Below are 56,432 nucleotides of genomic sequence, written 5' to 3' on the forward strand. Positions count from 1 at the left end.
CGCGAGCGACAGCTCCCAGGCGGCGACCGATCCGCCGGGGACGCCGTTGAGCCGGGCCATCAGCAGCGCGACGTCGTCCTTGCGCCCGCCCCGGGTGTTGAGCGCGCGGATGATGGTGTCGCAGGCGGCGTCCATGGAGGCCGCCGGGTGCGCGGCGGACTCGCAGAGCTTCGCCAGGCCCACCCCGATGTCCTCGCCGCGCACCTCCACCAGCCCGTCGGTGAACATCACCAGCCGGTCCCCGGGCGCCACCGGCACGGTCACGGCCTCGAAGGGGACGCCTCCGACGCCGATCGGGGCCCCGGTCGGCAGCCGGAGCAGCTCACTGCGGCCGTCGGCGGCACGGACCAGGACCGGCGGCACATGACCGGCGTTGGCCAGCGCCAGCTCGTGGCGGATGGGGTCGTAGACGGCGTACAGACAGGTGGCGAGGTAGTTCTCGCCGAGCCGCTGGGCGAGATCGTCCAGGCCGCGCAGCAGCTGGACCGGCGGGAGGTCGAGGGCGGCCATGGTCTGCACGGCGGTCCGCAGCTGGCCCATCATCGCGGCCGCGTTGAGGCCGTGGCCCATGACGTCGCCGACCACCAGCGCCACCCGGGAGCCGGGGAGTTTGACGGAGTCGAACCAGTCGCCGCCGACCCGGCCCAGCAGGGTGCCGGGGAGATAGCGGGTGGCCGTGTCGCAGGCGGCGGTCTTCGGGGTGATCTGCGGAAGCATCGAGTCCTGGAGGGTCTCGGCGACATTCTCCTGATACGTGTACATCCGGGCGTTGTCGATCACCAGCCCGGCGCGGGCCGCGAGTTCCGCGCCGGTGACCCGGTCCATGTCGTTGAAGACGGCGCGCTCGCCGTGGCGCAGCAGGATCATGAAGCCCAGGACGACGTCGCGCGCCTTCAGCGGGACCACCAGCATCGAGCGTCCGCTGATCAGGGGACGGATGTCGCGCTTCTCGAACTGCGAGGCGATGGCGGTGCCCATCCGCTCGCTGATCCGGGGCACCAGCACCGGATCACCGGTGGTCATGCACTGGAAGAAGGGCGTGTGCTCGGGGAAGGGCATGGACTCGCCGACCGGCACCACGTCGTCCCAGCGCCCCGGCTCGTCCACATGCTCGACGGCGACACGGTGCCACAGGGTGGTGGCGTCCGGCGGCCCGTCGGGGAAGCTCTCGCCGGCGACGACCTGCTCCCGCAGATAGGTGCCCGCGACATCGGTGAAGCGCGGCACGACGGCGGCGCTCACCTCCTGGATCGTCCGGGCGAGATCGAGCGAGGAGCCGATGCGCCCGCTCACCTCGTTCAGGAACTCCAGGCGCTCGCGCACCGCCGTGTACTCCAGGTCCCGCTCCAGATCCGCAGGGTCGACGGGCTCCCCGGACGCCGCCGCCACCCGGGCCGCGCGCCGGCGCTCGGCGCGCTCGGTGCGCCGGGCGACTCCCCAGTCGGGGGTGACCGGGACCCGTTCGTGGCGGCTCAGCTCCACCACCGGATAGCCGAGGTCGAGGATCTGGGAGACGGTACGGGTGGCCTCCTGGACGCTCATGCCGGGGAGGATCCCCGGCAGTCCGTCCGCGAGATCGTCGGAGCCGGGGAAGTCGGTGTGCAGCGCGAACCCGGGCGCGATCCGCCGTACGCCGCCACTGCTCCCGGCGTCCTCGCCCCCGGTGCTCCCGTCGCCGTCGCTCGGGCCGTCGTCGCTCGGGCCGGTGTCCGTGAACCGCGCGGCGTCCGCCGCCAGCACGATCAGCCGCTCGGGCCCGGGGCCGACCATGGGGTACGCCCACCAGAGGACGTCGATCCGCTCCCGCCCCGGCGCGGAGAGCCGGGCCCTGCCCGCCGTCGCGTAGGGGGTACGGCCGGTCAGCGGCGCGTCGAGGCCCGGGCCGCCGTCGTACGCCGCGTACTCGCCGTCCGCCGCCAGCGCTCCGCAGACCGGCAGCAGATCGAGCGCGGGCCTGCCCACCGCCTCCTCGCGGGCGGGCCCGAACAGCCTGCGCGCGCCGGTCGACCAGTGCGACACCAGACCGTCGCCGTCCACCACGACCACGGCCAGGGGGATCCGGCCCGGCACGGGGTACCGCTGTGGTCTTCTCGGCGGAACACCACGGTGCATGGGTGGGACGCTCCTTCCCCGCCGCCTGGGGTCCCCCGCGCCGGAGGCGGCGGGGGAGATGCGCGGCCTGGCGACCACGGTACGGCCCTGCGGAGTCCGCGCGCCGGGCAACGGCGAAATGGGTTGTGCGCCCGCGCACAACCCATGGCCCTCCGCTCCGGGTGCCCCTGCCCGGAGGCTAGGAGCCCTTGCCCGCCGACTTCTCGATCTCGGCGGCGAGGTTGGCGAGCACCGCGTCGTAGATCCGGGCGAGTCCCTTCGGGGCGAAGGTCCGCTCGAAGAAGCCGCCGATGCCGCCCGCGCCCTTCCAGACCGAGGTGACGACCGCCTTGGACCTGCCCTCACCGGCCGGGGTGACGGTCCAGGTGGTGACCATGGAGGAGTTGCGGTCCTTCTCGACCAGCTGGCCGTCGACGGGCTCGGTGACATCCAGCAGGCAGTCGCGGACCCGCTTGCTGGTGGCCTGGAGCTTCCAGTGGACGAGGGTGCCCTCGCCGTCGCCGCCCTCGCGCACCTCGTACTCGCTGAACTGGCCGGGAAGGATCGACGCGCGCGTGTTCGCGTAGTCGGCCAGTGTGTCGATCACGGTCTCCGCGTCCGCCGCGATGATCCGTTCAGTCGTGGCCTCGACCTGCGCCATAGCTGTTCCTCCAGCACTCGGTGTGTTCAGGGGTGCCGCGTGGGCCCGGCTTAGCCAACCACCTCGGGTGCGGGGGCCCAAATCCGGGGCCTCCCGCGATGTGAGCGATCATGAGCCCATGAGCACTCATCTCACTCGTGTCCAGGCCCCCGAGGGCCTCGCCCCCGGTACCGGGTACAGCCATGTCGTCTGGGGCTCCGGCCGGTTCGTCGCCGTCTCGGGGCAGTGCGCCTTCGACGAGGAGCGGCGCGTGGTGGGGGTGGGCGACCCCGGGGCCCAGGCGCGGCGCGTCTTCGAGAACATACGGCGGTGCCTGGAGAGCGCGGGGGCGACCTTCGAGGACGTGGTGAAGCTGACGTACTTCGTCACGGACATCGCCCATCTGGGCCCGGTGCGGACCGCGCGCGACGAGGTCTTCGACCCCGAGCGGCTGCCCGCGAGCTCGGCGGTCCAGGTCTCCGCGCTGATCCTGCCGGAGCTGCTGGTCGAGATCGAGGCGTACGCGATCGTCCCGGAGGACCGCGTCTGAGGACGGGTCCGAGGCCGGGTCAGGGGCTCTCCGGGGCGGCCCTGACCCAGCGGCGGGTGGTGCTGTCGTAGTCGTGCAGGGTCCCGTCCGCCCCACTGGTGCGGAAGGGCCGTCCGCCGTCGTCGATCCGGGTGGTGCCCGAGCGGTCGCCGCTGCTCCACTCCAGCTCCAGGTACCAGTCGCAGTCGCAGCGGGCCGCGGACCCGGAGACCAGCAGGATCTCCGGGTCCTTCGCGGAGACCCGGTAGGGGAAGGAGACGGCGGGGATCTCCGTGCCGGAGTCGTTGCCCGCGACCGGGCGGGCGATCGGACGGGGCCGGTCCAGATCGGCCTCGAACATCCGGGGGGTGAGGGAGCCGCCGCAGCCCATGTACATCCGGTAGGCGTTGCGCTGGACCGGGGCCCGCCGGGCGACCACCCGGACCCGCAGCGCCTGGAGCACCACGGCCTTCTCGGCCGTGCCCTGCACGGTGAGCTGGACGAGGGTCTCGCCGCCGTGCACCGCGCCGAGGGCGCCGGCCCACGGCCGGGCGTCGGACTCGGCGGGCGGGGGCGGCACGGCGGCGGGGGCGCGGCCGACGAGATAGGTGTGGTCGCAGCCGTACCGCCACCGGTGCGCATCGGTCTTCACGGTGAACGGGGGCGCTCCGCCGGGGTCCGCCGACGGGACGGCGGCGGTGCCGGGCTTCCCGGCGGCGGTCCGCCGCTCCTCGGGGTCCGGGTCGGGCGGCAGCGGCTCGTACGCGAGCAGCGTGAACAGGGCCGCCAGCGCGGTGGCCAGCGCGACGGCGGCAGCCCCGTACCACCGCCGCCGCCGGCGTGCCGTCCCCGGGACGGCGGCGTCCACGACGGGCGGGGCCTGCGTGGCGGGTTCACGTGAGGGTTCCGGTTCCGGTTCTCGTGCGGGTGCGGGTGCGGGTGCGGGTGCCGGTTCCGGCGCGGGTGCCGGTCCGGCCGGGGCGCGGCGACCGCGTTCGGCGTCGGCGAGCACCCACAGACGGTGCAGGGCGATGAGGTCCTCGCCCCGGCAGCCGCAGAGCCGGGCGAGGCGTTCGACGGGAGCGAACTCCATGGGCACCGAGTGGCCCGAGCAGTAGCGGTGCAGCGTCGACGCGCCGATCCCGACGCGGCGGGCCAGCGCGCCGTAGCTGCGGCCGGAGGCCTCCCGTATCCCGCTCAGCCTCCGCGCGAACGCCTCGGTGTCGGACTCCCTCGTACTCAACCGTCCCCAGCTCCCCGCCCGTTCCGGGGCGGCGTTCCACCCCTCCCGAACAACCCCACGTCAGCGGGGGTGGAATGGTTCCACCGTGCCACCCGCGGCCGTTTCCCTTGTCCCGGGCCGGGCGGACTCCCGAAGCTGTTGAGCGTTCGCAGGAACACGATCGAAGAGAACGAACCAGCAGGGGGAAGCACCACCATGAACCGATTCCACACCGCCGCCGTGACGGCCGCGACCGCGGCGCTGATCCTGACCCCGCTCTCCACCGCGACCGCCACTCCGGCCGAGGCCGCCGCGACCCCGGGGCCGAAGGCGAAGTTCCTCGCGGCGAAGGAGCTGCCCACCGCGCGCACCCCGTGGACGGCGGAGAAGGTGAAGCCGGGCAGGGCCGAGGACTTCTGTGTCGGCACGATCCTGCCGAAGTCGTCCAGCAGGCATCGCGCCTTCCACACCGAGATGGACACCTCGGCCAGGCAGACGATCACCGTCGCCGCGTCGGAGGCCAGGGCCAAGGCGCTGGTGACCAAGGTCCGCAAGGCGCTGGACGGCTGTCTGGCGGAGCTCAGGAAGGAGTACCCGGGGCTCAAGGGGAAGGGCGAGTACGAGGGGAAGATCTCCGTCGAGGAGGGCGCGCACGTCTACAGCATCGACACCGCCGACCCGAGGACCGGAGCGGACGATGTCGCGCTGTACTCGGTCGGCCGTGACGGCGGGACGGTCACCGTCGTCAGCTGGGGGCAGCTGGGCGATCTCAAGAAGTCGCAGCTGAAGGGCTTCCAGAAGACGGCCCGCACCTCGGTGGCCAAGCTGTACTGAGCCGGCCCGAGGAGGGGAACGGCGGCCCGCTCAGCCCAGCCGGGCGCGGGCCGCCTCCGCCGCCGCCGTGAGCCGGGGGTGGTCGCGGGCCGCCGAGAGCACACCCTCGGCCCGGCCGTCGCCGAGCGCCCCCAGCCCCTCCACGCACGCCAGCGCCACCCGCCAGTGCGGGTCCCCCGGAACGAGCCGGCGGCGCAGCACGGTGATCAGCGCGGGGGCGGACTCGGGGGCGCGCAGCCGGGTGAGCAGCCGGACGGGCACCAGGGCGTAGGCGACGCGCAGTTCATTGGTGGCGAGGGCGGCGGCGGCCCGGGCGGTGCGGGGGTCGGCCAGTTCGAACAGGGCGTGGGCCGCGGAGCCGCAGCGCTGGGGGTCGCGGTGGTTGAGCAGCAGGACCAGGGCTTCGAAGGCCCGGCGGTCGCCCGCGCGGCCGAGCCGGAAGGCGGCCAGCTCCCGGGCCCAGAGCGGGCACAGGGGGGCGGTGAGGGCGTCGGCGAGTTCCTCCCGGTCCGCCGTCGCCAGCAGTCGTTCGTACGCCGGGGAGCCCCCGGACTCCTGCCGCAGCCGCCGGGCCAGTGACCGTAACTCGCCGTCCATGTCCTTCATATCCTTCATGTCCTTCAGCGTAACGAGGCGAACGGGGCCCGGGCGGGCGGCGATTCAGATCACACCCGCACGGGTCTGGCGCGCTCGTTACCCGCCGGTTAACCTCACATGAGCGGGTTACCCCCGCATTTCTCGTACCTCCTCACGGCGGCCTGGTGACGCAGCCGCCGTGAGCGCGGTCGGTTCGGCGAACTGTTCGGCACGTGAGTCGGTCGCGTGCCGCGTACCGCTCACGGCGGCCCGGGACAGGGCCCGCCGGCCCTCGCCCCGTGCGGGCCTTCCCCTCTCAGTCGTCACTCACCCTGGAGTCCCCCGATGGAAACTCCTCTGCACACCATCGCCGTCGTCGGCCTCGGCACCATGGGCACGGGCGTCGCCGAAGTCCTCGCCCTCGCCGGGCGCGAGGTCGTCGGCGTCGACATCAGCGAGTCGGCGGCCCGGCGGGCCGTCCGTTCGCTGGAGGTCTCCACCGCGCGCGCCGTCGAGCGCGGGCGGATCAGCGGGGAGGAGCGGCGCGCCGCTCTCGCCCGGTTCCGTGCCTCCGGCGATCTGGGAACCGCCCGGGCCGCCGATCTGGTGGTGGAGACGGTCCCCGAGTCGTACGAGGTCAAGCAGCGGGTCCTGGCCGGGCTGGACGCCGTCGTGCGGCCCTCCGCGATCATCGCCACCGGGACCAACGCGCTGTCCGTGACCCGGCTGGCCGCCGGTTCGGCCCATCCGGAGCGGGTGCTCGGGATGCACTTCTTCAACCCGGCCCCGGTGATGCGGCTGGTGGAGGTGGCGTCCTCGGTGCTGACCGATCCGGCCGCCGTGGCCGCCGTCACCGCGCTCGCCCGCGAGCTGGGGAAGGAACCGGTGGCGGTGGGCGACCGGCCGGGGTTCGTCGCCGACGGGCTGCTGTTCGGCTATCTCAACCGGGCCGCCGCGATGTACGAGTCGAAGTACGCCTCCCGCGAGGACATCGACGCGGCGATGCGGCTGGGCTGCGGGCTGCCGATGGGGCCGCTCGCCCTGCTGGATCTGATCGGGATCGACACCGCGCGGACCGTGCTGGAGGCGATGCACGCCGAGTCCGGGGACCGGCTGCACGCACCGGCCCCGATCCTGGGCCAGCTGAGCGAGGCGGGTCTGACCGGCCGCAAGGCGGGGCGCGGCTTCTACTCCTACGCGGCGGCCGGCGCCCCGGCCGTGGTCGGCGACTCCCTCACCCCGCGCCCCACCCGGCGCGGGGGTTCGGGCCGTGAGGTCCGGTCCGTGGGGGTGGCCGGTTCGGGGACGATGGCGAGCGGCATCGCCGAGGTCTTCGCCGCGTCCGGGTACGAGGTGGTGATCGCGGCCCGTTCCCCGGAGAAGGCCGGGGCCGCCAAGGACCGGATCTCGGCCTCGCTCGCCCGCTCGGTGGACAAGGGGCGGACGACGGCGGAGGCGAGGCGGCTGACGCTGGACCGGATCACTCCGGCGGGCTCGCTCGACGCCTTCTTCGAGGTGGATCTCGCGCTGGAGGCGGTCGCGGAGGATCTGGCGGTCAAGCGGGAGCTGTTCGCCGCGCTGGACAAGGTCTGCAAGCGGGGCGCGGTGCTCGCCACCACCACCTCCTCGCTGCCGGTGGTGGCGTGCGCCCGCGCCACCGGGCGGCCACAGGACGTCGTCGGGATGCACTTCTTCAACCCGGCCCCGGCGATGCGGCTGGTGGAGGTCGTCCGCACGGTGCTGACCGGGGACGAGGTCCACGACACCGTGCGCTCGGTGGTCTCGTCCCTGAAGAAGCATCCGGTGGAGTGCGGGGACCGGGCCGGCTTCATCGTCAACGCGCTGCTCTTCCCCTATCTGAACAGCGCGGTCCGGATGGTCGGCGAGCACTACGCCTCGCTCGACGACGTGGACACGGCGATGCGGCTGGGCGGCGGCTATCCGATGGGGCCGTTCGAACTCCTCGACGCCGTCGGGCTCGATGTCTCGCTGGCGATCGAGCGGGCGCTGCACCGGGAGTTCCGCGATCCTGGGCTCGCGCCCGCGCCGCTGCTGGAGCGGCTGGTGGCGGCGGGCTGTCTCGGCCGGAAGACCGGCCGGGGCTTCCGCGCGTACGGCGGGCGCTGACCGCCCGCTCCGGCAGGGGGCGCCCTGCGCACCGGAAGACACCGGGAGCACCCCTGTGGAGGGGGTGCTTCCGGTCCGGCGCGGACCACCCGCGAGCGCGCTCTCCTGCGCGAATGCAGTACGTTCAGGTCATGCCGCAGCCCGCCAAGGCCATCCGCCCGAAGATCACCGCCGGCGCCCCCGGGAGCGCCGCGGGCGTCCGTGCCGCCGCGCAGCGGCTCAAGATGCGCCGCGAACTCGCGGCGGCGGCCATGGAGCTGTTCGCGACCAAGGGGTACGAGGCGACGACCGTGGACGAGATCGCGGCCACCGCCGGGGTCGCGCGGCGTACCTTCTTCCGTCACTTCCGCTCCAAGGAAGAGGCGATCTTCCCGGACCACGACGACACGCTGGTGCGCGCCGAGGCGGTGCTCAACGCGGCCCCGGCGCACGAGCCCCCGCTGGACACCGTGTGCCGGGGCATCAAGGAGGTCATGCGGATGTACGCGGCCTCCCCCTCGGTCTCGGTGGAGCGCTACCGGCTGACCCGTGAGGTGCCGACGCTGCGGGAGCGGGAGATCGCCTCGGTGGCGCGTTACGAGCGGCTGTTCACCCGTTATCTGCTGGGCCATTTCGACGAGCGCGACCACCACGACGGCAATGACGATCCGCTGCTGGCGGAGGTGGCCGCGTCCGCCGTGGTCACCGCGCACAACCATGTGCTGCGCCGCTGGCTGCGGGCGGGCGGCGAGGGCGATGTGGAGGCCCAGCTCGACCACGCCTTCGCGATCGTCCGGGACACCTTCGGCACCGGCATCGGCGCGGGCGGCCCCCGGCCGCCGGAGCAGGCCGAGAGCCGCGAGCCGGACGCTCCGGCGCTGGTGCGGGCCTCCGTGAACGGCGGGGACGGCGCGGACGAGGTGCTGGTGGCGGTGGCCCGTACGGACGCGCCGCTGGGCGAGGTGATGCGCACGATCGAGCGGGCGCTCAAGGACCGCCGGAGCTAGGCCGTCCCTTACGACCTAGGCCTCACGAAGAACGCACCCAGCCGTCACGGCCGTCCCCGGTGAGCCCCGGGGGCGGCCGTTCTCGCTCATGCGTGCCGCTCGGATGCCATATGAGATAAGCAATGGCACGCAGTGCCTTGCCAGTCGACACGCAGTGCCATACGTTGAAACCGTCCGGGCGGCCGGCACGGAGAACTCTCGTACGCCGGCTGTCCCCGGGGGCCATCGCGCCCACGCGCCCGGACGCCTGCGTCACAGGCTCCCCACCGCGCCCACCCGGCGCAGCTCACCCGCGTCACCCGCCGAACCGACGGCACACCTCCACAGCAGCAAGCCCGACCCTCACTCAGCACGGGGCGTCCCTCTGCGCCCCGACGCGCTTCGCCGGAGGCAACACCGTGAAGGAAATCCTGGACGCGATCCAATCGGCGGACAGCACCGCCGCCGACTTCGCCGCGCTGCCGGTCCCCGAGTCCTATCGCGCCGTCACCGTCCACAAGGACGAGGCCGCGATGTTCGAAGGGCTGGAGAGCCGGGAGAAGGACCCGCGCGAGTCCCTGCACATCGAGGACGTCGCCGTGCCCGAACTCGGCCCCGGCGAGGCGCTGGTGGCCGTCATGGCCAGCTCCGTCAACTACAACTCGGTCTGGACCTCGATCTTCGAGCCGCTGCCCACCTTCGGCTTCCTGGAGCGCTACGGCAGGCTCTCCGAGCTGGCCCGGCGGCACGATCTCCCGTACCACGTCATCGGCTCCGACCTGGCGGGCGTGGTGCTGCGCACCGGCCCCGGGGTCAACGCCTGGCGGCCCGGCGACGAGGTCGTCGCCCACTGTCTCTCGGTCGAGCTGGAATCCTCCGACGGGCACAACGACACCATGCTCGACCCCGAGCAGCGGATCTGGGGCTTCGAGACCAACTTCGGCGGGCTCGCCGAACTCGCCCTGGTCAAGTCCAATCAGCTGATGCCCAAGCCGGACCATCTGAGCTGGGAGGAGGCGGCGGCCCCCGGCCTGGTGAACTCCACCGCCTACCGCCAGCTCGTCTCGCGCAACGGCGCGGGGATGAAACAGGGCGACAATGTGCTCATCTGGGGTGCGAGCGGCGGACTCGGCTCCTACGCGACCCAGTTCGCGCTGGCCGGCGGGGCCAATCCGATCTGTGTCGTCTCCAGCGAGCGCAAGGCGTCGGTCTGCCGGGCGATGGGGGCCGAGGCGGTCATCGACCGGGGCGCGGAGGGATACCGGTTCTGGAAGGACGAGCGGACCCAGGACCCGCGCGAGTGGAAGCGGTTCGGCGAGCACATCCGCGAGCTGACCGGCGGGGAGGACGTGGACATCGTCTTCGAGCACCCCGGCCGGGAGACCTTCGGCGCGTCCGTCTACGTCACCCGCAAGGGCGGCACCGTCGTGACCTGCGCCTCCACCTCGGGCTACACCCATGAGTACGACAACCGCTATCTCTGGATGTCACTGAAGCGGATCATCGGCTCCCACTTCGCCAACTACCGCGAGGCCTGGGAGGCCAACCGGCTGGTCGCCAAGGGGAAGATCCACCCCACCCTCTCCCGGGTCTATCCGCTGGAGCGGACCGGCCAGGCCGCGTACGACGTCCACCGCAATGTCCACCAGGGCAAGGTCGGCGTGCTCGCGCTGGCCCCCCGCGAGGGCCTCGGGGTCCGCGATCCCGAGACCCGCGCGCGCCATCTCGACTCCATCAATCTCTTCCGCGCCGACCATGACGCCTGAGGGGCCGCACCGACCATGACAGAGCGCCAGAAGGACCGGCCGTGGCTGATGCGGACCTATGCCGGCCACTCGACCGCCGACGCCTCCAACGAGCTGTACCGCCGCAATCTCGCCAAGGGGCAGACCGGGCTCTCGGTCGCCTTCGACCTGCCCACCCAGACGGGGTACGACCCCGATCACCTCCTCGCCCGGGGCGAGGTCGGCCGGGTCGGCGTCCCCGTCGCCCATCTCGGCGACATGCGGCGGCTCTTCCGGGACATCCCGCTGGACCGGATGAACACCTCGATGACGATCAACGCCACCGCGATGTGGCTGCTGGCGCTCTACCAGGTCGTCGCCGAGGAGCAGGGCGCGGACCCCGCCGCGCTCCAGGGCACCACCCAGAACGACATCGTCAAGGAGTATCTGTCGCGCGGGACGCATGTCTTCCCGCCCGGCCCCTCCCTGCGGCTGACCACCGACATGATCGCCTACACCGTCGACCGGATCCCCCGCTGGAACCCGATCAACATCTGCAGCTACCACCTCCAGGAGGCCGGGGCCACCCCGGTCCAGGAGATCTCGTACGCCATGTCCACCGCGATCGCCGTGCTCGACGCGGTGTTCGCCTCGGGCCAGGTGCCGGAGGAACGCCGGGGCGAGGTGGTCGGCCGGATCTCGTTCTTCGTGAACGCCGGCGTCCGCTTCATCGAGGAGATGTGCAAGATGCGGGCGTTCTCCCGGATCTGGGACCGTGTCACCCGTGAGCGGTACGGGGTCGAGGACGCCCGGCAGCGCCGCTTCCGCTACGGCGTCCAGGTCAACTCCCTCGGGCTGACGGAGGCGCAGCCGGAGAACAACGTCCAGCGGATCGTGCTGGAGATGCTGGCGGTCACCCTCTCCAAGGACGCCCGCGCCCGCGCCGTGCAACTGCCTGCCTGGAACGAGGCGCTGGGGCTGCCGCGCCCCTGGGACCAGCAGTGGTCGCTGCGGATCCAGCAGGTGCTGGCCCATGAGTCGGACCTGCTGGAGTACGAGGACATCTTCGCGGGCTCCCACGTCGTCGAGGCCAAGGTGGCCTCGCTGGAGACCGAGTGCCTCGCGGAGATCGAGCGGATCGACGCGATGGGCGGCGCGATGGCGGCCGTGGAGTCCGGCTATCTCAAGTCGCGGCTGGTCTCCTCGCACGCCGAGCGGCGGGCCCGGATCGAGAGCGGCGAGGAGAAGATCGTCGGCGTCAATGTCTTCGAGGCGACCGAGCGGAGCCCGCTCACGGCGGACCTCGGCGCGGCGGTCATGACGGTCGACCCGGCGAACGAGGCCACGGTGGTGGCCGCGCTCCACGAGTGGCGGGAGCGGCGCGACGGCGTCCGGGCGGCCGGCGCGCTCACCGCGCTGCGGAAGGCGGCGGAGGGCACCGGGAATCTGATGGCCGCCACCGTGGAGTGCGCGCGGGCCGGGGTGACCACCGGGGAGTGGTCCTGGGCGCTGCGCGAGGTGTTCGGCGAGTTCCGGGCCCCGACCGGGGTCTCGGGGGCTCCGCTCACGGTCGCCGCCGAGGCCGGCACCCCGCTGGCCCGGGTCCGGTCGACGGCCGCCAGGACCGCCGCCGAACTGGGCTGCGGGCGGCTGCGGCTGCTGGTGGGCAAGCCGGGGCTCGACGGGCACTCCAACGGCGCGGAGCAGATAGCGGTGCGCGCCCGGGACGCCGGGTTCGAGGTGGTCTATCAGGGCATCCGGCTCACTCCCGAGCAGATCGTGTCCGCCGCGCTCGCGGAGGACGTGCACTGTGTGGGGCTCTCGATCCTCTCCGGCTCGCACACCGCGCTGGTGCCCGAGGTGCTGGAGCGGCTGCGCGCGGCGGGCGCGAACCCCTCCGCCCCCGGCGGCACCGGCGACACCCCCATTCCGGTGATCGTCGGCGGGATCATCCCCCCGGCGGACGGGGACCTGCTGCGGGCGGCCGGGGTGGCCGCCGTCTTCACCCCGAAGGACTTCGGCATCACGGAGATCATCGGCCGTATCGTCGACGAGATCCGGAAAGCCAACCATCTCGACCCTCTGGAGGTCCCCGTATGACCCGGCCCGTGAACCGTCCGCGCCCGCGCCGCTCCTGCCTGGCGGTCCCCGGCTCCAACCCCCGCTTCCTGGAGAAGGCCCAGGGGCTCGCCGCCGACCAGGTCTTCCTGGATCTGGAGGACGCCTGCGCCCCGCTCGCCAAGCCGGACGCCCGGCACACCATCGTGAAGTTCCTCAACGAGGGCGACTGGACCGGCAAGACCCGGGTCGTCCGGGTCAACGACTGGACCACCGAGTGGACCTACCGCGATGTGGTGACGGTGGTGGAGGGGGCCGGCCAGAATCTGGACTGTGTGATGCTGCCGAAGGTCCAGGACGCCCAGCAGATCGTGGCGCTGGATCTGCTGCTGACCCAGATCGAGAAGGCGATGGGCTTCGAGGTGGGCCGCATCGGCATCGAGGCGCAGATCGAGAACGCGCGGGGGCTGGTGAACGTCGACGCCATCGCCGGGGCCTCCCCCCGGCTGGAGACGATCGTCTTCGGCCCGGCCGACTTCATGGCGTCCATCAATATGAAGTCGCTGGTGGTGGGCGAGCAGCCGCCCGGCTATCCGGCGGACGCCTACCACTACATCCTGATGCGGATTCTGATGGCCGCCCGGATGCACGATCTCCAGGCGATCGACGGCCCCTATCTCCAGATCAGGAATGTCGACGGCTTCCGGGAGGTCGCCGGGCGGGCGGCCGCGCTGGGCTACGACGGCAAGTGGGTGCTGCACCCGGGGCAGGTGGAGGCCGCCAATGAGGTGTTCTCGCCCTCGCAGGAGGACTTCGACCACGCCGAGCTGATTCTCGACGCGTACGACCACCACACCTCGGAGGCGGGCGGACGGAAGGGCTCGGCGATGCTCGGCGACGAGATGATCGACGAGGCGAGCCGGAAGATGGCGCTGGTCGTCTCGGGCAAGGGCCGCGCGGCCGGAATGGTCCGCACCTCCTCCTTCACGGCCCCGGAGGTGTGAGCGCCATGCGGTTCGGCCGTACCTACGAGGAGTTCGCCGTCGGGGACGTCTACAAGCACTGGCCGGGGAAGACGGTCACCGAGTACGACGACCATCTCTTCTGTCTGCTGACGATGAACCACCATCCGCTCCATCTCGACGCCCACTACGCCGGGACCAGCACCGACTTCGGGCGGAACGTCGTGGTCGGAAACTATGTGTACTCGCTGCTGCTGGGGATGTCGGTGCCCGACGTCTCCGGGAAGGCGATCGCCAATCTGGAGGTCGAATCGCTGCGGCACCTCGCACCGACCTTCCACGGCGACACCGTCTACGGCGAGAGCACCGTGCTGGACAAGACCCCGTCACGGTCCAGGTCCGACCGGGGGATCGTGACGGTCGAGACCCGGGGGCACAAGCAGGACGGGACGCTGGTCTGCGTCTTCCGGCGCAAGGTGATGGTGCCGACCGAGGCGTACGTCGAGGAGCGCGGCGGCGAGCAGCCCGGCCGCCCGGAGCCGAGGACCCCCTCGGCCGGGGAAGCGAAGAGGGAGGGGTGACGATGGCGCGACTCGCCCAGACCGAGGGGCTGACCGACGTCCAGCGGGAGATCCTGGCCACGGTCCGGGAATTCGTCGACAAGGAGATCATTCCGGTCGCGACCGAGCTGGAGCACCGGGACGAGTATCCGACCCGGATAGTGGAGGGGCTGAGGGAACTCGGCGTATTCGGGCTGATGATTCCGGAGGAGTACGGGGGGCTCGGCGAGTCGCTGCTGACCTACGCCCTGTGCGTCGAGGAGATCGCCCGGGGATGGATGTCCGTCTCGGGCATCATCAACACCCATTTCATCGTCGCGTACATGATCAAGCAGCACGGCACCCGGGAGCAGCGGGAGACCTTTCTGCCGAGGATGGCGCTGGGCGAGGTGCGGGGCGCGTTCTCGATGTCGGAGCCGGGACTCGGCTCGGACGTGTCCGCGATCACATCCAGGGCGGTGCGCGACGGCGACGGCCATCTGCTGCACGGCCAGAAGATGTGGCTCACCAACGGCGGAACCTCGAATCTGGTGGCCGTTCTGGTGCGAAGTGACGAAGGACACCCCGAGGGGACGGCTCCCCACCGGTCGATGACGACCTTCCTGATCGAGAAGGAGCCGGGATTCGGTGAGGTCCGTCCGGGGCTCACCATCCCGGGGAAGATCGACAAGATGGGTTACAAGGGTGTCGACACCACCGAAATGATCATGGACGGGGTGCGCATTCCGGAGAATCGGGTGCTCGGCGGGGTCACCGGCCGAGGTTTTTACCAAATGATGGACGGCGTCGAGGTGGGCCGGGTCAATGTGGCCGCGCGTGGCTGCGGCGTCGCGCAGCGTGCTTTCGAGCTGGGAGTCTCCTATGCCCAGCAACGCCACACTTTCGGTCGCGCCATAGCCCACCACCAGGCCATTCAGTTCAAGCTGGCCGAAATGGCCACCAAGGTCGAGGCCGCCCATGCGATGATGGTGAAGGCTGCACGCAAAAAGGACTCCGGGGAACGAAACGACCTGGAGGCAGGGATGGCGAAGTACCTCGCCTCCGAGTACTGCAAGGAAGTCGTCGAGGACGCCTTCCGCATCCACGGCGGCTACGGCTTCTCCAAGGAGTACGAGATCGAGCGCCTCTACCGGGAGGCCCCGATGCTGCTGATCGGTGAAGGTACCGCCGAGATCCAGAAAATGATCATCGGCCGGCGTTTGCTGGAGGAGTACCGAATCGAGGGTTGATTGTCTTGTTTGGGGTGCTTTCTCCGCGAAGAAGATCACATCTCGTCATTCGCTTCCGGCCGCCGACTCGGTTCCTGGCTTTCCCAGTTGCGGCTCCCACCCGATAGCATCGACGGAAAGCCGCAGTACCCGTCAACCAGTGCGGCATCGTCCGCCACGAAGGTCATCCATGCCCCACAGCCAAACCTCTGCACCTCGCGGCCGTGTCCGCCTCGCGCGCGGAGCATCGCCGTGGCTCCTGCCGACCGTCGCCACCGCCGCCCTCAGCCTGGCCCGGGCGCGCAGCTCCCGGGCGGCCGCGGTCATCGCCGTGCCCACCACCGCGCTCGCGGCGGGCATGCTGTGGTTCTTCCGCGACCCCGAGCGCGAGATCACCCAGGGAAGGGTCATCTCGCCCGCCGACGGAGTGGTGCAGAGCATCATGCCGTGGAAGGACGGGCGCACCCGCGTCGCGATCTTCATGAGCCCGCTGAACGTCCATGTCAACCGCGCCCCGCTGGCGGGCACCGTGACATCGGTCGAGCACGTCCCCGGCGGCTTCGTGCCGGCGTTCAACAAGGAGAGCGAGAACAACGAGCGCGTTGTCTGGCACTTCGACACCGAGCTCGGTGACATCGAGATGGTGCAGATCGCGGGCGCCGTCGCCCGGCGCATCGTCCCGTACGTGCCCCAGGGCACGAAGGTCGAGCAGGGGGATCGGATCGGTCTGATCCGCTTCGGTTCGCGCGTCGACATCTATCTGCCGGAAGGTGTCGAGGTCGCGGTCGAGGTCGGTCAGACCACGACCGCGGGGGTGACTCGCATTGACCGTGATTGATCCTGAGACACAGGCGGGCTGGGTCGCCGAGGCCACCGCGGAGGCCGAGGAAGAAGCGGAGGAGATGCCTCTCTCTCTGCGGCTGTCGATAGCGGACACGCTCACCCTCGGCAACGCGACCTGTGGATTCATGGCGGTGTACTTCACCACCACCGGAATCCTCATTCCGCATCTGGAGGGCAGCCAGGAGTCCGGCATGGCGCGGCACAGCGCCGCGACCGCCGTCATCCTGATGCTGCTCGCGGCGATCTTCGACCTCTTCGACGGGCTGGTGGCGCGCAAGCTCCGCAGCTCGCCGATGGGCGCGGAGCTGGACAATCTCTCCGATCTGATCAGCTTCGGCCTCGCGCCGGCGTACTTCGTGCTCGTCTACGGCATGGTCACGGCGGACGCGGTGGAACAGGTGTCGGCCCTGGCCGCCATCGTGGTGCTGCTGGCGGTGGTGCTGCGGCTCGCGAGATTCTCCTGTGTGACGATGAAGGACGGCATGTTCCAGGGCATGCCGAGCCCCTTCGGCGCGCTCACGATCGTCTCGATCGTGCTGCTGGAGCTGCCCTTCGTACCGACTCTCCTGGCGATCATCGGCACGGCATGGCTGATGGTGAGCCGGGTCGAGTACCCGAAGCCGCGGGGCATCCTCGCGGTCGCGATGCTCGGCTGGATCGTCTCCGCGATGGGCCTGCTGGCGGCCTGGGCGTTCGACGCCCCCAACGGGCAGCTGCTGCTCCAGACCGGCTGTGCGCTCCAGGTGGTGCTGGGCGCGGTGATCCCGCTCTTCGCCACCGCACGGCGCGTGAACACGTTCCGTGACAATCGCCGTGAGGCACGGGCGGCACAGCTTCCCTGAGCCTCACCCCTTGTTTCACCCCTTCGAGGGCCCGGACGCCGGTCGCGTCCGGGCCCTCGTCGTGTTCCCGGAGGAGGGGCGCTCCGTCCGGGGTACACCAGAGACATGGGTCTACATCACTCGGAGCTGACCGACCGGATCCTCGGCGGCTGGCAGGGCAGGGTCGCGGGCAACATGCTCGGCAAGCCCGTGGAGCGCGGCGGGTACTGGACACGGGAGCGCATCGACCGCTATCTGCGCCGTACGGGAGCGCTCCCGCTCACCGACTATCTGCCCGCTCCCCCGCCCGACGCCCAGCCCGGCGAGTTCGAGCTGCGCCCGGAGTGGCCCCAGTGCGTACGCGGCCGGATCAACGGGAGCTGCCGCGACGACGACGTCGACTACGCGATCCTGGGGCTGCATCTGCTGGAGGCCCACGGCTTCGCCTTCACCACCGAGCAGGTGGGCGAGATGTGGCTGCGGCGGCTGCCGTACCTCCAGACGTTCACCGCCGAGCGGGCGGCCTACCGCAATCTCGCGAACGGGCTGAAGCCGCCGCGCACCGCGACGTACGACAATCCCTACCAGGAGTGGATCGGCGCGCTGATCCGCGCCGATGTCTTCGGCTGGACCTCGCCCGGCGATCCGCACCGCGCCGCCCTGCTGGCCCGCCGGGACGCCGTCCTCTCCCACCAGGGCAGCGGCGTCCACGGCGCGATGTGGGCGGCCGCGCTGATCGCCGCCGCGTTCACCGCCGACGGCCCCCGGCAGGCGATCGACACCGCCCTGGAGCACATCCCCGCGAGCGGCCGGCTCGCCCGTACCGTCCGCCACACGACGGCGCTGCACGAGTCGGGGACGGACTGGTCGGGGACGCTGGACGAGCTGGAGTCCCGCACCGGCTCGCTCCACTGGATCCACACCGTGCCCAATGCCGCCGTCATCACCGCGGGGCTGCTCTACGGCGCGGGCGACTTCACCCGCACCATCGCCCTGACCGTCCGGGGCGGCCTGGACACCGACTCCAACGGCGCGACCGCCGGCTCGGTCGCGGGGGTGCTGTACGGCGCGCGCGCCATCCCCGCCGTCTGGACCGATCCGCTCCACGACCGGGTGCGCAGCGCGGTCTTCGGCTTCGACGGCGCGCGCATCAGCGAGCTCGCCGCGCGCACGGTCCGCCTGGCCGCGATGTCCTGAGGACCCGCACGGCGGCCAGGGCCTAGTCTGCCGGTGTGACCATGGACTACACGGCGTACATCGCCTCCCTGCCCAAGATCCTCGCGAGTGCCTCGACCGTCCTGCGGGACCGGGACGGTCGGATTCTGCTGGTGGAGCCGAACTACCGGGACGGCTGGACGCTGCCCGGCGGGACCGTCGAGTCGGACGCCGGGGAGACGCCCCGGGAGGCGGCCCGGCGGGAGACGCTGGAGGAGATCGGGCTGGATGTGGAGCCGGGGGCGCTGCTGGCGGTGGACTGGACGCGCGGCGACCTCAGGCCGCCGATCACGCTCCATCTGTACGACGGCGGGGTGCTGACCGACGAGCGGCTGGGGGCGATCCGGCTCCAGGAGGAGGAGCTGCTGTCCTGGCGGCTGGTCGCCCGTGAGGAGCTGTACGAGCTGCTCCCGGGGCGCTTCGGCGACCGGCTCAACGCGGCGCTGGATGCGCTGGCCGCCGGGGCGGGACCGGTGGAGCTGGTGGACGGGCGGCCGGTGGGCTCGGGGGCGGCGAAGGCTCTGGACCGGGGCTGACTCCCCCGTACCCCGGTCGCAGTCTTAGAAGAGGGCGTCCTCCGGTTCGGCGGAGGCGCCGGATTCGAAGGTGAGCAGGCGCTGTTTGCGGGTGAGGCCTCCCCCGTACCCGATCAGGCTGCCCGTGGAGCCGATCACCCGGTGGCAGGGGACGATGATCGACACGGGGTTCTTGCCGTTGGCCAGGCCCACCGCGCGGGAGGCGTTGGGGTTGCCGAGTTCCTCGGCCAGCTCTCCGTAGGTGCGGGTCTCCCCGTAGGGGATGGCGAGGAGCCGCTCCCAGACGCCGCGCTGGAAGGGGGTGCCCGCCAGTCGCAGGGGGAGGTCGAACTCGGTCAGCTCGCGGGCGAAGTACGCGTCGAGCTGGCGGACCGTCTCGCCGAAGGGGGCGCTGTCGCGCTCGCCGAAGGTCTCCTCGTCCGGGCGGTGGCGCTGGTCGGTCATGTACAGCCCGCTGAGGACCCCGTCGGTGGCCACGAGGGTGAGCGGGCCGTAGGGGCTGTCGAGGACCGTGTGCTGCCTGATCATGGTGGTGTTTCCTCAGTCCGGGAGGTGGTTGATCGGGTGGGTGTCGGTGGCCCAGAGGTACTGGACCGCGTAGGCCCGCCAGGGCCGCCAGGCCGCCGCGTGCGCGGTGAGGGCGGCCGGGGTGGCCGGGAGTCCGAGGCCGGCCGCCGCGCGGCGGATGCCGAGGTCGGTGGGGAGGAAGGCGTCGGGGTCGCCGAGGGCGCGCATCGCGATCACTTCGACGGTCCAGGGTCCGAAGCCGGGCAGCGCGGCGAGCCGGTCGCGGGACTCCTCCCAGTCGCTGTCGGTGCCGAGCTTCAGCGCCCCGTCGGCGAGCGCCGTCACCAGGGTGGTGAGCGTGGTGCGGCGGCTGCGGGGCAGGGCGAGGGAGTCGGGGTCCAGCCCGGCGAGCGCCTCGGCGGAGGGGAAGAGATGGGTGAGACCGCCCTCGGTGTCCTCGACCGGTTCGCCGTGGGCCCGGACCAGCCGGGCCGCGTGGGTGCGGGCGGCGGCGGTGGAGACCTGCTGGCCGAGCACCGCGCGTACGGCGAACTCGGCCGCGTCCACGGTGCGCGGCACTCTGCGGCCGGGCGCGGCGTCCACCAGCGGGCGCAGGAGCGGGTCGCCGCGGAGCCGGTCGTCGATGGCGACGGGGTCGGCGTCCAGGTCGAGGAGGCGGCGGCACCGGCTGATCGCGATGGTGAGGTCGCGCGGGTCGGTGAGGGCGAGCCGGCAGGCGATGTGCCCGGTGGCCGGGGCGAGGGAGACGACGCCGTGTCCGTACGGCAGCCGCAGGGTGCGCCGGTAGGAGCCGTCGCGCCACTCCTCGACGCCGGGGACTCCGGTGGCGGCGAGATGGCCGAAGAGATTGCTCGGGTTGAGCGGCTCGCGGTACGGGAGTCTCAGCGCGATCACCCCGGGGGTCGGCGACGGCCGGACGCCGCCGCGCGCGGCGCGGGCGCGCAGCTCCACCGGGGAGAGCGCGAAGACCTCGCGGACGGTGTCGTTGAAGGTGCGCACGGAGGAGAAGCCGGCGGCGAAGGCGATCTCCGCCATGGGGAGGGCGGTGGTCTCGATGAGCAGCCGCGCGGTCTGCGCGCGCTGGGCGCGGGCCAGGGCGAGCGGGCCCGCGCCCAGTTCGGCGCGGAGCTGGCGCTCGATCTGCCGGGTGGAGTAGCCGAGGCGGGCGGCGAGGCCCGGCACGCCCTCGCGGTCCACGACTCCGTCGCCGATCAGCCGCATGGCGCGGGCCACGGCGTCCGCCCGGGCGTTCCACTCGGGCGATCCGGGGCTGGTGTCGGGGCGGCAGCGCTTGCAGGCCCGGAAGCCGGCCTGCTGGCAGGCGGCGGCGCTCGGGTAGAAGGTCATGTTCTGGGGTTTGGGGGGAACGACCGGGCAGCTGGGGCGGCAGTAGATGCCCGTGGTCAGTACGGCGGTGAAGAACCAGCCGTCGAATCGGGCGTCCTTGGACTGGACGGCGCGTACACAGCGCTCGGTGTCGGCGTGCATAGGTCAAGCATCGGGCATCGCATCGGGCGATGCTGGCGAGAAAACGACATCAGCCTTTCGCCGCCGGGGCCGCTCGGGGACTCTCGCGCGAGCCGGACGAAGGGGCGGCGGAAGCGGCCGTCGACGGCTCTGAGCTGCTGGAACGGTGGTCGGGGTCGGGGGTCGGAGTGCTCCGTCCCGGTGCCGTCCGCGGTCCGGGCCCTCGGTGCGGCGGGTACGCCCGGGGTCGCCCTTCCCGGCGGGCGGCGGGGCGGAGGGGCGGCGCGCGGGAGCGGACCGGGCGCGGACCGGACGCGGTCCCGGCAGGGTCCGGGCCGTCGGGGGCGGGGGCGGGGCCGGCTCGGGTGGGGCTGGTGCTGCGCCCGGGACGGTCGGGCGGGCGGGGATGCTGACCGGTTCTCTTCTATGGCGAAGCCGTGGAGAACGTGAAGAATCCACCAGCGGTGAAGCACATTCTGTGTGTCACGCGAGTGAGGAGACCCCCTTGCGCAGGATCACATCAGGTTTCGCTCTCGTCGCCGCCGTCGCGGCGGCCCTGGCGACGGCCGTGTCCCCCGTGTCCGCCGCCGCCCCGCCCGCCCCGGCCGCCGCGTCCGCGATGACATGGACCCTGCTCGGGGACGGACCGAGCGGTACGGTCCGGGTCGGCGGCGGCCCCCTGAGCAACCCGTACACGGGGGACACCGCCACCACCTCCTCGCTCCCGCTGCTGTGTCTGAGAATCGACGGCAGCCCGGTCCCCGCGGGCATCACCCCCGACTTCTACGCGGGCTGGGCGCGCGGCACGGTCGCGGCGACCAGCCCCATTCGCGGGACCCGGCTGACCAGCCGGGCCATCGCGGACCAGGTGTGCGCGAACAGCCTGGGCGCGGGCTGGCGGATGGCCGAGTTCCACGACGGCCGGTACGGGCCCAATCTGGCGTACTCGGGCGGCTGGAGCTACTACGCCCACGGTGATGTTCCGCTGGGCACCCGGTTCTGGACGGCGATCAACGACCAGCCGTCGAACCCCTGGAGCTGAGCGAATCCCGCTTCGGGTCCGACGGCGGCCGTCTCACGATCGCCGCCGTCGGCCCGGGGCGGACGGCCTCGACGGCCTCGGCATCGGCCTCGGTATCGGCGGCGGCGTTGGCGTCGGCCCGGAAAGCGGTGGGGCTGACGCCCCTGGTGCGTTTGAACGCGGCGCTGAAGCCAAAGGCGTCCGCGTAGCCGACCCGGCGGGCCACGGAGGCGACCGTCGCCCGCGACTCGGCCAGCAGATCGGCGGCGAGCGCCATCCGCCATCCCGTCAGATAGCTCATCGGCGACTCCCCCACCGCCTCGGGGAAGCGCTTGGCCAGCGTGGTGCGCGAGACCCCGGCCTCGGCCGCGAGGGCGGCCAGGGTCCAGGCCTGGCCGGGCCGCTCGTGCATCGCCCTCAGCGCGGGGCCCACCACCGGGTCGCCCAGCGCGCGGTACCAGGCCGGCGGGTCCGCGTCCGGCCGGTCGAACCACTGCCGCAGGGTGCAGACCAGCAGCCAGTCAAGCAGCCGGTCCAGCACCACCTGGTGCGCGGGACCGGCGACGGCCACCGCGGCCTCCAGATGGTCACGGGTCACGGTCCAGTCGTACTCCTCGCGCAGCAGCAGAAAGCCCGGCAGCATCCGCAGCAGCCGGCTCGGCACCGCCGAGCGCACCCGGTAGACCCCGGCCAGCAGCGTGGTGTCCCCGGCGGACCCCGCCGCGGCGGAGGCGGCGAACGGCTCCGGGCCGCGCACCACCGCCACATCGCCCGGCCGCAGCGTCCGCCGTTCCCCGCCTCGCCGGACGCTCACCTCCCCGCGCAGCGGCACACAGAGCGTCAGCGACGCTCCCCCGCCCAGCCGGAGGGTTTTCGGCGGGGTGAGCACGGAGCGGTCGAACAGCGCGCCGTCCGCCCGCACACCCCGTAACAGGTCGTCCAAGGGATCCATGCGCCCACCGTACGCACACACATGGGGCGCGGACCGTCGGCCATGGTCAGGGGCGGTCGCCGACGGCAGGCTGACCGTATGACCGATCATGTGACGAATGAGATTCTGGTGCTCGGGGCGACCGGCAAGACCGGACGCCTGCTGGTGCCACTGCTGCGAACCGCCGGCCACCGGGTGCGCGCCGCCTCCCGCTCCGGCGAAGTGACGTTCGACTGGGACCTCCCGGACACCTGGGGCCCCGCGCTGGGCGGCGCGAACACCGTCCAACTGGTGGCCCCGGAGGACCCGGAGCCCGTCGGCGCCCTGGTGCGTCAGGCCGTCGCCGGCGGCGTGACGCGCTTCGTGGTGCTGTCCGGCCGGGGCATCGAGCACTCCAGCGACTTCGGCACGGGGATGGCCGAGGCGGAGCGGGCGGTGCGCGAGTCGGGGGTGGAGTGGACGGTGATCCGCCCCAACAACTTCAACCAGAACTTCGACCAGGATCCGTGGGGACCGCTCCTGCGGTCGGGCCGGCTGGCGCTGCCCGCCGGTTCGGTGCCCGAGCCGTTCGTGGATGTCTCGGACATCGCCGAGGTCTCGGCCGTACTCCTCACGGCGACCGGCGACGAGCACCACGGCCAGATCTACGAACTGTCGGGACCACGCGCCCTCACCTTCGGCGAGGCGGTCGGGATCATGGCGCGGGCCGCCGGGCGCCCCGTCGTCTTCGAGGAGCTGACCTCGGACGCGTACGTCGCCGAACTGCGGGCCTCTGGTGTGCCGGAGGCCTTCGCGACCATGCTGGACTCGATGTTCACCCTGTTCCGGGCGGGGCACACGTCCGCGCCCGCGGACGGTGTGCCGAAGCTGCTCGGCAGGCCGGCCCGGTCCTTCGAGGACTACGCGGCCCGAGCGGGAGCGGCCGGGGCCTGGTCCTGACACCGGCGGCCCCCCGCCGCTCGCCCGCTCGCCCGCCTCATCGCGCGTCGGCCTCGCGCAGCGCCCGCCAGACCGCCTTGGCGGCGTTGTGGCCCGACATGCCGTGCACTCCGGGGCCGGGCCAGGAGGCCGCCGAGCAGAGGAAGACGGAGGGGTGCCGGGTGCGGTGGGGGAAGAGGGAGACGGTGGGGCGGAGCAGCAGCTGCAGTCCGGCGGCGGCCCCGCAGGCGATGTCGCCGCCGACGTAGTTGGCGTTGCGCGCCTCCAGCTGCGGGGGCCCGGCGGTGGCCCGGGCGAGGACCCGGTCCCGGAAGCCGGGGGCGAAGCGCTCGATCTGCCGCTCGATCGCGTCGGTGAGATCGCCGTCCCATCCGTTGGGCACATGGCCGTACGCCCAGAAGACATGCTTGCCCTCGGGGGCCCGGGAGGGGTCGACCAGACTGGGCTGGGCGGTGATCAGGAACGGGGTGGTGGGGGCCGAGCCCCCGGTCGCCCGGCCGAGGGCGGTGGCGATCTCCCGGCTGGAGGGGCCGATCTGGACGGTGCCCGCGCGGCGGGGCTCCTGGGCCGTCCAGGGGACCGGCCCGTCCAGCGCGTAGTCGATTTTGAACGCGGCCGCGCCGTAGCGGTAGTTCTCATAGCTCCGGCCCAGCCCGGCGATCCGGGCGAGCGCGGTCGGCGAGGTGTCGAAGAGATAGGCGCGCGCCGGGGGCAGATCATCCAGCCGTTTGACCTCGAAACCGGTGTGGACCGTGCCGCCGAGGTCGGCCAGATAGCGGGCGAGGGCGTCCGCGATGGACTGGGAGCCGCCGCGCGGCAGCGGCCAGCCCTTCTCGTGCGCGGCGAGCGCGAAGAGCAGTCCGACGCCGCTGGTCGCGATGCCACTGAGCGGGGCGATCACATGGGCCACGAGCCCGGCCATCATGGCGCGGGCCCGGTCGTCCCGGAAGCGGCGCATCAGCCAGCTGTACGGGGGGAGTCCGGCGGCGGCGAACCGGGCCAGCCCCACCGGGTCCCGGGGCAGCGCGGTCAGCGGCAGCGACATGAAGTCGCGGACCAGCACGTCCCACGTGCCCAGATGGGGGGAGAGCAGCCGGCGGTAGGTGCCCGCGTCGCGCGGCCCGAGGGAGGCAGCGGTCTCGGCGACCGAGCGGGAGAGGACGGCGGCTGTGCCGTCGTCGAAGGGGTGCGCCATCGGCAGCTCGGGGTGCAGCCACTCGAGTCCGTACCGGTCGAGCGGCATCGCGGCGAACGCCGGGGAGCCGATGCCGAGCGGATGCACGGCGGAGCACGGGTCGTGGCGGAAGCCGGGGAGAGTCAGCTCCTCGGTGCGCGCACCGCCCCCGACCGTCTCCTTGGCCTCGAAGACCTCGACGGTACGGCCTCTGCGCGCCAGTTCGACTGCGGCCGTCAGCCCGTTGGGGCCCGCCCCCACGACGACGGCGTCGAGCATCGCCCTCACTCCAACGACTCCTTCGGTAGGCCGGCGGCCTGGAGGACCCAGGATATTCCGGCGCGGCGGCGGCACGGCGGCGGGTGCGCTCCGACGCGGGGCGCGGGAGGAGCACTTCGGCCGCTCACGGGGTGCCGGGGGGCGGGCGAGGGGCGCGCCGGAACGCGCCGCGCGCCGCCCCCGTACCCCTGCGCGGGAACGGATCCGGTCAGCCGGAGGAGGCCAGCAGCGCGCGGATCCGCTCGGCCGTCTCGGGCGTGCGGGCCGCGGTGAACGGCATGGCGTTGCCCCCGGCTATGCGGAACTCCTTGCCGGAGAGCGTCAGATGCGCGCCCCCGGCCTCGGTCACCAGCAGCAGTCCGGCCGCGTGGTCCCAGGCGTTCTCCCAGGAGAAGGCGACGCCCTCCTGATCGCCCCGGGCCACTCCGAGATATTCGAGACCGGCCGAACCGCAGGGGCGCGCCCGCACACCCGGCGTGTCGAGGACGAGCAGGGCGCGCTTCTGGTCGTCGGTGGTGTAGTCGGGGTGGGACATCGCCACCCTCAGATCCGCGCCGGGCTCGGGCGGGCCCGGCAGCAGCCGCTCGCCGTTCAGCCGGGCGCCCCGGCCCTTGACGGCCGTGGCCATCCAGTCGAGCACCGGCGCGTAGGTCCAGGACGCCAGGACCTCGCCGCGGACCGCGAGGGCCACCAGGGTGCAGAAGCCGGCCTCGCCCCGGACGAACTGCCGGGTCCCGTCGACCGGGTCCACGATCCACACGGGCGCGTCGCCGCCGAGCGCGGCGAGGACCGACGGGTCGGCGTGGACCGCCTCCTCGCCGACCACGACCGAGCCGGGCAGCAGCGCGGTCAGGGAGGCGGTGAGGTGCTCCTCGGCGAGACGGTCGGCCGTGGTCACCAAATCGTGCGGGCCGCTCTTCTGCACGATCTCGTGCGCGGCGAGCTGCCGGTGCCGCGGCATGATCTCGGCGGCGGCAGCCTTGCGGATCGCCTCTTCGACGGCGGACAGGTCCCCGGCCAGATAGTCATCGATCATATGACCAGCTAAGCACGGCCCTGTGACATCGCGGTGCCGGGCCGGGGCCCGCCGGAGGAACACTCCGGCGGCCGGTTACGTTGGAGTCGGCAGGAACGACTTGAGGCCCTTGAGCGCCCACGGCCCCGGAGGAACCATGCACGGCGAGTACAAAGTCCCCGGCGGCAAGCTGGTGGTCGTCGACCTGGAGGTCGCGGACGGCCTCCTGAAGAACGTCCGGGTGGCCGGAGACTTCTTCCTGGAGCCCGACGACGCCATCCTGCTGATCGACGCGGCGCTGGAGGGCGCGCCCGCCGACACCGGCACCGAGGGTCTGACCTCGCGCATCGTCGCCGCGCTGCCCGAGTCGGCGGTCCTCTTCGGTTTCACCGCCGAGAGCGTGGCCGTCGCGGTGCGCCGCGCGCTCGCCCAGGCCACCGACTGGCGCGACTACGACTGGCAGCTCATCCATGACGCCCCCCAGTCGCCCGCCCTGCACATGGCGCTCGACGAGGTCATCACGGGCGAGGTGGCGGCCGGCCGGCGGCCCCCGACGCTCCGGGTCTGGCAGTGGGACTCGCCGGCCGTCATCATCGGCAGCTTCCAGTCCCTCCGCAACGAGGTCGACCCCGAGGGCGCGGCCCGCCACGGGGCCACGGTGGTCCGCCGGATCTCCGGCGGCGGCGCGATGTTCGCGGAGCCGCAGAGCACCATCACGTACTCCCTCGCCGTCCCCGAGTCCCTCGTCTCGGGTCTCTCCTTCGCGGACTCGTACGCGTATCTCGACGACTGGGTCCTCGGCGCGCTCGGCGACATGGGCATCAAGGCCTGGTACCAGCCGCTCAACGACATCGCCACCGATGTGGGCAAGGTCGCCGGCGCGGCCCAGAAGCGCGTGGTCGGCCCGGACGGCGGCCCCGGCGCGGTGCTGCACCATGTGACCATGGCGTACGACATCGACGCCGACAAGATGCTCGACATCCTGCGCATCGGCCGGGAGAAGCTCTCCGACAAGGGCACCAAGAGCGCCAAGAAGCGCGTCGATCCGCTGCGCCGGCAGACCGGGCTGCCCCGGGAGGCCGTCATCGAGCGCATGATCGAATCCTTCCGGGGGCGTTACGGCCTGACGGACGGCGAGGTCACCGACGAGGAGATGGCGCGCGCCCTGGATCTGGTCAGGACCAAGTTCCAGAACGAGGAGTGGACCGCGCGCGTGCCCTGACCCCGGGCGAGGGGCTCGGCGGTGCAGCCAAGGGGATGGTCCCGAAGCCATGGGCTTTCGGGACCATCCCCTTTCGGCGTCGGCGGCAGCAGAAGGTTTACCACCCGTTACCCGGCAGTTGACTTTTGATTGACGGAACAGGGAGACAGCTCTGTACAGTCCCCCTCGGTAAATGCCCGCACGGGCCCAGTCGGATTTTCCGCTGCACCGCTCCCGGCCAAGCGAATACCGAAAAGGCGAGGAAAGCGCATGCCAGAGAAAAGCCCCTCTCCGCGCCCGGCGGCACTGCCGTCCCTCACCGGTATGAGATTCATCGCCGCACTGCTGGTCTTCCTCGCCCACATGTCTTTGGCCCGGATGTTCACCGACCAGCAGCTGAACAAGGAAATCGACAAATACTTCGGCATGCTGGCCAGTGTCGGGGTCTCGTTCTTCTTCATCCTCAGCGGCTTCGTGCTCACCTGGTCGGCGCGCGCCGACGACCGGCCGCTGCTGTTCTGGCGGCGCAGGCTGGCGAAGATCTACCCGACCCACTTCGTCACCTGGATCGGCGGGCTCCTTCTGATCCTGCTGACCGGCCGGGCGGTGTCCCTGACCGAGTTCGCCCCCGGCCTGTTCCTCGTCCACGCCTGGGTGCCGAAGTACGAGGTCCTCTACGGGACGAACGGAGTGGCGTGGTCCCTCTCCGTGGAATTGATTTTCTATCTGCTCTTCCCGGCCCTGCTGCTGCTCGTGAACAAGGTCCGCCCGGGAAATCTGTGGAAATGGGCCGGCATCATGATGCTGTGCGTGCTCGCCGTCCCGGTACTGGCGGAGACACTGCTGCCCAACGAACCCGCGGGCGGCGCGAAATTCGGGTGGCTGCAATTCTGGTCCGTCTACTTCCTGCCGGCCAGTCGGCTCTTCGAGTTCGTCATCGGAATTCTCCTGGCCCGTATCGTGATGACCGGCCGGTGGATTCCGATCAGCCGTACGGTGGCGATGCTTTCGGTGGTGCCCGGCTATCTTCTGACGGTCTGGCTGCCGGGCTCGTACGGACTGGTGGCGCCCGCGGTCATTCCGCTCGCCCTCGTGGTCGCCAGCGGGGCCCATGCCGACGCGGCCGGCCGGCCCTCCTTGCTGAGCGGCAGAAAGGCGGTGCGCCTCGGGGAGCTGTCCTTCGCCTTCTACATGGTGCACCTGGTCGTGGCGTACCACGGGCCGGTGGCCCTCGGGAGCAGGCGGCAGTGGGGCGTGTTCGAGGGGATCGTGCGCACGGGCGGCTGGTTCGCGCTCACCCTCCTGATCAGCTGGGTGCTCTACCACGCCGTGGAAATGCCCGTCATGCGCCGCTGGAGCCGTCCGAAGGCACCCCCGAGCGCTCCCGTGAGCCCTGCGAGCGGGGCGAGTTCGAACCGCTGAGCCGGCGCTTCCGCGCCGCCGGCCGCCGCCGGACCGGCCGGCGGCCCGGTGTCAGCCGCCGACCACCGGGATGATCCGTTCCCCGTAGGCGTCGATGACCTCCTCCCGGGCGTCGTGCATGGCGTAGACGGCGAACTGGTCGACGCCGAGGGCGCGCAGGGCGCGGAGTTTCTCGATGTGGGCCTCGGCCGGGCCCAGCAGACAGAAGCGGTCGACGATCTCGTCCGGCACGAAGTCCGCCGAGGGGTTGCCCGCGCGCCCGTGGTGGCTGTAGTCGTATCCGTGCCGGGACTTGATGTACGAGGTCAGCGCCTCGGGCACCAGCTCGGAGTGTTCTCCGTAGCGGGCGACCAGGTCGGCCACATGGTTGCCGACCATGCCGCCGAACCAGCGGCACTGGTCCCGGGCGTGGGCGAGATCGTCCCCGACATAGGCGGGCGCGGCGACGCAGACGGTGACGTCGGCGGGGTCGCGGCCCGCGTCGGACGCGGCCGTGCGCACGGCGGTGATCATCGACTCGGCGAGATAGGGGTCGGCGAGCTGGAGGATGAATCCGTCGGCCTGCTGCCCGGCGAGGGCCAGCGCCCTGGGCCCGTACGCGGCCATCCACACCGGCAGCCTGCCGTCCCGCACCCAGGGCAGCCGCAGCGGGCGGCCGTTCACCAGCGTCTCGCGGCCCTCGGCGAGATCGCGGATGACGCCGATCGCCTCGCCGAGCGTGGCGAGGGTGTTGGGCGGGCGTCCCACGACGCGCATCGCCGAGTCGCCGCGCCCGATGCCGCAGACCGTGCGATTGCCGTACATCTCATTGAGGGTGGCGAAGGTGGAGGCGGTGACCTCCCAGGTCCTGGTGGACGGGTTGGTGACCATGGGGCCGACGATCAGGCCCTCGGTGTGCTCCAGGATCCGGCTGTGCACGACGAAGGGCTCCTGCCAGAGCACCGCCGAGTCGAAGGTCCAGCCGTAGCGGAAGCCCTGGTTCTCCGCGCGCCGCATCAGCTCGACGACGGTGGAGGACGGCGGGTCCGTCTGGAGAACGAGTCCGAAGTCCATGGCCGGCCTTTCGTTCGGGTGCCGACGGCTGCCGCGCGGGGCGCGGGCCCCGTGCGGCCTCCTCGAAAAGATCCTTCCACATCGGGCCGTGCCGGGCCCGGTACGACGACGCCGGGGAGGCGCGAGTCGCGGAGGGCAATCCTGGTCCGCCTCCCGCGCTTTGGGAAGAGCGCCTCCCGGCCAGTGCCGACGGCACACGGGTGTACGCCCGGGAGCCGCTCGCGTTGCGGGCGGCGCGACGGGGGCGACAATGGGGTTCCGCGCGATGTTCCCCCAGTGTTCTCCCGGCGTCACCCGGGCGTCCCCGGGCGGAACGGTTTCGCGGGCCCGGCCGCGCGGGCCGGACGGCGGCCCGCGGGGGCGCTCCTGTGCCGAGGCCCTCTCCTCTGGAGGTCCCGATGAGCTTCTTCCTTCCCGATCATGAGGCGGTCCTGCTGGGGTGCCGGGGGCTGGCGCTGTCTCATCCGGGGATCGGGGTCTGTCCGGACCCGCTGTACCTGCTGGCGACTCGCCCCTCCCCGGGGCGGAAGGTGGCGCTGGTGGCCGGGGGCGGCGCCGGGCACGAGCCGCTCGACGCCGGGCTGCTGGGGCGCGGGGGGCTGGACGCCGTGGTGCCGGGCCCGGTGTTCACCTCTCCGACCGGCGCCCAGGTGGAGGCGGGGGCCCGGGCCGCCGCCGCGCTCGGCGCGCGGGACGCCGTACTGCTGATCGTGAAGAACTACACCGGGGACCGGATCAACTTCGCCCTGGCGGCGGAGCGGGTCCGGGCCGCCGGGATCGAGGTGGCCGAGGTGGTGGTGGACGACGATCTCGCCACCGCGGGCACGGCGGCGGGGCGGCGCGGGACGGCGGGTGTCCTGGTCGTGGAGAAGATGCTGGGGGCGATGGCCGACCGGGGTGCCGACGTGGCGGCCCTGGCCGAACTGGGTTCCCGGGTGGCGTCCGCCACCCGGAGCCTCGCGGTCTGCGCCCGCGCCCACACCTCCCCCTCCCTCGGTCTGCCCGCGTTCCCCCTGCCGCCGGGCGCGCTGGACTACGGTGTCGGGATCCACGGCGAGCGGGCGGCCCGTACGGTCGCCGCCGCCGGGCCCGTCGAGGACACCGTCGGCCGCATGCTCGACGAACTGCTGGCAGCTCTCCCGGACGGCCTCCCCGGCGGTCCCTCCCGGCCCCGGGACGACGGGGTGATCGCGGTGGTCTCGGGGCTGGGAGGGACCGGGGAGCTCGAACTGAGAGCGATCGGCGCGCTGGTCCACCGGGAGCTGACCGCGCGCGGGACACCGGTGCGCTCCCTGGCCGCGGGGGTCTACGCCACCGCTCTCGACATGGCGGGGTTCAGCATCACGCTCACCCGTACGGCCCCCGGGTGGCTGGAGCTGTGGACGTCGCCGACGGACACACCCCTGCGCCTCCCCGGCCCGGCCGGCGGCGGCGCGGCGCTCGCGCCCCCGCAGGTGTCGGACGGTGCCCCCCGCCGCGCTTCCCGCGCCGGCGCGCCCCGGGCCGAAGGCGCGTTCCTGAGAGAGCTGCACCGCTTGGTCCTGGCGGCGCACGCGGATCTCACCGCGCTCGACCAGGCGGCCGGGGACGGCGATTTCGGTGACAACTTCCGCGGCGGTGTCACCGAGGCGGCGCGGCATGCCCGCGAGAGCCGTCTCGCGGGCACGGCCGCCCTCGCCGAGACCTTCCGTGACCGTGTCGGCGGCTCCAGCGGCCCGCTGTTCGGCCTTCTGTTCACCGCCATGGCACCGGTGGCCGACCGCGCTCCGGCCGATGTCCGGCAGCTCGCCGCCGCGCTTCAGCAGGCGCTCACCCGTATCAGCGCCGTCGGCGGTGCCGTGCCGGGCGACCGCACCCTGCTCGACGCCCTCGCCCCCGCGGCCCGGTCCCTCACGGCCGCGCCACCACACGACCGCCATCGTGCGGTGACCGCCGCCGCGCAGGCCGCGATCGACGGCGCGCTCGCCACCGCCGCGCTTCCGGCCCGCCTCGGCAGGGCCAGTTACACGGGAGTCCACGGCACCGGCCGGCCCGACCCCGGTGCGGTCGCGGTCGCCCTCGTCCTCATCGCGCTGGCACGCGTCCACGAACCGGGCCCGGCCGCCCGGCTGCCCGACCCCGCCCGGATCACCCACGCCGGAGTGCTCGGCTGAACCCCGCGCACTCCCGCCCCCGGGCGGGCCGTACGGCGTACGGCACCGCGGTCCGGGGACGGGTGTACGGGGGTGTGCCTCAGCCTCCGGGCGGGTGGTCCTGATCGCCCCAGCGCGCGATCCAGGCGGCCAGTTCCTCGTCCTCCAGGGACTCGACCCAGGCGTCGGCGAGCGCGGCGCTCTCGGGGGAGGGGTCCGCGCCGACGCCGATGACGGGCATCCCGGCGTCCACGGCGGAGCGGATCCCGCACAGCGAGTCCTCGACGGCCAGGCAGCGGGCGGGATCCACCCCCAGCAGGTCCGCCGCGTGGGTGTACACGTCGGGGTGGGGTTTGGGCCTCATCCGGCCGACCGGGACCACGACCTCGCGGAAGTGGCCGAGGAGCCCCGCCGACCCCAGGCACGCCTCCACCACGTCGCCGGGGCAGTTGCTGGCCACCGCGAGCGGCAGTCTCCCGGCCGCGGCCTCCACCACGGTGGACGCTCCGGGGCAGACGACCGGATCCCCGGAGGCCAGCGTCCGGAACGCGTCCAGCAGCTGGTCCGTCATCCGCCCGGCCAATTCCTTGCGTCCGGCCACCTTCGCCATGAGGTCCCCGCACTCGGTGTAGTGGACTCCCTTCGACAATTCCCAGAACTCCCCGTCCGGAACGGCCCCGTATTCACCGAGGACCTGTCTGCGGGCATCCACCCAGTGCCTCTCGCTGTCCATCAGGGTCCCGTCGCAGTCGAACACGACCGCCCTGGGGGACCAATTTCTTCCTCTGGATTCCAGCACTTCCGTCTCCTTTCACGGATCCGCGCAGCACGACACCCCGCACACAGGGCGGCACAGGGGCCCCCGGCTGCGGATGGTCTCCCGTCAGGAGAATTCTTGTCGCTGCCACGTCAAATCTTCCAGGGCACGATATTCACGGAGAGGGAGGAAGGAAAGAGACGGACCATAAGTAAAATGAGAATAAAATAAAAGAATCCATTTTGCGGAATTTACTCACATCGCGAAAATGGATTCGAAAAGAAAGGATATGCGGCCGGCCGGGGCGGCCTACGGGCCCGATTTAGCAGAGTTGTGCCATGGCGAGACGTTCACCCGTCGAATGTTCCCACACCCCGATGCAATACCGTTCGCGGTTCGAAGTGAAAGAAATGAGCACGCCCACGGTGGCGGGTCCCGGTCCGGCACGGCACCATCGAGGAGAGCCCCGGGACGAACCGGGCGAAGGAGGGCCGATGTCGCCGAAGGCCGACCCCGGAGTCGTGCGCGAGCTGGTGAACCGCTACGACACGCTGAGAAGTCACGGCGTGCGCCACACGAGTTCCTCGATCCACCCCCGGATGGAGGGCATCGTCTACACCCTCTGCGTACTGACCGGGACCCACGAGGAGTCGAAGGCCCTGGCCGCCGCGCGCCGCCTGCTCGCACGCTCCGACCCGGCCCGCCGGCCCGGGTGAACCCCGCCGGGGATCTCAGCCCGCGTACTGGCAGAGTCCGCGCGGCAGATAGCCGCCGTGGCCCGGGTGTCCCACGTACTCCCGGTCCCGGATCACCGGGACGCCGCGCGAGAGCACCGTCTCGACCCGGCCGGTCACCCGCTTGCCCTCGTAGGGGGAGTAGTCGACATTCATATGGTGCGTGCCGGCGGACATGATCTGCTCCGCGTGGGGGTCGTAGACGACGATGTCGGCGTCGGACCCCGGGGCGATCGTCCCCTTCTGCGGATACAGGCCGAACATCCGGGCCGGCGACGCGCAGGCGATCTCGATCCAGCGGCGGCGTCCGATGTGCCCGTCCACGACGGCCTGGTGGAGCAGATCCATACGGTTCTCCACCCCCGGCATGCCGTTGGGGATCCGGGAGAAGTCGCCGAGACCCATCTCCTTCTGGCCCTTGAAGCAGAAGGGGCAGTGGTCCGTGGAGACCACCTGGAGGTCGTCGGTCCTCAGTCCGCGCCACAGCGCCGCCTGGTGCTCCTTCGGGCGCACCGGAGTGCTGCATACGTACTTCGCGCCCTCGAAGCCGGGTTCCGCGAGATTGTCGGTCGACAGAAACAGGTACTGCGGACAGGTCTCGCCGAAAACGGGGAGCCCCTCGTCCCGGGCCCGCGTCAATTCGGCGAGCGCTTCCTGTGCCGACACATGCACCACATAGAGAGGAGCGCCCGCGACCTGGCTCAGTCTGACGACCCGGTGGGTCGCCTCCGCCTCCAGCAGCGCCTTGCGGACCTCGCCGTGGTGGCGGGGATCCGTCTCACCGCGGGCCAGCGCCTGCTCCACCAGCACATCGATGGCGAGGCCGTTCTCCGCGTGCGTCATCACCAGACCGCCGTTCGATCCGGCGCGCTGCATGGCCCGGAGGATCTGGCCGTCGTCGGAGAGGAACACCCCCGGATACGCGGTGAACAGCTTGAAAGAGCTGACTCCGCCCGAGACCAGTCGGTCCATTTCCCTGAGCGAGGACGCGTTCACATCGGACATGATCATGTGGAACGCGTAGTCGACCGAGCACTTCCCGTCCGCCTTCTCGTGCCACGCTTCGAGCCCCTCGCCGAGGGTGCCCCCCTTGGGCTGAATGGCGAAATCGATGATGGTCGTGGTGCCGCCCCAGGCCGCCGCCCTGGTCCCGGTCTCGAAGGTGTCGGAGGAGAAGGTGCCGCCGAAGGGCATCTCCATATGGGTGTGGGCGTCGACCCCGCCGGGGATCACATACTTCCGCGAGGCGTCGACGACGTGTTCGGCGGTCCAGGCGTTCGCCGTCTCGGAGCCGTGTGCGGCGAGCGCGGCGACCCTGCCGTTCTCGATCAGCACATCGGCGTGGATCTCGTCCGCCGCCGTGATCACCAGACCACCGCGGACCAGGGTGCGGATGCTGCTCATGGGCGGTGCGCTCCCTCGGATACGGAGGTACGAAGGTACGGGGGTACAGAGGTACGGGGTACGGGTGCGGACGGAGGTACGGGATCGTCGGCGGGCGGCTCAGGCCTGGCGCAGCGCCCGGGCCAGGATCGCGGCGCCCTCCTCGGCCTCGGCGACGGTGAGGCTGAGCGGGGGCGCGATGCGCAGGACGCTGGTGTCGTGGCCGCCGCCCTTGCCGATGAGGAGGCCGCCCTCGCGGGCGGCTTCCAGGACGGCCGCGGCGGCCTCGGGGTGCGCCTCGTCGGTGCCGGGGCGGACCAGCTCGACGCCGATCATCAGTCCCCGGCCGCGGATCTCCCGTACGGCGGGCACGGTCGCGCCGATCGCCCGCAGCCGCTCGATCAGCAGTCCGCCGACCCGGCGGGCATTGCCCTGGAGGTCGTTCTCCAGCAGATGGGAGAGGTTGGCGAGGCCGGCGGCCATGGTGACGGGCGAGCCGCCGAAGGTGGAGATGGAGTTGGCGTCGAGGCCGTTCATGATCTCGGCACGGGCGACCACACCGCCGACGGACATGCCGTTGCCGATGCCTTTGGCGAAGGTGAGGATGTCCGGCGGGCCGTTTCCGGCGTGGGCCTGCCAGCCCCAGAAGTGGTCGCCGGTGCGCCCCCAGCCGGTCTGCACCTCGTCGGAGATCCACAGGACGCCGTGCCGGTCCAGGACTTCGCGGAAGGCGGCGTAGAGGCCGTCGGGCGGTGAGGTGAACCCGCCCACGCCCTGGATCGGTTCGGCGATCAGCGCCGCGACCTCGCGGGTGTGGCCGAGGAGATCCTCCAGGTCGGCTGCGCACGCCGCGATGAATTCGGCGTCGGAGAGCCGGGCGAAGGGGCCCCGGGTGCGGACGCCGCCGTGCACGTACAGCGTCTGGAGCGGGGAGAGGCCGGTGGGCGACCAGGCGCGGTTGCCGGTGACGGCGACGGCGGAGAAGGAACGGCCGTGGTAGCTGTTGCGCATCGCCAGCACCTGGGGGGAGCGGCGGCGGGCGGTGGCGAGGAGGAGGGCGGTGTCATTGGCCTCGGTGCCGGAGGTGGTGAAGAAGACCCGGGCGTCGGGGATGCCGGAGAGGGCGGCGATCCGTTCGGCGAGTTCCACCATCGGGCGGTTGAGGTAGAGCGTGGAGGAGTGCAGGATCCGGCCGGCCTGCTCGGTGACCGCCCTGGTGACCTCGGGGAGGGCGTGGGCGGTCATGGTGGTGAGGATGCCGCCGAAGAAGTCGAGGTAGCTGTTGCCGTCCGCGTCCCACACCCGGCGGCCCTCGCCGTGGGTGATCTCGATGGGGCTGCGGTAGTAGAGCGCCACCCAGTCGGGGATGACGGCCCGGTGCCGCTCGAAGAGGCTCATGGGCGCACCAGCCCCTGGTAGGCGTCGGGCCGTCGGTCCCGGTAGAACGCCCACTGCTGCCGCACGGCGTCGATGAGGCCGAAGTCCAGATCGCGTACGAGCAGCTCCTCGTCCTCGTCGCTCGCGACGTCGCCGACGAACCGGCCCCGGGGGTCGACGAAGTAGCTGGTGCCGTAGAAGTCGTTGTCGCCGTACTCCTCCCGGCCGACGCGGTTGATGGCGGCGACGAAGTACTCGTTGGCGACGGCGGCGGCCGGCTGTTCGAGCTGCCAGAGATGGGCGGAGAGGCCGCGTGAGGTGGCGGACGGGTTGTAGACCAGCTGGGCCCCCTCCAGGCCCAGCTGACGCCAGCCCTCCGGGAAGTGGCGGTCGTAGCAGATGTAGACGCCGACCTTGCCGACGGCGGTGTCGAAGACGGGCCAGCCGGCGTTTCCCGGCCTGAAGTAGAACTTCTCCCAGAAGCCCTTGACCTGGGGAATGTGGTGCTTGCGGTACTTGCCGAGATACGAGCCGTCCGCGTCGATCACGGCGGCGGTGTTGTAGTAGTGGCCCGGGGCCTCGATCTCGAAGACCGGGGCCACGACCACCATCCCCGTCTCCCGGGCGAGTTCGCGCATCCGGCGGACGGTGGGGCCGTCCGGGACGGCCTCGGCCCAGCGGTAGTGCTCGGGGTCCTGGACCTGGCAGAAGTAGGGCGCGTTGAAGACCTCCTGGAATCCGATGATCCCGGCGCCCCGGCGGGCGGCCTCACGAGCGTGCGCCTCATGCTTGGCGATCATGGATTCGGTGTCGCCGGTCCAGGTCGCCTGGACGAGGGCGGCGCGTACGACTTGGGCCATGAGCTGCTCCTTCGGCCGGGCGTCAGCGAGCCTCTACGCGGGTGGACGCGGTGCGTAGAGGGAGAACGTAAGCCCCGTCACACACAGGGGCAAGGCCATCGCCGTGAACCGGCGCGGTCGATCTCGATTCACCCGGCCGGCGGGCACGGCGGGATTCAGGTGGCGAGATGGCCCGCGACGCGCAGTGCGTGGACGAGTCGGTGTTCGTGGGAGCGGGACTGGGCGCGGGCCGCCTTGAGCAGCAGGGGTACGAGGCGCTGCGGGTCGTCGGCGGCGATCCGGGCCGCTTCGGCGGCGGGGTGCAGTTGTACGCAGGCGGTGAGGAGGGCGTGGGCCTCGGGGAGACGTCCCTGGTCCGCCAGTTCGAGGGCGGCTCGGGCGATCTCCTCGACGGGACGGGCGACGCCCTGTCGGAGGAGCCGTTCGCCGTCGTCCTCGCGTCCTTCGGCGGCGAGCGCGCCGGCGATGGCCGCGACCCGGGGCAGGGGCTGGGAGGCGGCCTCCCACAGCAGGGTGGTCCAGTCGGCGTCGAGCCCGGCGCGGTGGAGTTCCCCGGCGAGGACCGGCAGCCAGGCGGCGGGGAGCACCGCGGCCTCGCAGAGCACGGCGTGCGCCTCCCCGCCGCGCTCGGCGGTGCGCAGCCGGGCGAGGGTGCGCACGACCTCGCGCGCGGTGTCGGCGGCGTGGCCGGGGCCGGCGGGGGCCTCGTCCGGTACGGCGGTTCCGGCGGCGGCGGTGCCGTGGCGCGCGCCGCGCGGGGGCGGTGCGGCGGCGGGCGGCGGCGGGAGGGGCCCGCCGCCGGCGGTGTCGGGGGTGTCCCCGGAGTGCGCCGCGCCCGCGAACCGCGCGCCTCTCAGCAGGCCGCGCCGGGCGGCCCGGCCTCCGGCCTCGACGGGTGCGGCGGGGGCCGGTGCCCTGGCCGGGTCCGGGCGGCTGCCGGGGACGGGTGGCGGGCCCGAGGGGCGCGGGTGGGGCAGGTCGGGGCGGTACGCGCGGGGGTCGGAGGGGGTCGCGGCGGCCGGGCGGGGGGCGCGGGCTCCGGGCTCGGCGCTCTCCCGTTCGCGGCCGGGGCCGAACCAGCCCTCGCCGGGGGCGCTGTCGGCCTCCCCCGGGCGCGGTGGCGGCGCGGTGGTCAGGGAGGTGAGCCGGGAGCGGAGTTCGGCCAGTCTGGCGGTGGCCCTGGCCTGGTCGTCCCGGGTCCACTCCAGTTCGTGATCGAGCCGGGCGGCGGCCGGTCCCGCCGGTTCGGCGGTCCGCCGGCGGACCAGCTCCTCGGCGCGGAGCGTGGAGCGGATCAGCTCCTGGCGCATCAGCTCCACACGTTCGGCGAGGGCCTCCCGGCCGCCGGGGCGGCGGTCGTACGCGGCGGCGGCGGCCGTGTGCAGCCGGCGCGCCCGGGGCTCCTCGCGGGCCGCGATCCCCGCGCCGCGGGCCGCCGCGAGGTCGTGCAGCAGGGCCTCGACCACGTCCCACGGGGGGACTTCGACGCCGTCCAGGCACTCCCGCACCCCTTCGGGGTCGCGCTGCCGGAAGACGGCGTACCAGCCGGTGTCCTGGTCGAGGAGCGCGGTCAGTCCTCGCAGGTACTGTGCGAGGGCATCGCGTTCCGAGGGGAGTTGGTTGACCGCCATCGCCGCCGCTCCTGTCCGGAGATGTCCGGGGAATCCGCTGGCATCGAACCCCGGCCGTGTGTCGGCCGTGGGTACGCGCTGTTACAAGCCGTTCTCGTCGTTCGGGGAGAGAGTCACCGCGATGCCGATCTGGGGCCGTTTTCCCCGGCGGACGAGCGTGGCCGGCCAGTCGATCAGCCAGAACTGCCAGCTGTATTTGCGGATCAGCAGCTTGCGCGTGTCGTCGAGGCCGTCGAGCAGCTCGGCGGTGCCCCGGGCGCTCGGCGCGCCGTCGGCGATCCTGCCGCGCACGTCGCACACGGTCACGGTGACGCGGGGGTCGTTGCGCAGCCGCTTGACCTTCCAGGAGTCGCGGTTGGTCCAGACATGGAGCTTGCCGCCCTCCTGGACGAACCAGACGGGGGTGGCGACTCCCGTCCCGTCCTTGCGGAAGGTGGTCAGGCTGATGTACCTGGCGGTGGCGAATCCCTCGGCGGTCACGGTGCGAGGGTACGCGGTCGGGCCGGTGCGGGGAGAGCGAACGCCCACTCCGGTCGGGTCAGATCGCGGGCGTGGGCGCGCAGCGGGCCATGAGGTCGTCCATGGACAGTTCGAGGGCGGTGGCGAGGGCGGCGACGGTGAAGAAGGCGGGGGTCGGGGCGCGGCCGGTCTCGATCTTGCGCAGGGTCTCGGCGGAGAGTCCGGCCGCCGCCGCGACCTCCACCATGCTGCGTTCGCCGCGCGCGGTGCGCAGGAGGCGGCCGAGCCGCTCGCCGCGTTCGCGCTCTTCCGGGGTCAGGGGGGTACGCACCATGCCGTTATTCTAATGCCGGTCGGACCGGTATGAGAATAACGGCTGAACCGGTATAGTAATTGGCATGGTGGAGATCAAGACAGACGCCTCTATCGAGGCGATGCGTGCGTCCGGCCGAGTGGTGGCCCAGGCGCTGACGGCGGCGCGTGAGGCGGCGGCGGTCGGCGTCAGCCCGCTGGAGCTGGACCGGGCGGCGCGCGAGGTGCTGCGGGAGGCCGGGGCCCGCTCGCCCTTCCTCGGCTATCACCCGGAGTGGGCCCCGGTGCCGTTCCCCGCGGTCCTGTGCGTCTCGGTCAATGACGCGATCGTGCACGGCATCCCGGACGCCCGGCCGCTGCGCGACGGCGATCTGGTCAGCGTCGACTGCGGCGCGGTCCTGGGCGGCTGGGCGGGCGACGCCGCCGTCAGCTTCACGGTCGGCCGGGCCCGTCCCGAGGACAGCCGGCTGATCGAGGTCGGCGAGGAGGCCCTGGCCGCGGGCATCGCGGCCGCCGTGGTCGGCAATCGCATCGGCGACATCGCCCATGCGATCGGCCGGGTGTGCCGCGGCGCCGGCGTCGGCATACCGGACGGCTTCGGGGGCCACGGCGTGGGCCGGCAGATGCACGAGGACCCGGGCGTGCCCAATGAGGGCCGGCCCGGCCGGGGCATGCCCCTGCGGCGGGGCATGGTGCTGGCCATCGAGCCGATGGTGATCGCCGGCGGCTCGGACGACCACTACACGGCCCGGGACGGCTGGACCATGCGCACGATCGACGGCAGCCGCGCCTCCCACTCCGAGCACACCGTGGCGATCACGGACGAGGGGCCGCGCGTGCTGACCGTGCTCTGACCCCGGCCTGACCCCGGCCTGACCCCGGCCTGACCCCGCCCCGGCCGCGCTCCGGCCCGGCCGCCGGGACCGGCCCGGCCCCGGGCGGACCGTGTCAGTTCTCCGCGAGGAATTTCCTGGCCAGCGACTCCCCGAGGGTCACCGCCGCGCCGTGGTCCTCGATCGGGTCCACCCGGGAGTCCTTGAAGAGGATGTAGGTGACCCCGGAGTCGACACCGCCCGTCCGGGGGTCCGGGTCGACGCCGAGCGACCGGGCCATGGCGTAGGACGCCTCGCCGATGATCCGTGTGGGCCCGGTGTCGCCGACGACTCCGTAGCGGACCCGGCCCTCGTGGATGACGGCGACCACTCCCCCGCCCCTGACGCCCGAGGCGGAGGGCTTCCAGAGGTCGCCGGCCCCCGGCACCACCACGAAGGGCAGCTTCTCCGCGTTCAGCGGTCGCCCGTCGGACTGCCGGTAGGCGGTCTGCGGGAGGAAGTGGGGATCGGTCGTGGCGTTGCACCGCTCGGTGCGCTGCCCGTCGCAGTCGATGTCCATGTCGGCCTTCCAGAAGACCGCGCCCTTCTTCTCGCAGACCGGCACGTCCGCCGGGGCGTTCGCGTCCTCGCGGTACGCGCCCCGGGAGATCTGGGCGCACTCCTTCACCCTGTCCAGCAGTTCGGCCGCCCCGGCCGCGTCCCCCCGCACGCCGTACGACCCCGGTACACCGTGCTCCCTCGGTACGCCGTACGACCCCGGTACGCCGTGCGCCCTCGGCACCAGGACCTGCTGGACACCGTCGGCCCCGGCGGGCGGGGCCGCTCCGGGGACGACTGCCACGCCGAGGGCCGCGGAGAGCGCGAGAGTACGAGAGTGCATGGAGAGGCTCGCCTTTCGGTGGGGAGAAGCGTCCATACCCGCTCCCGGCCGGAACCGATCCCCGGCGTCCGGGGCCGGGCCCGCGCCCGGCGGCAAAACGGGCGGCCCGCCCGGCGGTTGACGCCGGACGGGCCGCGAGACCCCTGGGGCCGTACGGGCTAACCCCGGCCGGCGGGGTGGACGACCATCGCCGAGCCGCCGCCCCGGCGGACCTTCTCGGCGGCGGCGAGCCAGCGGCCGTCGGGCAGTCGCTCGACGCCGGTCGCCGCGCCGATCTCCGGGTTCTGCCGGAAGGCGTGGCCGATGGCCTCCAGCTCGGCCCTGAGCGGGCTGTTCCAGAGTCCGGGCTCCAGCTCGGTGGTGGTCTGGTTGCGCTGGCTGGCGCGGGGCGCGGCGATCGCCTCCACCAGCGGAAGGCCTCGGTCCAGACGGCCCGTCAGGGACTGGAGGACGGTGGTGATGATCGTGGCACCGCCCGGGGAGCCCACCGCGAGCACCGGCCGGCCGTCCCGGAGGACGATCGTCGGGGCCATGGAGGAGCGCGGGCGCTTGCCGGGGCCGGGGAGGTTGGGGTCGTGGACCGCCGGGTTCGCCGGGGCGAAGGAGAAGTCGGTCAGCTCGTTGTTGAGCAGGAAGCCCCGGCCGGGCACGGTGATGCCGCTGCCGCCGGTGGACTCGATCGTCAGGGTGTAGGCGACGACATTGCCCCATTTGTCGGCGACCGTGAGATGGGTGGTGCTCTCCCCCTCGTACACGGTGGGAACCGCCGGTCCGGCGCTGCCGCAGGCCACCGGCGAGCGGGGGTCGCCGGGGGCGAGCGGGCTGGTGAGCACCGCGTTGTCCTTGATGAGGCAGCCGCGCGCGTCGGCGAAGCGCTGGGAGAGGAGTTCCCTGGTCGGCACGGATTCAAAGGCCGGGTCGCCGACCCAGCGGCCCCGGTCCGCGAAGGCGATCCGGCTGGCCTCGATGAGGCGGTGCAGATACCCGGCGTCGGTGGCCTTCGACAGATCGGTGCGCTCCAGCATGTTGAGCGCCTGGCCCACGCTGGTGCCGCCGGAGGAGGAGGGGGCCATGCCGTAGACGTCCAGGCCCCGGTAGGAGAGTTTGCTGGGGGCCCGGCGGACGGTGTCGTACGACCGCAGGTCACGGGTGGTCAGATCGCCGGGCCGGACCTTGCGGGTGACGCCCTCGCCGACCGGCGGGGTGCGGACGGTGCGGACGATGTCCCGGGCGATGTCGCCCCGGTACAGGGCCCGGCCGCCCTCGCGGCCCAGTTCGCGGTAGGTGCGTGCCAGATCCGGGTTCTTGAAGACGGAGCCGACCTTCGGCAGTTCGCCGCCGGGCAGGAAGAGTTCGGCGGTGGCGGGGAAGTCGGCGAACCGGGCCTGGTTGGCGGCGGTCTGGGAGCGGAAGGTGGAGTCGACGGTGAATCCGTTCTTCGCCAGCCGCTCGGCCGGTTTCAGCAGCTGCCCCAGCGATCGGGTGCCCCAGGCCTCCAGGGCGGCGTCCCAGGTCGCGGGGGTGCCGGGGGCGCCGACGCCCAGTCCGCTGGTCTGCCCCTCGTCGAACGGGATGGGCCGGCCGTTCTCCAGGAAGAGGGCGGAGTCGGCGGAGCGCGGCGCGGTCTCCCGGCCGTCGATGGTCTGGACGGAACGGGTGCGGGCGTCGTAGTGGACGAAGTACCCGCCGCCGCCGATCCCCGCCGAGTACGGCTCGGTGACGCCGAGCGCGGCGGCGGTCGCCACGGCCGCGTCGACGGCGTTCCCGCCGCGCCGCAGGACCTCGATCCCGACCGCCGAGGCATCGGCGTCGACGCTCGCGACCGCCCCGCCGTGGCCGACCGCGACAGGCGTCTTCACCGGTGGGGCGGGGGCGGCGGTTAACGGCGCGGCGGCGCCGACCGACGAGACCAGGGCCACGGCGACGGCCAGAACGGACAGATTCCGTGCGGCTGAGCGACTCATCCAAACCTCCGGATCAGCGGATGTCCGCGCACTGTAACGTCACCGGCCGCCCGGCGTCAGGACTGTCGCGAACAAGGGGGCCCGGCCGCGGCGGCGACGGGCGGGGTTTCCCCAACTCCGGCCATGGGCACGTCGACACGGGGATGACGCGCACCGCTGAGCGGACACGGGGCGCGACGGTGACTGCCCGGCAATCGTTGTCCGCGCGTGACCGACCGGGGAGTTACCAACGGTAAGCCCTTGAGGTTACCGTCGGGTCACTTCTGGGTGGCACACAAGTGAGGAGTGGCCCATGGGATCCGTGGGACTGTCGCGCAGGGCTCTGCGCACCGCCGTGACCGGTGTCGCGATGGCCGCGCTGCTGGCCGGACCGGCGGCGGCCGGCGCGCCCGACGCGACCGCCCGGCCGCTGCCGGCCGGCACGGCCATGACGCCCCACGTCCGGTTCACGGACATCGCGGGCGACGGCGGCACCGTGCTGAAGGCCAATGTCGTCACCCCGGCCGCCGCGGACTCCGGGCGGCTCCATCCCGTCGTCGTCCTGCCCACCAGCTGGGCGATGCCGCAGATCGAGTATCTCGCCCAGGCGAAGAAGCTCGCCGCCGCCGGCTATGTGGTCGTCAGCTACAACTCGCGCGGCTTCTGGCAGTCGGGCGGGGAGATCGAGGTCGCGGGGCCCCGGGATGTCGCCGACGCCTCCCGGGTGATCGACTGGGCGCTCGCCAACACCCCGGCCGACCCGGAGCGGGTGGGCATGGCCGGAGTGTCGTACGGCGCGGGCATCAGCCTGCTGACGGCCGCCCACGACCCGCGCGTGAAGGCGGTGGTGGCGCTGAGCGGCTGGGCCGATCTCATCGACTCCATCTACAGCGGCCGGACCCAGCACTCCCAGGCCGCGCTGGCGCTCGGCACGGCGGGCCTGGCCACCGGCCGGCCCGGACCGGAACTGCGCGAGATCCTCAAGGACTTCCTCGGCTCGAACCTGGCCGAGGAGGAGAAGATGATCAAGTGGGGCAGGCTGCGCTCCCCCGCCGCCCAGGTGGACCGGATCAATGCCAACGGCACCGCCGTGATGCTCGGCAACGCCTGGGGCGACTCGCTCTTCCCGCCCAATCAGTACGCCGACTTCTATGAGCGCCTGACCGTCCCCAAGCGGCTGGAGCTGCGGCCCGGCGACCATGTCACGGCCGAGGCGACCGGGTTGCTCGGACTCCCCAACGACACCTGGACCAGCGCGCACCGCTGGCTCGACCACCATCTGAGGGGCGTCGACAACGGAGTCGACCGCGAGCGTCCGGTCCGGCTGAAGCCCCGCACCTCGGGGGCGTACGAGAGCTATCCCGACTGGCCCTCGGCCGGCCCGGACCGGGAGCGGATCCCGCTGCCGGGGAGCCGGCGGATCCACGCCAACGTCGACTCGGGGGCCAACGGCGGGCTCGTCTTCCTCTCCGGCGCGCTGGACCAGTTCGCCAAGCTGCCCCCGACGGCCTCGATCCCGCTGCTGCCCCGCGCCTTCGCGGCCGTGTGGGAGCAGGAGGAGCGGTACGGGTCCGCGCGGCCGATCCGCGGCACCGTCGAACTGCACACCACGGTCACCAGCACCAAGGAGAGCGGCACCCTCGTCGCCCATCTCTACGACGTGGGCCCGCTCGGCCTCGGCAAGCTGGTCAGCAATGCCCCGTACACCTTCCACGGCAAGACGCCCGGCAAGCCGTTCGCCGTCGACCTGGAGCTGTTCTCCACCGCCTACGACGTTCCGGCCGGCCACCGTCTCGCCGTGGTCGTCGACACTGTCGACCCGCTCTACATCGAGCACAATCCGGCCGGCGCGCAGCTGACCTTCTCCTCGCCCGCGTCCGACCCGTCGTATCTGTCGGTCCCGCTGCGCGAGAAGTGATCACCGGCTGCCGCCGTGGCCCCCTCCCGGGGAGGCCGGTTCATGCCCCATGAACTGCTGTCCGGGCCCCTACGTCCTTCCGGGCGTCCTGGGGCCTTGGGTCAGCAGCGTCCCTGGTTCGGCCGGGGCGATGTCCGCGGCCTTCGTCTTCGGGTTGCGCCGCTGCCTTCTGGCCACCCAGTTGGCGAACCAGGAGAGCAGCATGCACATCCCGATGTAGATCGGCGCGATCACCATCACCACGGGGATGAACGGCAGATCGTAGTCGAGGTTGGAGGCGATGAGCTTGCCCGCGTGGAGGAATTCCTCGTAGGTGATCAGATAGCCGAGCGAGGTGTCCTTCAGCGCGACCACCAGTTGGCTGATGATGGCGGGCAGCATGGCGCGCAGTGCCTGCGGGCCCAGGACATGGGTCATGACCTGGGTCTTGCGCAGGCCCAGCGCGTACGCGGCCTCCCGCTGGCCCCGGTCGACGGAGTTGACGCCCGCGCGGAAGACCTCGGCGAGCACCGAGCCGTTGTAGAGCGTCAGCCCGGCCACCAGCGCGGGCAGTGGCTGGACCTTCAGCGCCACGAAGATGAAGAAGATCATCACCAGTACGGGCATGGCGCGGAAGAACTCCACCAGCAGGGTCGCGACCCAGCGCACCGGCCGGTGGTCGGAGAGCCGGCCGCAGGCCAGGATCCCGCCGAGCAGCAGGGAGAGGACGGCGGCGTACGCGAAGGCCTTGAGGGTGTTGCCGAGCCCGCGCAGCAGCAGTTCCTGAATGCCCTTGTACTCGAACGGTGTCCATTTCTCGGCGGTGAACTGCCCGGTGTCGAAGAGCAGGTACACGATCCAGCCCAGCAGCGCCGCGATGGCGGTGGTCGAGATGATCCCGTAGAGCCGGTGGCGGCGGCGGGTTCTGGGCCCCGGGATGTCGTAGAGGGCGGTGGAATCGGTCATCGGGCGACTCCATAGCGCTTCTCCAGCACGTTGAACAGCGCACTGATGGTGAGGGTGATGATCAGATAGCCGACGGCGATCCAGACGAAGGTCCAGATGATGTTGTAGCCCAGCTCGCTGAGGGTCTTGTAGGTGCCGAGGAGTTCGGTGACGCTGAACGCCCCGGCGATCGCGGAGTTCTTGGCGAGGGCGATGAGCGTGGAGCCGACCGGGGGGATGACGGTGCGGAACGCCTGGGGCAGCACCACGCCGCTGAGCGTCTGGCCGAAGCTCATGCCCAGGCTGCGGGCGGCCTCGCCCTGGCCCGTGGGCACGGTGTTGATGCCGGAGCGCAGCGCCTCGCAGATGAAGGCGGAGGTGTAGCAGCCCAGCGCGATGACCGCGAAGACCGTGAACGGCAGGACCAGGCCGAAGCGCGGCAGCCCCAGCAGCACGGCGAAGAAGAGCAGGGTCAGCGGGGTGTTGCGGAGCACGGTCACCCAGACGGTGCCGATGGCCCTCAGGGAGCCGACGGGGGCGACCCGGAAGGAGGCCATCAGAAAGCCGAGGACGAGGGCGAGCAGCGAGGAGTAGACCGTCAGTTGGACGGTGCCGAGGAAGCCTTCGGCGTACAGGGAGAAGTTGTCGGTCAGTACGTCCATGTCCGTCCTCTTCTTTCCTCAGCTCGCCGGGTAGCGGTCGATCGGGGGCGGCTGCGGCGCCGGGACCCCGGAGAGGCCGAGGGTGGCGTCGTACGCCTCCTTCCAGTAGCCGTTCTTCTCATCGGCCTCCAGTGCGTCGTCGATGGCGAAGCGCAGGGCGTTGTCGTCGCGCGGGACGCCGATGCCGTAGGGCTCCTCGGAGAAGGGCTTGCCGACGACCTTCAGTTCGTCGGGGGCCTTGGCCGCGTAGCCGATGAGGATGGCGTCGTCGGTGGTGACGGCGTCGACCTGATAGGTCAGCAGGTTGTCGACGCAGACGGAGTAGGTGTCGTACGCGACGAGGTCGGCCTGGGGGTAGTCCTGCTGGATGCGCTGGTACGGGGTGGATCCGGCGGCGGAGCAGACCCGTTTGCCCGCGAGGTCCTGGGGGCCCTTGATGTCCTTCTCGTCGGCCCGCACCAGCAGGGACTGGCCGGCGAGGTAGTAGGGGCCCGAGAAGCCGACGAGTTTCTTGCGGTTGTCGTTGATGGTGTAGGTGCCGACGTAGTAGTCGATCTGGCCGTTCTGGAGGGCGGTCTCGCGGTTGGCCGAGGCGATGGTCCGGAAGACGATCCGCGCGGGGTCGAGCCCGAGCGAGGCGGAGACCATTTTGGCGATCTCGATGTCGAAGCCGGAGTACAGGCCGGTGGCGGGGTCCTTCTCGCCGAGGTAGGGCTGGTCCTCCTTGGCCCCGACGACGAAGTGGCCGCGTTTGCTCGCCTTTCGCCAGGTGGGCGAGTCGTCCAGCTGGAAGCCGGTGTTCACCGGGTACTGCGGAAGCTGGTCGGGCTGCGGGCCCTTGACCGGCGGGCTGCCCTCCTTGCCGCAGGCCGCGGTGACCGCCAGGAGGGCGAGCGCCAGCGCCGCGAGGGCGCGTCGTGTACGTGGCATCAGCCGTGCACCCCCCGTCAGTGCTTGAGGATCTTGGAGAGGAAGTCCTTGGCGCGATCGCTCTCCGGATGGTTGAAGAAGTCCTCCGGTGCGCGGTCCTCGATGCAGCGGCCGTCGGCCATGAACACCACACGGTTGGCGGCGGAGCGGGCGAAGCCCATCTCGTGGGTGACCACGACCATGGTCATGCCGTCCCGGGCGAGCTGCTGCATCACTTCGAGCACCTCGTTGATCATCTCGGGGTCGAGGGCCGAGGTGGGCTCGTCGAAGAGCATGACCTTGGGGTCCATGGCGAGCGCCCGGGCGATGGCCACCCGCTGCTGCTGGCCGCCGGAGAGCTGTGCGGGGTACTTGTCCGCCTGGGAGGCGAGGCCCACCCGTTCCAGCAGCTCCCGGGAGCGCCGGTCGGCCTCGTCCTTCTTTCTGCGCCGGACCTTGATCTGGGCGAGCGAGACATTGGCGAGCACGGTCTTGTGGGCGAAGAGATTGAAGGACTGGAAGACCATGCCGACGTCCGCGCGGAGCGCGGCGAGCCCTTTGCCCTCCTCCGGGAGGGGCTGTCCGTCGATGGTGATCGTGCCCGACTCGATCGACTCCAGCCGGTTCACGGTCCGGCAGAGGGTCGATTTCCCGGAGCCGGACGGCCCGATGACCACCACCACCTCCCCGCGCCCGATGGTGAGATTGATGTCCTGGAGTACGTGCAACTGTCCGTAGAACTTATTGACGTCCCGCAGCTCGATCAACGGATCGACGACGGCCATACGCTGCCCTACCCACTCATCGCTGTGTCGAGGTCAGCGCAAACTATCCAGCCCGATAAGGGACTTCGCACACGACACGCATAAATAGGGCATAAGCCGTATTTATCGGCTTGGCCGGCCGGGGTGCACGGGGCCCGCCCCGGGCCGGCTCAGACTTCGGCGGCCTCCGCGTAAACCTGGGACAACTGGGGCGCTCCATTGACCGCCCAGTCGAGACCGGCCTCCACCACGCCGATCTCCCGGCCGGAGGCGAGTCTCACGACCGGGTGACCACTCGGCCAGATGTGCCAGTGGGCTCCGGGCACCGTGCGGACGATCACGGTGCCGAGATAGAGGCCCGCGTCATTGCCCACCCAGGGCAGCTCCTCGGGGTCCTCGCGCCAGCGCGGCGGAAGCTGGTCGAGGGCGGCCAGGGAGGCCGGGGTGTCGTCGAGCGCGAGCCCGAGGCCCTCGGCCCGGACCCTCAGCAGCTCGCACTCCGAGAGCAGTTCGGCGATGGCCGCCGCGCGCTCGGGGTCCTCCTCGGCCGCGGGGTCCCCGGACGGCCGGGCGGCCGGGTGCCTCCTGCGCCAGTTGCCCAGGAAAGGGATGTTCATACCGCCCACCCTCGCACCCCGGCACCCGCGCGCACCACAGGCGCGCGCCACCGCCCCGCCGGGACTTCCCGGCCCGCGGGCCGTCAGACGTCGAGGTCGACCACGACCGGCGCGTGGTCGGACGCACCCTTGCCCTTGCGCTCCTCGCGGTCGACATAGCCGTCCTTGACGGCGGCGGCGAAGGGCTCATTGCCGTAGACGAGGTCGATGCGCATGCCCCGGTTCTTCGGGAAGGCCAGCTGGCGGTAGTCCCAGTAGGTGAAAGGGTGGGCGTACTTCAGCGGGCGGGGCATCACATCGGTGAGGCCGGTGCCGCGCAGCGCGGTCAGCGCCGCCCGCTCGGGCTCGGTCACATGCGTCGCGCCCTCGAAGGCGGCGCGGTCCCACACGTCCTCGTCGGCGGGGGCGATGTTGAAGTCGCCGAGGACGGCGAAGGGGCGCGCCCCCGCCGCGTCGGCCGCGACCGCGTCCTTGAGCGCGCCGAGCCACTCCAGCTTGTAGCCGTAGTGAGCGTGGGTGATCTCCCGGCCGTTGGGCACATAGACCGACCAGAGGCGGACCGGGCCGCAGGTCGCGGAGATCGCCCTGGGCTCCCGCGCCCCGTCGTACTCCGGGCCGCCGGGCAGGCCCTTGACCACGTCGGCCAGGCCGACCCTGGAGATCAGCGCGACGCCGTTCCACCGGCCGTCGGCGAGGACGGCGGACTCGTAGCCGATCTCCCGCAGCGCCTCGGCGGGGAACTGCGCCTCGGTGCACTTGGTCTCCTGGACGCACAGGACGTCCGTGCCGCTGCTCTGGAGCCAGGCCAGCAGCCGGGGCAGACGGGCGGTGATCGAGTTGACGTTCCAGGTGGCGATGCGCATGGGAGGAAGCCTAACGCCGGGGTACGACAGTCACAGATCGGCGCTCTCCCCCGGGGTCAGCCGGCCGTGCTCCGCGCCGCCGAGATTGCCGAGGTGGGTGTCGTAGATCGGCCGGGCGAGATCGGTGATCAGCGCGTCGTGGACGTCGATGGCGCGTCTCGGCGCGACCTCCCGGAGATAGTCGACGACCTCGGAGATCTTGCTCCACGGGGCCTGTACGGGGAGCAGCAGCGTGTCGACGGGGTGGTCCGGCACGGTGAGGGCGTCGCCGGGGTGGAAGAGCGAGCCGTCCACCAGGAAGCCGATGTTGGTGATCCTGGGGAGATCCGGGTGGATCACGGCGTGGAGTTCGCCGTGGACCTGTACGCCGAAGCCGGCCGCGGTGAAGGCGTCGCCGTGGCCGACGGTCCGCACCCGCCCCGGGAACGCCGCGGAGAGCCGCTCGGCGACGCTCCCGAGCGTCCACACCTCGGCCCCGGCGGCGAGGGCCGCGCGGACGCGGCCCTCGTCGAAGTGGTCGGGATGCTCGTGGGTGATCAGCACGGCGTCGGCGCCGGCCGCGGCGTCCTCCTCGCTGAAGCCGCCGGGGTCGATGACGAGGGTCGCCCCGTCCTTCTCCAGCCGGACGCAGGAGTGCCTCTTCTTGGTGAGCCTCATGGGCCCATCCTGCTACGGACCGGGGGCGGTCTCCTCCTGGACGACCTCGCGGGCCACCGCGAAGGCCGCGGCGGCGGCCGGAACCCCGCAGTACACGGCCGTGTGGAGGAGGATCTCCCGGATCTCGTCGGGGGTGAGGCCGTTGCGCAGGGCGGCCCTGGTGTGCACGGCCAGCTCCTCCCGGTGGCCGCCCGCGACCAGGGCGGTCAGCGTGACCACGCTGCGGGTGCGCCGGTCCAGGCCCTCCCGGGCCCAGATCTCGCCCCAGGCGTAGCGGGTGGCCAGCTCCTGGAAGTCGGCGGTGAAGCCGTCGGCCTCGGCGCTCACCCGGTCGACATGGGCGTCGCCGAGGATCTCGCGGCGGATCCTCATGCCCGGCTCGTACGGGTCGGGGCGGCCCGACGCGGTCATCTGGGGCATCGCGGGGGCGATCTCCGCGATGGGGGCGACGGGTGCGGAGAGCATCGCCGAGGGCGGCGCGGGGATCGCGGTGTGCGTGTCCTGGGCGACGCCGGCGAAGTGTCCGGCCAGCAGGTCGGTGACGGCGGCCGGCTGCTCCACGGGCGCGAGGTGCGAGGCCCCGGGCACCAGCGCGAGCCGGGCGTCGGCTATCCCGGCGACCAGGGTGCGGGCCTCGGCGGGCCCGGTGACCCGGTCCTCCGAGCCGACCAGCACGAGGGTGGGCACCCCGACCCGGCCGAGGTCCTCGCGGACGTCGAAGGCGGCGAGCGCCTCGCAGGCGGCTATGTAGCAGCCGGGGTCGGTGGTCCGGACCATCTGCACCGCCCACTCCACGATCGCGGGCTGGGCGGCGGCGAAGCCCTGGGTGAACCAGCTCTCGGGGGCGCTGCGGGCGATCGGGTCGAGCCCGTTGGTGCGCACCACCACCCCGCGCCTGCGGAACTCGTCCGCCGTCCCGAACCGGGGGGAGGCGGCGACCAGCGCGAGGGAGGCGACGCGCTGGGGGTGGCGCAGCGCCAGATCGATGCCGACCGCTCCCCCGATGGAGCAGCCCGCGTAGCCGAAGCGCTGGATGCCCAGTTCGTCGAGGGTGGCGAGAAGTCTGTCGGTGAGGTCGCCGACGGCGGCGGCGGGGTGGGCGGGTGCGCCGCCGTGGCCCGGCAGGTCGTAGCGGAAGACCCGCCACTCGCGGGACAGGTCCGCTATCTGCCGGTCCCACATGTGCCAGGTGGTGCCGAGGGAGGGGCCGAGGATGAGGACGGGCGCGTCGTCCGGCCCGTCAACGCGGTATTGCAGGGTCTTGGTCGTCGTCTCACTCACCCGCTCACGCTCCCATATCTCACCGTCGCTCACGGGAGCGGGGCGGAACACTCGCGGGACCTCCCCATGCGTCCGCCGCAGGGCGAAGATCTTCCGCATCCGCGCTGCGAGGATGCGCCTCCGGGCGGCGCGCCCGCGCCCGGGCCCGTGTCGGAGCCCGCGGCAGGATCACGTGATCGGCTCTGCCGTTCGGTCTCCGCCCTCCGCCACACACGGGGGCCATGAAATGCGGGGGAAAACAGGGTAGTCGGGGATACGGAGTAGCTGTACACGCCATTTACACTCTCAGGCCACCTGGACCGAGCGGAGATCGGGGCACCGGTCGGCTTGGGTCGTGACACCTGTGAAAACGCTCTGGCGAAATCGGCGATCGGCCTTTTCGAAACCGGGCCGGTCGAACCCGGATGGCCCTGAAAAGCGCGACAAGGTCTCCGCCGGGCCGCGGCTCGCTTCCCGGCAGACCCCGGCTACCCGGCCTTGGGGTGACGCGCCTTGCGCCAAGGGACCTGGGGCGGGCACGTGTGGGGGGAGGCCAGATCCGATCCCATGGCATTGATGGCCAGCTGGACCCGGTCACGGGCATCGAGTTTGGTCATGAGACGGCTGACATACGTCTTCGCCGTCAGTGGACTCAGGCTCAGCCGCTCGGCTATCTCCCGATTGGTCAGACCCTGCCCGACGAGGGCGAGAACCTCGCGCTCGCGGTTGCTCAGCTCCGCGAGGGCGAGGGCCAGGGCGGGGCTGGCCGCGGCGTCGAGAAGGCCGAATGACGGCAACCGCGCGACATGGGTGTCGATGAGACGCCTGGTGTGCCGGGGGTTGAGCCAGGACTGTCCGGCGGCCGTCGCGCGGATGCCCTTCAAAAGGTCCTCGGGCTCCGTGTCGACGGGCAGGAACCCGCTGGCGCCGGCGGCGAGCGAACGGAACAGGTGGACGTCGTCGTCATGGATGGTCAGGATCAGGACGTGCACATCGCGCAGATTCCGGCTCTGGGTGATGCGCGCGGTCGCCTCCAGCCCGTCCAGACCGGGCAGATGCGTGTCCATCAGCACCACGTCGGGCCTCTCCCGATGGGCCAGGTCCACGACGGCCTCGCCGTCGGCGGCCGCACCCACCACTTCCATGTCGGGGGCGGTGTCGACCAGCAGGGAGAATCCGGCTCGGGCGGCGGCGTGTGCATCAGCCACCAGGACACGGATCACGATTGCCATCACCCCTGTGATTCGACTGCGTGCAGTTGCCGTTGAACGTGCCGCAATGCTACCTCCCCCTTAGGGGCGGCAGCAGTGCATAAGGATATTCAATGGATTTCTGGAATCAGTTAATATCCCTTTCAAGCCAACTTGTTTGTCAATATGGAGTTCACGGGAAGCATCGAGAAGGATAGCGAATGCGACCATCTGGAGACATTTAGAATATTTCGAGTGTCAGAATGAGCCGGATTCCCGCCCGTCCCGGGCATCGCGCGATAACCACCGGAGCGCCGACCGGCTCAGATGCCGTCGGGAAGCAACTGTCGCAGCATGGCTTCGAATCCGTCCGCCGAAGGGGGCTCGTCGGCCATCAGGGCTTTCAGCAGCAGCCCGTCGTACGCGTTCGAGAAGACCTCGACCCGCAGCGGATCGTCCGTGAACAGCCGGGCGAAGGCACGTAGCGTCTCGGCCCAGTGCCGGGTCGGCCCGCGGAGATCGGGCCGGCGCGAGGCGAGCAGGCACAGCTCGAACTCCGCGAGCAGATGCCCCGGCGTCGACAGGATCTCGACCATCAGGAGAGCGAGTCCCCTCCGTTTGTCGGTACCGTCGTCGGGAGCCTCGATCAGCGCACGTATCCGCTCCGCGTCCTCGTTCATGCAGGACGTGAGCGCCGCGGTCAGCAGGGCGTCGATGCTTTCGAAGTAGTACGTGCTCGCGGTGGCCGGCAGCTCGGCCTCGCGGGCGACGGTGCGATGGCTCACGCCCGACGCCCCGTCACGTTCGATCACGCGCAAGGTGGCCTCGATCAGTGCTCGTCGACGGCGTTCGCCCTTGATCCGGCGGCCGTCGGTGATCGGCTCGTTCAGTGTGGATCTCCCGGTCCGATGGTGCTCACGGTGACGATACCCGGCCGGTGGCGCCCCCTCTCCGGGCGGGAGGGGGCGCCGTCACTCCGCGGCTCAAGCACCGGTCACAGAGGTGGCCTCCTCTTGCACTGCGGCCTCTCGCCGGGCGACGCGTTCCGTCTCGGACGTGAGGTGGCGGTAGCTCAGCAGGGTGATCAGGAACGCGATCGCCCCGACGGCCAGGGCGACGGTGAAGCCCGCGTCGATGCCGAAGGAGTCGACGACCAGACCGGACGCCGCCGCGCCGAGCGCGATACCGATCTGAAGTCCCGCGATCATCCAGGTCATTCCCTCGGTGAGCTGGGCGTCGGGGGTGACCTTCTCGACGATGCCCATGATGGTCACCATGGTGGGCGCGAAGAACACGCCCGCGAAGAACACGGCGACCGACAGCGTCGCGATGCTGTTCACGAAGAGGAGCGGCACCGCGGTCAGCGCCGTGCCGGCCACGCCGATCACCAGAAGGCGCGGCATCGGCACGTTCCACTTCACGGCGCCGAAGGTGAGTCCGGAGATGGCGGACCCAATGGCGTACACGGTGAAGACGATGCCCGCGGCCCCCTTCTGCCCTTGTTCCTGAGCGAAGGCGAGGCCCATCGTGTCGATGGTGCCGGCGATGGCTCCGCCGAACATCAGTATCAGGGCCAGCATCAGCACCGATCGGGAACGAATCACCGAGCGCCCGGAGGAACGGGCGGCCGGCTGCACCGGCGGCTCGGTCCGCTTCTGCGGAATGAACAGCAGCACGCCCGCGGCGAGCAGCACCATCGCCACCATCGGCCCCGCCTCGGGGAACAGGGTGGTGCTCAGCATCACCGCGATGGCGGGCCCGATGATGTACGTCAGCTCGTCGACCACCGCCTCCAGCGAGTACGCGGTGTTCAGCTGGGAGGAGCCGCGGTACAGATGGGTCCAACGGGCCCTGACCATCGCCCCCATGCTCGGCATGAAACCGGCGAGCAGCGCGAACAGGAACAGGGTCCAGGACGGCGCGCCATAGTACGCGCACAGCAGCAGACCGCCGAGGGCGGCGACACTGATGCCGGTCGCGGGAAGCAGCACACGCCCTTGGCCCAACCGGTCCACCAGGCGCGAGATCTGAGGGCCCACCAGCGCCATGGACAGGGTGAACGTCCCGGCGACAGCACCCGCGAGCGCGTACTGGCCGGTCAGCTCGGACAGCATGGTGAGGATGCCCATGTGCGTCATCGGAAGCGGAATCCGGGCCATCAGCCCAGCGGCGGAGAACCTCTTGGTGCCGGGCGCGGAGAAGAGCGCGCGGTAGGGGTTAGCCATCGGTCACCTCCTCGTGCTTGCTGTCGGGCAGTGGGAAGTGATGCATGAGGGCCTCCACGGCGCACAGCGAGAAACCTGAACGGATGACCCAGTTTCTATCACGGAAGACGGCCCCGTGCCGACAACCGCGTGCCGACGGAGGGCGGGGCGCACAGCCGGGCACCCCCGGAAGCGCTCGGCGGTCAACAGGGGTGCGCGTGGCGGGATTTCGACGCCGTGGCTCTCAGGCGCGCCCGCGGTCATCGTCAGCCACATGAGGCCAGTTCGCGCGCCGCTCCCTTGATGATCCGCAAAGCCTCCTCGACACGATCGCGGTGGGTACGGTGCGAGACCACACAGGCCCGTATCACGAAGTGACCGTCGAGGTTGGTGCTCGACAGGAAGACCCGCTTGGAATCATTGATGCGCTGCAACAGCCGCTGGTTGAAAAGATCCGCGTCCCCGTCCTCCGGCAGGTAGCGGAACGCGACCGCCGTGAGATCCGGCTCCAGCGGCACTTCAAAGCCCGGCGTCGCGCGCAACTCGTCATAGAGATAGCAGGCCAGTTCGCGTTTCTCTTCCAGCGCCTCCCGGAACGCCGCCATCCCGTGCAGCTTGATCGGCAGCCACAGACGCAGCCCCCGGAAGTTTCGGGACAGCTCCATCGAGTACTCCGAGAAACTCGGAATTTGCTCTTCCAGGCCCTCCATGTCCTGGAGGTAGTCGGCGGCCACATGGTGCGCGTCGCGCAGCCGGGCGCCGTCACGCACGATCAACGCGCCGGTTCCGTAGGGAACGAACAGCGCCTTGTGCGGATCGAGTGTGATGGATTCGGCCTCCTCGATACCCGCGAACAGTTCCCGGCCGTACGCCGTCATCCTGAACGGGCCGCCGTAGGCCGCGTCCACGTGCAGCCACATGTTCTCGGCCCGGGTCAGCGCTCCGATCTCGCCGATCGGGTCCACGGAGCCGGTGTTGGTGGTGCCCGCCGACGCCATGACCATGAACGGGTGCAGGCCTGCCGCGCGATCGGCGGTCACCATCGCGGCCAGCGCGTCCACATCCATCCGCAGGAAAGCGTCCGTCGGCACCAGGCGCACCCGCGACTTCGGGAACCCGGCGAGATATCCGGCCGTGGCGCACGAGGCGTGCGCCTGATGCGAGGTGTAGAGCACCCCCAGGGAGAAGTCCTCACCCAGCTTCGCCTTGCGTGCGGTCACGA

At 71.7% G+C, this 56,432-nt stretch carries 51 protein-coding genes and 1 pseudogene (2 of these 52 running past the window's edge); 21 read left to right on the plus strand and 31 right to left on the minus strand.

Annotation, left to right across the window (positions count from 1 at the left end; genetic code table 11):
• Positions 1–2,112, minus strand: the 5' portion of a protein-coding gene (locus ABD371_RS26125; RefSeq protein ID WP_344481565.1) for a SpoIIE family protein phosphatase. Its footprint begins 339 nt before the window's first position; 2,112 of the gene's 2,451 nt are visible here — the first part of the coding sequence; its start codon is at positions 2,110–2,112; its stop codon lies beyond the left edge, outside the window.
• A 178-nt stretch (positions 2,113–2,290) separates the two neighbouring features.
• Positions 2,291–2,752, minus strand: a complete 462-nt coding sequence (locus ABD371_RS26130) for an SRPBCC family protein (protein ID WP_344481572.1) — start codon at positions 2,750–2,752, stop codon at positions 2,291–2,293.
• Between the two features lie 118 nt (positions 2,753–2,870).
• On the opposite strand from ABD371_RS26130, the gene ABD371_RS26135 reads away from it, so the two are divergent.
• A complete protein-coding gene (locus ABD371_RS26135; protein WP_344481577.1) occupies positions 2,871–3,281 on the plus strand; it encodes a RidA family protein in 411 nt (136 codons plus the stop codon).
• A 19-nt stretch (positions 3,282–3,300) separates the two neighbouring features.
• On the opposite strand, the gene ABD371_RS26140 is transcribed toward ABD371_RS26135, so the two are convergent.
• Positions 3,301–4,503, minus strand: coding sequence for a helix-turn-helix domain-containing protein (locus ABD371_RS26140; protein WP_344481581.1), 1,203 nt, complete (start codon positions 4,501–4,503; stop codon positions 3,301–3,303).
• Positions 4,504–4,698: 195 nt separating this feature from the next.
• Between ABD371_RS26140 and ABD371_RS26145 the strand changes: the two genes are divergently transcribed.
• On the plus strand, positions 4,699–5,316 hold the full coding sequence (locus ABD371_RS26145) for a hypothetical protein (protein WP_344481585.1): 618 nt from the start codon (positions 4,699–4,701) through the stop codon (positions 5,314–5,316).
• A 30-nt stretch (positions 5,317–5,346) separates the two neighbouring features.
• Here the strand turns inward: ABD371_RS26145 and ABD371_RS26150 are convergent, their stop codons facing one another.
• Positions 5,347–5,913: a HEAT repeat domain-containing protein gene (locus tag ABD371_RS26150; protein ID WP_344481969.1), complete on the minus strand. Its 567-nt coding sequence runs from the start codon at positions 5,911–5,913 to the stop codon at positions 5,347–5,349.
• A gap of 324 nt (positions 5,914–6,237) precedes the next feature.
• Here ABD371_RS26150 and ABD371_RS26155 point away from each other — a divergent pair, with 324 nt between their 5' ends.
• The 11 genes from ABD371_RS26155 to ABD371_RS26205 all read left to right on the plus strand — a co-directional run bounded on the left by ABD371_RS26155 (position 6,238) and on the right by ABD371_RS26205 (position 18,911).
• Entirely contained in the window at positions 6,238–8,019 is a 1,782-nt protein-coding gene (locus tag ABD371_RS26155) for a 3-hydroxyacyl-CoA dehydrogenase family protein (protein WP_344481589.1), read from the plus strand.
• Between the two features lie 131 nt (positions 8,020–8,150).
• Positions 8,151–9,005: a TetR family transcriptional regulator gene (locus ABD371_RS26160; RefSeq protein ID WP_344481592.1), complete on the plus strand. Its 855-nt coding sequence runs from the start codon at positions 8,151–8,153 to the stop codon at positions 9,003–9,005.
• Between the two features lie 398 nt (positions 9,006–9,403).
• A complete protein-coding gene (gene ccrA, locus ABD371_RS26165; protein WP_190123431.1) occupies positions 9,404–10,750 on the plus strand; it encodes a crotonyl-CoA carboxylase/reductase in 1,347 nt (448 codons plus the stop codon).
• 15 nt (positions 10,751–10,765) lie between these two features.
• The gene (locus ABD371_RS26170) at positions 10,766–12,808 is read left to right on the plus strand and encodes a protein meaA (protein WP_344481597.1); all 2,043 of its coding nucleotides are present in this window, start codon (positions 10,766–10,768) and stop codon (positions 12,806–12,808) included.
• Positions 12,805–13,770 carry an HpcH/HpaI aldolase/citrate lyase family protein gene (locus tag ABD371_RS26175; RefSeq protein ID WP_344481600.1) on the plus strand — a complete coding sequence of 322 codons (966 nt, stop codon included), beginning with the start codon at positions 12,805–12,807 and terminating at the stop codon, positions 13,768–13,770. Before ABD371_RS26170 ends, ABD371_RS26175 begins: the two co-directional genes overlap by 4 nt.
• 5 nt (positions 13,771–13,775) lie before the next feature.
• The gene (locus tag ABD371_RS26180; RefSeq protein WP_344481602.1) at positions 13,776–14,309 is read left to right on the plus strand and encodes a MaoC family dehydratase; all 534 of its coding nucleotides are present in this window, start codon (positions 13,776–13,778) and stop codon (positions 14,307–14,309) included.
• 2 nt (positions 14,310–14,311) lie between these two features.
• Complete coding sequence (locus tag ABD371_RS26185) at positions 14,312–15,517, plus strand: acyl-CoA dehydrogenase family protein (protein ID WP_344481604.1); 1,206 nt, start codon at positions 14,312–14,314, stop codon at positions 15,515–15,517.
• Between the two features lie 169 nt (positions 15,518–15,686).
• Entirely contained in the window at positions 15,687–16,334 is a 648-nt protein-coding gene (locus ABD371_RS26190) for a phosphatidylserine decarboxylase (protein WP_190123428.1), read from the plus strand.
• Positions 16,321–17,181 carry a CDP-diacylglycerol--serine O-phosphatidyltransferase gene (pssA, locus tag ABD371_RS26195; protein ID WP_344481606.1) on the plus strand — a complete coding sequence of 287 codons (861 nt, stop codon included), beginning with the start codon at positions 16,321–16,323 and terminating at the stop codon, positions 17,179–17,181. The genes ABD371_RS26190 and pssA overlap by 14 nt, the downstream gene beginning before the upstream one ends.
• A gap of 105 nt (positions 17,182–17,286) precedes the next feature.
• Positions 17,287–18,357 (plus strand): ADP-ribosylglycohydrolase family protein, encoded by a 1,071-nt coding sequence (locus tag ABD371_RS26200; RefSeq protein WP_344481608.1) that lies wholly within the window; start codon positions 17,287–17,289, stop codon positions 18,355–18,357.
• Between the two features lie 41 nt (positions 18,358–18,398).
• The gene (locus tag ABD371_RS26205; RefSeq protein ID WP_344481972.1) at positions 18,399–18,911 is read left to right on the plus strand and encodes an NUDIX domain-containing protein; all 513 of its coding nucleotides are present in this window, start codon (positions 18,399–18,401) and stop codon (positions 18,909–18,911) included.
• Between the two features lie 24 nt (positions 18,912–18,935).
• Here ABD371_RS26205 and ABD371_RS26210 read toward each other — a convergent pair whose 3' ends face one another.
• Entirely contained in the window at positions 18,936–19,439 is a 504-nt protein-coding gene (locus ABD371_RS26210) for a methylated-DNA--[protein]-cysteine S-methyltransferase (RefSeq protein ID WP_344481611.1), read from the minus strand.
• A 12-nt stretch (positions 19,440–19,451) separates the two neighbouring features.
• The gene (locus ABD371_RS26215) at positions 19,452–20,927 is read right to left on the minus strand and encodes an AlkA N-terminal domain-containing protein (RefSeq protein WP_344481614.1); all 1,476 of its coding nucleotides are present in this window, start codon (positions 20,925–20,927) and stop codon (positions 19,452–19,454) included.
• Positions 20,928–21,411: 484 nt separating this feature from the next.
• On the opposite strand from ABD371_RS26215, the gene ABD371_RS26220 reads away from it, so the two are divergent.
• Complete coding sequence (locus ABD371_RS26220) at positions 21,412–21,948, plus strand: hypothetical protein (protein WP_344481617.1); 537 nt, start codon at positions 21,412–21,414, stop codon at positions 21,946–21,948.
• 85 nt (positions 21,949–22,033) lie between these two features.
• Here the strand turns inward: ABD371_RS26220 and ABD371_RS26225 are convergent.
• Positions 22,034–22,879: pseudogene (locus ABD371_RS26225) on the minus strand (AraC family transcriptional regulator); the annotation flags it as partial.
• A gap of 78 nt (positions 22,880–22,957) precedes the next feature.
• Here ABD371_RS26225 and ABD371_RS26230 point away from each other — a divergent pair.
• Entirely contained in the window at positions 22,958–23,797 is an 840-nt protein-coding gene (locus ABD371_RS26230) for an NmrA family NAD(P)-binding protein (protein ID WP_344481623.1), read from the plus strand.
• Between the two features lie 37 nt (positions 23,798–23,834).
• On the opposite strand, the gene ABD371_RS26235 is transcribed toward ABD371_RS26230, so the two are convergent.
• A complete protein-coding gene (locus tag ABD371_RS26235) occupies positions 23,835–25,250 on the minus strand; it encodes a phytoene desaturase family protein (protein WP_381734607.1) in 1,416 nt (471 codons plus the stop codon).
• 208 nt (positions 25,251–25,458) lie between these two features.
• A complete protein-coding gene (locus tag ABD371_RS26240; protein ID WP_344481631.1) occupies positions 25,459–26,286 on the minus strand; it encodes an inositol monophosphatase family protein in 828 nt (275 codons plus the stop codon).
• Between the two features lie 136 nt (positions 26,287–26,422).
• Between ABD371_RS26240 and lplAB the strand changes: the two genes are divergently transcribed.
• Entirely contained in the window at positions 26,423–27,487 is a 1,065-nt protein-coding gene (gene lplAB / locus ABD371_RS26245; RefSeq protein ID WP_344481635.1) for a lipoate-protein ligase LplAB, read from the plus strand.
• Between the two features lie 249 nt (positions 27,488–27,736).
• Positions 27,737–28,888: an acyltransferase family protein gene (locus ABD371_RS26250; protein WP_344481638.1), complete on the plus strand. Its 1,152-nt coding sequence runs from the start codon at positions 27,737–27,739 to the stop codon at positions 28,886–28,888.
• A gap of 51 nt (positions 28,889–28,939) precedes the next feature.
• Here ABD371_RS26250 and ABD371_RS26255 read toward each other — a convergent pair whose 3' ends face one another.
• Positions 28,940–29,941, minus strand: a complete 1,002-nt coding sequence (locus ABD371_RS26255) for a TIGR03842 family LLM class F420-dependent oxidoreductase (protein ID WP_344481643.1) — start codon at positions 29,939–29,941, stop codon at positions 28,940–28,942.
• A 398-nt stretch (positions 29,942–30,339) separates the two neighbouring features.
• Between ABD371_RS26255 and ABD371_RS26260 the strand changes: the two genes are divergently transcribed.
• Complete coding sequence (locus ABD371_RS26260; protein ID WP_344481646.1) at positions 30,340–32,094, plus strand: dihydroxyacetone kinase subunit DhaK; 1,755 nt, start codon at positions 30,340–30,342, stop codon at positions 32,092–32,094.
• A 79-nt stretch (positions 32,095–32,173) separates the two neighbouring features.
• Here the strand turns inward: ABD371_RS26260 and ABD371_RS26265 are convergent, their stop codons facing one another.
• Complete coding sequence (locus tag ABD371_RS26265) at positions 32,174–32,872, minus strand: HAD family hydrolase (RefSeq protein ID WP_344481649.1); 699 nt, start codon at positions 32,870–32,872, stop codon at positions 32,174–32,176.
• A 452-nt stretch (positions 32,873–33,324) separates the two neighbouring features.
• Between ABD371_RS26265 and ABD371_RS26270 the strand changes: the two genes are divergently transcribed.
• Complete coding sequence (locus ABD371_RS26270; protein ID WP_344481653.1) at positions 33,325–33,546, plus strand: DUF5133 domain-containing protein; 222 nt, start codon at positions 33,325–33,327, stop codon at positions 33,544–33,546.
• Between the two features lie 15 nt (positions 33,547–33,561).
• Here the strand turns inward: ABD371_RS26270 and hydA are convergent, their stop codons facing one another.
• From hydA to ABD371_RS26300, 6 genes are all read right to left on the minus strand, one after another.
• Complete coding sequence (gene hydA / locus ABD371_RS26275; protein ID WP_344481658.1) at positions 33,562–34,968, minus strand: dihydropyrimidinase; 1,407 nt, start codon at positions 34,966–34,968, stop codon at positions 33,562–33,564.
• Positions 34,969–35,067: 99 nt separating this feature from the next.
• Positions 35,068–36,345: an aspartate aminotransferase family protein gene (locus ABD371_RS26280; protein ID WP_344481661.1), complete on the minus strand. Its 1,278-nt coding sequence runs from the start codon at positions 36,343–36,345 to the stop codon at positions 35,068–35,070.
• Positions 36,342–37,184, minus strand: coding sequence for a nitrilase-related carbon-nitrogen hydrolase (locus ABD371_RS26285; protein ID WP_344481664.1), 843 nt, complete (start codon positions 37,182–37,184; stop codon positions 36,342–36,344). Before ABD371_RS26285 ends, ABD371_RS26280 begins: the two co-directional genes overlap by 4 nt.
• Positions 37,185–37,339: 155 nt before the next feature.
• Positions 37,340–38,815: a hypothetical protein gene (locus ABD371_RS26290; protein WP_344481667.1), complete on the minus strand. Its 1,476-nt coding sequence runs from the start codon at positions 38,813–38,815 to the stop codon at positions 37,340–37,342.
• Positions 38,816–38,896: 81 nt separating this feature from the next.
• Positions 38,897–39,295 (minus strand): PPOX class F420-dependent oxidoreductase, encoded by a 399-nt coding sequence (locus ABD371_RS26295; protein ID WP_344481671.1) that lies wholly within the window; start codon positions 39,293–39,295, stop codon positions 38,897–38,899.
• Between the two features lie 58 nt (positions 39,296–39,353).
• Complete coding sequence (locus tag ABD371_RS26300) at positions 39,354–39,608, minus strand: helix-turn-helix domain-containing protein (RefSeq protein WP_344481677.1); 255 nt, start codon at positions 39,606–39,608, stop codon at positions 39,354–39,356.
• A gap of 64 nt (positions 39,609–39,672) precedes the next feature.
• On the opposite strand from ABD371_RS26300, the gene map reads away from it, so the two are divergent.
• Positions 39,673–40,440: a type I methionyl aminopeptidase gene (map, locus tag ABD371_RS26305; protein ID WP_344481682.1), complete on the plus strand. Its 768-nt coding sequence runs from the start codon at positions 39,673–39,675 to the stop codon at positions 40,438–40,440.
• Between the two features lie 94 nt (positions 40,441–40,534).
• Here the strand turns inward: map and ABD371_RS26310 are convergent, their stop codons facing one another.
• Entirely contained in the window at positions 40,535–41,299 is a 765-nt protein-coding gene (locus ABD371_RS26310) for a glycoside hydrolase family 75 protein (protein WP_344481686.1), read from the minus strand.
• A 158-nt stretch (positions 41,300–41,457) separates the two neighbouring features.
• Positions 41,458–43,263 (minus strand): gamma-glutamyltransferase, encoded by a 1,806-nt coding sequence (gene ggt, locus ABD371_RS26315; protein WP_344481691.1) that lies wholly within the window; start codon positions 43,261–43,263, stop codon positions 41,458–41,460.
• 292 nt (positions 43,264–43,555) lie between these two features.
• Between ggt and ABD371_RS26320 the strand changes: the two genes are divergently transcribed.
• Positions 43,556–45,160, plus strand: coding sequence for an alpha/beta fold hydrolase (locus ABD371_RS26320; protein ID WP_344481698.1), 1,605 nt, complete (start codon positions 43,556–43,558; stop codon positions 45,158–45,160).
• Between the two features lie 69 nt (positions 45,161–45,229).
• Here the strand turns inward: ABD371_RS26320 and ABD371_RS26325 are convergent, their stop codons facing one another.
• The 12 genes from ABD371_RS26325 to ABD371_RS26380 all read right to left on the minus strand — a co-directional run.
• On the minus strand, positions 45,230–46,105 hold the full coding sequence (locus ABD371_RS26325) for an amino acid ABC transporter permease (RefSeq protein ID WP_344481703.1): 876 nt from the start codon (positions 46,103–46,105) through the stop codon (positions 45,230–45,232).
• On the minus strand, positions 46,102–46,746 hold the full coding sequence (locus ABD371_RS26330; protein ID WP_344481708.1) for an amino acid ABC transporter permease: 645 nt from the start codon (positions 46,744–46,746) through the stop codon (positions 46,102–46,104). Before ABD371_RS26330 ends, ABD371_RS26325 begins: the two co-directional genes overlap by 4 nt.
• An 18-nt stretch (positions 46,747–46,764) precedes the next feature.
• Entirely contained in the window at positions 46,765–47,676 is a 912-nt protein-coding gene (locus ABD371_RS26335; protein WP_344481710.1) for a glutamate ABC transporter substrate-binding protein, read from the minus strand.
• Positions 47,677–47,693: 17 nt separating this feature from the next.
• Positions 47,694–48,440 carry an amino acid ABC transporter ATP-binding protein gene (locus tag ABD371_RS26340; RefSeq protein ID WP_190123401.1) on the minus strand — a complete coding sequence of 249 codons (747 nt, stop codon included), beginning with the start codon at positions 48,438–48,440 and terminating at the stop codon, positions 47,694–47,696.
• Between the two features lie 149 nt (positions 48,441–48,589).
• Positions 48,590–49,036 carry a DUF6278 family protein gene (locus ABD371_RS26345; RefSeq protein WP_344481715.1) on the minus strand — a complete coding sequence of 149 codons (447 nt, stop codon included), beginning with the start codon at positions 49,034–49,036 and terminating at the stop codon, positions 48,590–48,592.
• A gap of 83 nt (positions 49,037–49,119) precedes the next feature.
• Positions 49,120–49,899 carry an exodeoxyribonuclease III gene (locus ABD371_RS26350; protein WP_344481718.1) on the minus strand — a complete coding sequence of 260 codons (780 nt, stop codon included), beginning with the start codon at positions 49,897–49,899 and terminating at the stop codon, positions 49,120–49,122.
• 30 nt (positions 49,900–49,929) lie between these two features.
• Complete coding sequence (locus ABD371_RS26355; RefSeq protein ID WP_344481726.1) at positions 49,930–50,556, minus strand: MBL fold metallo-hydrolase; 627 nt, start codon at positions 50,554–50,556, stop codon at positions 49,930–49,932.
• 12 nt (positions 50,557–50,568) lie between these two features.
• Positions 50,569–51,837 carry a bifunctional 3-oxoadipate enol-lactonase/4-carboxymuconolactone decarboxylase PcaDC gene (gene pcaDC / locus ABD371_RS26360; protein WP_344481729.1) on the minus strand — a complete coding sequence of 423 codons (1,269 nt, stop codon included), beginning with the start codon at positions 51,835–51,837 and terminating at the stop codon, positions 50,569–50,571.
• A gap of 467 nt (positions 51,838–52,304) precedes the next feature.
• On the minus strand, positions 52,305–53,048 hold the full coding sequence (locus ABD371_RS26365) for a response regulator transcription factor (RefSeq protein WP_344481733.1): 744 nt from the start codon (positions 53,046–53,048) through the stop codon (positions 52,305–52,307).
• A 281-nt stretch (positions 53,049–53,329) separates the two neighbouring features.
• A complete protein-coding gene (locus ABD371_RS26370; protein ID WP_344481736.1) occupies positions 53,330–53,791 on the minus strand; it encodes a TetR/AcrR family transcriptional regulator in 462 nt (153 codons plus the stop codon).
• 198 nt (positions 53,792–53,989) lie between these two features.
• The gene (locus ABD371_RS26375) at positions 53,990–55,231 is read right to left on the minus strand and encodes an MFS transporter (protein WP_344481744.1); all 1,242 of its coding nucleotides are present in this window, start codon (positions 55,229–55,231) and stop codon (positions 53,990–53,992) included.
• Positions 55,232–55,476: 245 nt separating this feature from the next.
• Positions 55,477–56,432, minus strand: the 3' portion of a protein-coding gene (locus ABD371_RS26380; RefSeq protein WP_344481752.1) for a pyridoxal phosphate-dependent decarboxylase family protein. It continues 460 nt past the right edge of the window; only the last 956 of its 1,416 coding nucleotides appear in the window; its start codon lies beyond the right edge, outside the window; the stop codon is at positions 55,477–55,479.

The sequence above is a fragment of the Streptomyces amakusaensis genome, from assembly GCF_039532665.1.
GTDB classification, from domain to species: domain Bacteria; phylum Actinomycetota; class Actinomycetes; order Streptomycetales; family Streptomycetaceae; genus Streptomyces; species Streptomyces amakusaensis.

Excerpts from the sequence above, each read along its gene's own strand:
- ABD371_RS26130 (WP_344481572.1), bottom strand. The coding sequence starts at position 2,752 with ATGGCGCAGGTCGAGGCCACGACTGAACGGATCATCGCGGCGGACGCG.
- ABD371_RS26135 (WP_344481577.1), top strand. The coding sequence starts at position 2,871 with ATGAGCACTCATCTCACTCGTGTCCAGGCCCCCGAGGGCCTCGCCCCC.
- ABD371_RS26145 (WP_344481585.1), top strand. The coding sequence starts at position 4,699 with ATGAACCGATTCCACACCGCCGCCGTGACGGCCGCGACCGCGGCGCTG.
- ABD371_RS26150 (WP_344481969.1), bottom strand. The coding sequence starts at position 5,913 with ATGGACGGCGAGTTACGGTCACTGGCCCGGCGGCTGCGGCAGGAGTCC.
- ABD371_RS26155 (WP_344481589.1), top strand. The coding sequence starts at position 6,238 with ATGGAAACTCCTCTGCACACCATCGCCGTCGTCGGCCTCGGCACCATG.
- ABD371_RS26160 (WP_344481592.1), top strand. The coding sequence starts at position 8,151 with ATGCCGCAGCCCGCCAAGGCCATCCGCCCGAAGATCACCGCCGGCGCC.
- ABD371_RS26170 (WP_344481597.1), top strand. The coding sequence starts at position 10,766 with ATGACAGAGCGCCAGAAGGACCGGCCGTGGCTGATGCGGACCTATGCC.
- ABD371_RS26175 (WP_344481600.1), top strand. The coding sequence starts at position 12,805 with ATGACCCGGCCCGTGAACCGTCCGCGCCCGCGCCGCTCCTGCCTGGCG.
- ABD371_RS26180 (WP_344481602.1), top strand. The coding sequence starts at position 13,776 with ATGCGGTTCGGCCGTACCTACGAGGAGTTCGCCGTCGGGGACGTCTAC.
- ABD371_RS26185 (WP_344481604.1), top strand. The coding sequence starts at position 14,312 with ATGGCGCGACTCGCCCAGACCGAGGGGCTGACCGACGTCCAGCGGGAG.
- ABD371_RS26190 (WP_190123428.1), top strand. The coding sequence starts at position 15,687 with ATGCCCCACAGCCAAACCTCTGCACCTCGCGGCCGTGTCCGCCTCGCG.
- ABD371_RS26200 (WP_344481608.1), top strand. The coding sequence starts at position 17,287 with ATGGGTCTACATCACTCGGAGCTGACCGACCGGATCCTCGGCGGCTGG.
- ABD371_RS26205 (WP_344481972.1), top strand. The coding sequence starts at position 18,399 with ATGGACTACACGGCGTACATCGCCTCCCTGCCCAAGATCCTCGCGAGT.
- ABD371_RS26210 (WP_344481611.1), bottom strand. The coding sequence starts at position 19,439 with ATGATCAGGCAGCACACGGTCCTCGACAGCCCCTACGGCCCGCTCACC.
- ABD371_RS26215 (WP_344481614.1), bottom strand. The coding sequence starts at position 20,927 with ATGCACGCCGACACCGAGCGCTGTGTACGCGCCGTCCAGTCCAAGGAC.
- ABD371_RS26230 (WP_344481623.1), top strand. The coding sequence starts at position 22,958 with ATGACCGATCATGTGACGAATGAGATTCTGGTGCTCGGGGCGACCGGC.
- ABD371_RS26235 (WP_381734607.1), bottom strand. The coding sequence starts at position 25,250 with ATGCTCGACGCCGTCGTCGTGGGGGCGGGCCCCAACGGGCTGACGGCC.
- ABD371_RS26240 (WP_344481631.1), bottom strand. The coding sequence starts at position 26,286 with ATGATCGATGACTATCTGGCCGGGGACCTGTCCGCCGTCGAAGAGGCG.
- lplAB (WP_344481635.1), top strand. The coding sequence starts at position 26,423 with ATGCACGGCGAGTACAAAGTCCCCGGCGGCAAGCTGGTGGTCGTCGAC.
- ABD371_RS26250 (WP_344481638.1), top strand. The coding sequence starts at position 27,737 with ATGCCAGAGAAAAGCCCCTCTCCGCGCCCGGCGGCACTGCCGTCCCTC.
- ABD371_RS26255 (WP_344481643.1), bottom strand. The coding sequence starts at position 29,941 with ATGGACTTCGGACTCGTTCTCCAGACGGACCCGCCGTCCTCCACCGTC.
- ABD371_RS26260 (WP_344481646.1), top strand. The coding sequence starts at position 30,340 with ATGAGCTTCTTCCTTCCCGATCATGAGGCGGTCCTGCTGGGGTGCCGG.
- ABD371_RS26270 (WP_344481653.1), top strand. The coding sequence starts at position 33,325 with ATGTCGCCGAAGGCCGACCCCGGAGTCGTGCGCGAGCTGGTGAACCGC.
- hydA (WP_344481658.1), bottom strand. The coding sequence starts at position 34,968 with ATGAGCAGCATCCGCACCCTGGTCCGCGGTGGTCTGGTGATCACGGCG.
- ABD371_RS26280 (WP_344481661.1), bottom strand. The coding sequence starts at position 36,345 with ATGAGCCTCTTCGAGCGGCACCGGGCCGTCATCCCCGACTGGGTGGCG.
- ABD371_RS26285 (WP_344481664.1), bottom strand. The coding sequence starts at position 37,184 with ATGGCCCAAGTCGTACGCGCCGCCCTCGTCCAGGCGACCTGGACCGGC.
- ABD371_RS26290 (WP_344481667.1), bottom strand. The coding sequence starts at position 38,815 with ATGGCGGTCAACCAACTCCCCTCGGAACGCGATGCCCTCGCACAGTAC.
- ABD371_RS26300 (WP_344481677.1), bottom strand. The coding sequence starts at position 39,608 with ATGGTGCGTACCCCCCTGACCCCGGAAGAGCGCGAACGCGGCGAGCGG.
- map (WP_344481682.1), top strand. The coding sequence starts at position 39,673 with ATGGTGGAGATCAAGACAGACGCCTCTATCGAGGCGATGCGTGCGTCC.
- ABD371_RS26310 (WP_344481686.1), bottom strand. The coding sequence starts at position 41,299 with ATGCACTCTCGTACTCTCGCGCTCTCCGCGGCCCTCGGCGTGGCAGTC.
- ggt (WP_344481691.1), bottom strand. The coding sequence starts at position 43,263 with ATGAGTCGCTCAGCCGCACGGAATCTGTCCGTTCTGGCCGTCGCCGTG.
- ABD371_RS26320 (WP_344481698.1), top strand. The coding sequence starts at position 43,556 with ATGGGATCCGTGGGACTGTCGCGCAGGGCTCTGCGCACCGCCGTGACC.
- ABD371_RS26325 (WP_344481703.1), bottom strand. The coding sequence starts at position 46,105 with ATGACCGATTCCACCGCCCTCTACGACATCCCGGGGCCCAGAACCCGC.
- ABD371_RS26330 (WP_344481708.1), bottom strand. The coding sequence starts at position 46,746 with ATGGACGTACTGACCGACAACTTCTCCCTGTACGCCGAAGGCTTCCTC.
- ABD371_RS26335 (WP_344481710.1), bottom strand. The coding sequence starts at position 47,676 with ATGCCACGTACACGACGCGCCCTCGCGGCGCTGGCGCTCGCCCTCCTG.
- ABD371_RS26340 (WP_190123401.1), bottom strand. The coding sequence starts at position 48,440 with ATGGCCGTCGTCGATCCGTTGATCGAGCTGCGGGACGTCAATAAGTTC.
- ABD371_RS26345 (WP_344481715.1), bottom strand. The coding sequence starts at position 49,036 with ATGAACATCCCTTTCCTGGGCAACTGGCGCAGGAGGCACCCGGCCGCC.
- ABD371_RS26350 (WP_344481718.1), bottom strand. The coding sequence starts at position 49,899 with ATGCGCATCGCCACCTGGAACGTCAACTCGATCACCGCCCGTCTGCCC.
- ABD371_RS26355 (WP_344481726.1), bottom strand. The coding sequence starts at position 50,556 with ATGAGGCTCACCAAGAAGAGGCACTCCTGCGTCCGGCTGGAGAAGGAC.
- ABD371_RS26365 (WP_344481733.1), bottom strand. The coding sequence starts at position 53,048 with ATGGCAATCGTGATCCGTGTCCTGGTGGCTGATGCACACGCCGCCGCC.
- ABD371_RS26375 (WP_344481744.1), bottom strand. The coding sequence starts at position 55,231 with ATGGCTAACCCCTACCGCGCGCTCTTCTCCGCGCCCGGCACCAAGAGG.